Source organism: Salegentibacter lacus, from assembly GCF_020164555.1.
In the GTDB taxonomy this organism is placed as follows: Bacteria; Bacteroidota; Bacteroidia; order Flavobacteriales; family Flavobacteriaceae; genus Salegentibacter; species Salegentibacter lacus.
Genome location: NZ_JAIQZB010000025.1, coordinates 1 through 44,850, shown reverse-complemented (window position 1 = coordinate 44,850; position 44,850 = coordinate 1). Strand labels below are relative to the sequence as shown.

Below are 44,850 nucleotides of genomic sequence, written 5' to 3'. Positions count from 1 at the left end.
ATCAAAGCTTACCAAGAAAAAATACTACTTAATAAACAAAAAAGCTTATTCAAAATGGCAAAAGAAATGAACATGGTAATCAGCTATAAAACAGCAACTTGAAAAATACGTCAATGGTAATTTATTTCAGGGTCTAAGCTTCTTTCCGAACCAACAGTTTCTTAATTTCTGCTTCAAACCTCTCCAAAGTATATTGCTGACTCCATTCCTGTGCGGCTCTGGACATTTGCTCTAAGTTCGCGGGATTTTTCAAAAGGCTCACTATTCTTTCAATATCTGTTTCAGAAAAACCTGTTCTCGATACATCCCGACTCCCGTCGGGACACTCGAACTGACAGTTTTTCTTAGGTTTTTCGACATTTTCTTCTCTCTTCTCTCTTCTCTCTTTTCTTTTTTCCACATCAGATATTAATATCCCACGACTCCCATCCCCAAGCATCCAGGCCACACAAGAAACATCCGTAGCAACAGGAACACACCCATACCACATTCCCTCAGCAATTGTTTTTGGCCAGCCTTCGCTTTTTGAGAGCAGAATTACAAAATGGGCTTTTATATAGGCATCTTTTAATCCTTCCAGGCTCTTTCGGCCTTTTAGTTTTACAAACTTTTGTAGTTTTTTCTTTTGAATATAATCATTGAGCGAATCTTTTAAAATTCCGTCTCCATAGATCTCGAGTTCTGAATTCACTCCTTTGCCATTAAGAGCTTCAATGAGTTTAATAGCTTTAAAAATTCCTTTTCCTTCCACCAGGTTTCCGGTAAAAATAAATTTATAAGGTGGACTAAAATCTTTCTGAACCGACTCTTTTTCTATTTCTGAAAAGCTGGCGGTAAAAAAAGGTAATATATTTTCTGACTGATTTGGCCAGACGCCGTAAGCTAAAACCTTTATATTTCTGCTTAAAAAAGTATTGCTCAGAATCCATTTCTGCAATCTGTAAGTCCACGGCTGCCTGGAACCGGGATCCCAGTTTCCCGCATATTTTACAGTTTTGGGTTTCTTCGGAAAAAAGATCTGGGCTACCGCGGCAAGCAATCCAATATTCCCCGGACACCTTAAATGCAAATGATCCGCCCTTCGCATAGCACCCAGAATTCTAAAAAATATAAACGGAATCTTTATAATCGAATCTAAAACCGCCGGAAAATTCAGTAAATGGAAAGACGGGATCTTAGTAAAAGTAATACAAGATTGCTCATAAAGCTCCCCTTTTCCCCTCATCTCCTTTTCTCCACTTCCCCTTTTCCCCTTCTCTCCTTTTCTCCTTCTCTCTTCCAAAGGTGCCAGTATTTCAACCTCCTCCACATACTTAAACCACAAATTCATCTCCCTCACATAGGGACTATAGGCATAATACCTGCCTTCCTTTTCCTGATGGATCACGTGGGTAAATACTGCGAACCGCATCAATGAGATTTTTTTTGCATGAACAGGCTTAAATGCATACAGTCGAACATCGCCTTATCAGAATTCAGGGAGTTTTCCCAGTCATCCCGGTGCCAGGCCTTCGCCTTTTGAATTCTCTTTTCTTCAGAAACCGGCAGAAAACTAATAAAAGCGCTCCACTTCGCTTTTCCCAGCACTGCCCTTCGCTCTTTTACGACAAAGCCTTTTGCAAACTGATAATACGTTTTTTTGGAAAAAGGCCATTCCCAGGCTTTATCACTTTGAAAAGGTCGATAAATGGTTCTGATAAATTTTATAGGCAAACTGGTCTGCAGCGGATCGTGACTTACAATACTTCCGTTCTTGCTTAATTTTTCCTCAAGCTTCGCGATAAGTTCATCCACATCCTTAAAATGATGCAGCACTCCATAGGCATAGATCAAATCAAAGTCTTTCTCCCTAAATTCTTCTGAAAGAAAGTCCATCACCTCAGCTCTGGCCCCCGGAACTTTTTCCAGTCGGCGGCTGAGGTTGTTGATTCCTTTCGGACTAAGATCTATTCCCAGGTATTCTTTTGAATTTTGAGCAAGGTAAGAACTCAGCGAGTTTCCGGCATAACAGCCCAGGTCGAGTACTTTCTTTTGAGAAAGGTCTCCAAACCAGCTTTTATGAAGTTCGTAGATATCCCGCTCTACCCCGGTGTCTTTTTTGATGCGGTTTAAAGCCCCATTTCTAAAATAAGACCATAGCCGGGTAGCAGCATTTTTTTGCTTGGTATCATAGAATTCTTTCTGCCTCGCGTTTATAAGTTTGCGTTTCTCAGACTTCATTTTTGGGCTTATTTAGCAAAAGGATCCACCATCCGACAATCCTGCCCAGACTTTCTGTGAATGCCTCTTTCCTGTTTTGGGTTGTGATCATATTTCCCAATCGCACTAAAGTTAATAAAAATGCAGTGCCGTGCCACTTCAGCCTGGCTTTTAAATCGGGATCAGGATATTTAACCCGCCAGACATACCAGCCGTTCCTGATCACCATTTTACCATATTTATACTTATCCGGCCTGCCGGACAGTTCGTGATGGTGCTCCACCTGGGCGGCGGTATTCACATATAACTGCCCCAGGCGCGATGCCCGCAAACAAAAATCCATATCTTCATAAAGCCCGTAGCCCTCAAAATATTCAGAAAAGCTTATTTTTTGAAAAAGGCTTTTGCGATAAGAAGCCACCCCGCCCATAAAGAATTCTACCGGGTATGTTTTTCCTGAAGGGGGCAGAAAACCAATAGAAAGCCCATGGGAAAATTCCGGCATTACTCCCGGAGCATGATCACTTAAAAGGCCAAGTTTTTTCCGAAGCAAATTCCTACTGCCTAGCTTTCGAATATAGCCATCCACTTTAAATTCATCAAAATCCGGGATAGCATTGCTTTTCTTCCAGCTGACTTCATTACTGATATACCCACCCACTCCAATAGCATTGGGATAAGTTGCGTAAGTATCAATAAGCTTTTCAAAATAGTCCTGTTCCAAAATGATATCATCATCCAGAAAACTAATGACGTCTATTTCTTTACCGGTCTTTCCAATCCCGTAATTCCGCTGCCGGGTAAGTCCGCGGTCCTTTTCATCTACCTTAAAGTATTTCAGGCCCTCGATCACATTCCTTTCTATAAGTTCCCTGGTAAGATCATCAGGTGAGGCATCTATTATTAGGATCTCATCGGGAATCCGACTTTGCAAAGCCACCGAAGCTAATAGTCTACCGAGAGCCTTCCTTCTTTTATAGGTACAAACGATCAGGTTAAACTTCATTTATAAACTTTTCTCTGGTGGACTTTGAAGAGGACGTCATTAATCTGTCTGCCCATTCCTCACTCCTCCTCCAGCCTTCTTCCATCCGTTTCAAATATTTAGAAGGATTCTTTATTTCCTGACTGGAGTAATAACGTAGGAAGAGCTCGGTTTTATAGCCTTTCTGTTGTTCCGGTGTGTAATATTTTTTTACATATACCATTAAGGTGGGGGAAGGTTTTGGTTTATCTTTCTCCCATGGTGGCTGGCTTAATTCCCTAAAACCACCCCGCGGAGCCTTTAGATGCAAAATTTCTATTTTAGGATGATAGATTATATCACAACCTGCATCGCGAAGCTGCATGCCGTAATCCTGGTCTTCGCCAAAGCCATATTCAAAGATTTCATCAAAGCTTAAAGATCTACAAAAGTCTGCATTTACTATACTGGTTCCTGACCCAAAACTACCCCATTGTTTTATCTTATGAAAAATGGTCTTTTCTCTTTCCTGCTTACAATTAATATTCAGGCAATCAGCCCCCAGTCTCTTTAATTCTTCCAGGCTTTTTTGCAGCAAATCTTCTTCAAGTCTTATATCATCATCGGCAAAAAAAACCCATTCAGCATCTACTTCTTTCAAAGCGACATTTCTTGCGTTACAGGCCCCGGTTTGGTGGGTAAAATGATGTACAATCTCAAAGGGCCAGAATTGCGTTTGTAATTCGGGGAGTTCGCTTTGGGATCCGGGAGCAGGATCCTGTTCTAGAATTATCACTTTTTTAGGCAACAGGCTCTGAATTTTCAGATCTTCCAGCACTTGCAGCAGATACTGCTTCCGTCCCAGCGTGGGAATGATCACATCGATGGAAGGCACTGGTTCTCCGGCTCTATTCGATTTTAATTCTATTCTGGACAGGTCTATATCCTTTTTAAAATATTTTTCTTGAAAAAGAGCCGTAATCAGGGCTCCTATAGGAAAGGCTTTTTCATATCTCACAAAACACCAGAAGAGCAACCAAAGGCGGATGCTTTTATAATGCTGAAAAACAAAAGAGAATAATTCCTTGTTTCCGGCTGAGGGCATTAGCTCCTTATCCCGCACAGTATCTATCATCTGCGGATCTGAATAGCAGAACAAACCGTTTTGCTGCCCCAGTTTAGCAACCGAATTAAGCAGATAGTCGAAATCTGATATATGCTTAAACATATCCCGGAATTTCAGAAGAGTTTGTCCTTTAATCCCCCCTACATCGCTGCTCATTCTCCAGGTAGGATATTTTACGCCACATTTTACATTTATGAATGGCAGCTGATCCACATATCCAATTTTCCCCGACAAAAATTTAGTCTTTACAGCATAAGATGACATTAAAAGATCATGGTCAAAACAATCCTTCAATTTCTCTTTTCTAAGAAAATAAGAAAGATCTTTTTCAATCCACACGAGTAGTTCTTCCGGAAATGCTTCTGCAAGCTGCCATAAAGCCTCGCATGGATCTTTAGAAACTGCAACTTGCTCTCCATTCTTTTCTATCCGCATAATAAATGAGGCTCTCTGATGAATTAGTAGGATCATTAACTGTCTATAAGTTCTAATATTTTTCTCATTTTCACTCCTGGATGCAACCAGTTCTGATAATATTCCCGATTTGCCTGCTGAATGGACCTTCTCAGATTGTTATTTGAATACAATCTTTCTGTTTTTTCCAGACATTCTTCAGGTGAATTGTAAGTAAGATAATGCTCCTCCTCTTGTAATGGTCCCAATAATTCAAACTCTTCTATTGGTGTCGAAATAATAGCCAGGCTATGAGAAATATACTCTCCAAATTTCCAGCTAATACTTCCTTCCAGGCCCGGGTTAACAATTCCGATACTTGAGCTTTTAAGAATTTTTAAGTAATTCCTTTTATGGTATTCCTGTTTTCGAAGAAGTAAATCCTTACATTGATGAACTGAAAATTGATCTTTTTGAATTCCCCCCTTAAAATTACTGCCGTAATGTTTTTTTAGGATCCTATTCAACCTTATACGCTCCTCGTTAAGAACTTTACGTTCTTCTTTCTTCCAGTGCAATTCATTATTATCGGGGTTCCATAACCTACTTCGAAACAAAATCTGTATCCTAGTGGAAGGAACAGACTGCATTTTAGAAAGTTCATTGTTTATTATACAATCTTTGATATTTAAAACAGATGAAGCAATTGGTGAAAACCTAAGTGAATATTTGAGCAATCTTTTATTCTTTATGAATAAATACTTCAAAAATTTATTTTTATAATAGACTTGATAATTAAGCCCGTACGGACGCAACTTACTTTTTTCCCAGAAATCTTTTTTCAAAAGCATTCGCTTAAAATAAAAATCAGATTCTTCATATAAGGAATCTTTTATAATACAACTATCAGCCATATCAAAGAAAATTATTTTATTACTGTACCTAATTTTGAAAATATCCACTGGATAAATATGATCTTCTATAATATATTTAAGATCAATTTCTCCCTGATCCCTTAAGTACTCCAGGCCGGTTATTAACTGAGTAAAGTGAAGTAAGCCTGAGTTAAAATAAAGTGTGACTTTTTTTTTCATTACACTTTATGATTTAAAAAAAAAATCAGATTTTCCTTTCTCTTTAACATGCTATATTCATATTTTCTAAGTGCTTTAAAGAAAGACTGGGACGCTCCTTTTCTTAAATGATCATGTAATTCAATACAAAGTATTCTAGTATATGGAAGCCAATCATCAGTACCGGTTTCAAATAATTCCTTTTCGGAACCTTCTATGTCGACCTTTAAAATATCGATCTTTTTTAAGTTATACTTTTGAAATAAATATGGAATGGAGAGCGCCTCAATATCAGATTTTTGATCTGTCGTTTCCTCAACCTGCATACCCCAGGGTTGATCGGTTTTATTAACCAAACGTAAATTAGTATTCATATTCCAAACACCTGCTCTAACGGGAATAATATTCTTGAAGGGCCTGCAATTTTTTTCCAACATTTTAAAATTATTTCTTTCCGGTTCCACTGCTATGATCATAGCATTTGGAAAGTGATGGGCATAGAAAATGCTTGATAAACCAATGTTTGCACCACAATCAATAATAACATCAACAGGAGAAGAGTAGTTGAAATTATAACTATTTTGGAAAAACACCTGATAAAAGACCGTGATATCGGAAGTACTATTCCTGAGGTAAACCGGCTGTTTTAACTCTCTAAGTTTGATCTCTATTATTTTGTTAGGATATAACAGCCTCTTCCTTAAAAGAAGAAGCCCTCCCCATTTCCATTTTTCCCAATGATCAACAAGGGAGATAATTCCATGTGCTATTTTCTTTAGTTCATTCATTTTTTAAGAGCGGATTATGCTATCATTCACAAGAAATTCCCATCGAGAACAACTTTTTAAGAGCTTTTTGCCTATCACCTCCTGATAGTCCTTGGCATCAATTCCTTCAGCTTTCGGCTTCTTGGCTTCAAGATCGTCAAAAGAAAGTATGTGACCCGCAGGTAAATCTTTATTCACTGCCAGGGATTTTTCAAAGATATTTTTTAGGTCACTAAAACGGGAATTATCAGCTTTATCAGCGGGCTGCTGCAGGGAGGAATGAATGTTTTTTACCGCCTGCACCAGGTTTTTGATCTCATCGATCTCCAAAGAAGAAGATGCATCCGGGCCGAAGCTGCGGCGGTCAAATACTGCGTGAAACTCGAGGATATCAGCGCCCATTGCAGTTGCTGCAATGCAGGTTTCAATTTTCGCCGAATGATCGGAATAGCCGACCGGCACTTTGTAGCGATCTTTGAGTTCCTTAATCACATTCAAGCCATAATCTTCCGGCTTTGTGGGATAGGCAGTGGTACATTGAAGGATATAAAATTCAATTTTTCGCTCTTTCAGGAACTCTACCGTTCTATCCAGTTCCATAAAAGAACTCATCCCGGAAGAAATAATTACCGGCTTCCGGGTCTTTGCTATTTTTTCCAGCAATAAAAAGTTATTCACTTCTCCAGAACCTATTTTATAGCGCTTGACTCCTATTTGCTCCAGAAGGTCCACAGCAGCGTTGCTAAAAGGAGAAGCCAGGAACTCCACCCCTTTTTCATTACATCTTTGTTTTAGAAGTTTCCACTGGTCCAGGCTAAATTCCATCCGCTTCCAGTAATCAAAACGGGTTTTGTCCTGCTCGCTAAACTTTACCCGAAAAGGCTCATATTCACTACTCTCCGCCTCTGCTATATGGAGCTGGAATTTCACGGCATCAACTCCGGTTTCCGCCAGGGCATCTATATAGGACAAAGCCAATCCAAAGCTGCCCTCGTGGGCCTGTCCTATTTCCGCTATAATAAACATAGATTTAATTTTTAAAACACTTTCTTTTAGCTTCCCCTTTAGAGCTTGTCCCGTTTTCACAACGGGAGGCCGAGGGGCATTAGTTCCTACCTCAATTTCCTATAAAGATATTTTAATTTTGTAAATACTTTCTCCCTCAACCACCAAATTGTCTGGTGCAGATTGGGATTGACAAAAATGATCTTCAAGCCTCCCTTCCATTGCCCCTGTGGAAACGGACTATAAGCAGCATTTTTTTTGATACTGATGGAGTGCACATACTTTTGGCCGGGAAAATACTTTCTTAGCATTTCCTGCTGCGGTATCCTGTCCCCTTCTATGGCAATAATCCCATGCTGGGTTACCAACTGTTGGATTTTTGCGAGGTCGGGGTCTTTTCCGTCGATTATGATCAGGTCGAATTTTATTTGAGGCACTTCAGAAAGTTCAGAAAACACCTCTACTTTTCTATACTTTTCACCAAGATTCGTCTTTAGGGCATCCAGACAAAATTCATTATCTTCGGTGCCGGCGTATTTTAGGTGTTCATTAACTGGAAGAAGACTCCCGGCAATGGCTCCGATCCCTAAACCTATTTCCAAAATATTTTCAACGCCAAAACTATCTATTATGTCCTGAAGCTTTATAACAGCATACTCACTGGCGATATGTTGGTTGCCTTCTGCAGCACAAAACTCTTTATATTCAGTTAAAATTTGCTCCTGTTTTCTCATAATTTAATAGCAAGGATAATTTGCTTATTCACACTCTCAACCTTATAGATATAAGCTTTATCCCGGTAGAAAGATATAAGGTGTAAAAGCACAAGATCATTTACTTCCTTTAAACTATAATAAACAGGTAACTTCATTTTTAATAATTTTTTGATCAGAAATTTTTTAGAATTATGAAACGGGTCGGGTTCAATTACTACTTTTAAAATTTTATTCTTTATGCCAGGTAACTGACCGTAGAGAAAATCATCTACCTGTCTTTTTTCGGTTTGAATTCTAAAATTCACAGATGCACCTTCCAGTTCGATCTTATCTGTTTCGGACATGATCTCTCCCCATTTCCTGATATTTGTTTGCCTAACCTTATTTTCGATTGCAAATTTAAGGTGTTGATGATTTAATGGAACGATACCGTTAATTTGAAGATCTTCAGTCAGCTTTTTAGATTCTTTACTTCTGTAAGACGGGTGCCACTGATGCAGCATTAAAATTTCCTTATCATAATATTTAACCGGGTAACCTGATTTTTTTAAACGAATGTGCATATCGGTATCTTCGGCACCCCAGAAATGATAAAACTCATCGAAGCCTCTTAATTCTTGTAAAACCTTAACCGGAAACATACTTAACCCGGTAGCCTCTGAGGTACTCTTTCGGTAATTAGTAAATTCATTATATTTCTTTCCTTCGACTCCCTCATCAGGACTTAAAAATCCAACCTGAAAATAAACTGTTGTTTCAGGCTGCTGAAGTTTCAAGGCATTTTTAACAAAATCGGGGTGAAAGATCATATCCACATCGGCTACAAAACAAAAATCGGAAGTAAGGCTTTTTATTACCGAATTCAAGGCCCTGCTTTTATTCCAAGGTTGATATTGGGTATTACAATAATTATAGGTTACAAAATCATAGCTTTTGCATAATTCTTTTATTTTAGAAGCAAAGGATTCTGAAGAACCGTAATCCACTAAAAATACTTTGAAATCCCTGAAGCTTTGTTCGACCAAGGAATCTAAAGATTTTTTGACCCGGCTTATATCCCGGTTACGGTATGGATAAATTATAGATAACAAATTTATCTGAATATTTTTTTCAACATCATTTTTTGTCTAAATAGTGCATTTTTAATAGTGTAAAAGTGAACCTTAGAATTAATCATATTTCTTGAATATAGAAATATGATTAATTCTTTATCCAAGGTCAATTTTTTTTCCTTTGAAAGGAGCCAACCTATATAATCATATTTTTCTTTTCTAAATCTTTTAACATCAAAAACTCCCGAATAAAGATCCAATTTTCCTAGTGCTTCCAATGTTAACATTGTCCTTTTACATTTATAACATTTTGAACAGTTTAAATATGATCTATTTTTTTCGAAAGGATGAGTACATACATCCAAATATTTATAAGTTTCAGAATACCTAGAGATCAAATCTGTTCTTTCAATCCTGGAATATTTTAAAGCAGAAACAAAAATTGAAGTTGATTCTGTACTAAGGTTTGGGATAAGTAACATATCCAAATCAGCTATTTCATCTTTATTAAAACTAAAATGATCAAACCTAGTCCCCGAAGCATAATAATAATTTTTAAACAGTTTCTGTAAAATCAATACACAGGAAATTGTTCTTAAATTATAAGTTTCTTGAAATTTCATTCCTAAAATTTCACTCAAATTGGAATCAATGGTGATTACCTCTCTTCCAACCTCACTCGCAAAAGTCTGGACATTTTCAAATCTATCTTTAAAAATCATCCTAGCTTTCTCACCCCCAAAATCACCATGAGATCCCACGTTAAAAAAAGTAAAATACTCAATTTTATAGGGTTTCTCATCATCCAAATGATCATAGTAACTGGCAAAAGAATCAATACCACACGAAAGACCTGTGCCTGCAACTCCCCTGGTATTAAAATCCAAAGTACTTAAAGTAGTTGGTATAATTTTTATTTTTGTGTAAGCTGAATTTACCAAACAAAGTGCATCTATTATATAATGTTTTATAGAATAAAACAATCTGGAGCTTATAGGGGCCATCAATTTAATATCCTGACCTGTTTTTAACCCTAAGAATAATAACGCAATGACAAATGCATCCAACTGTTCAGTCACTATATAAGGTTTGTACTCATTTGGGAGCCTATACCATAGTTCCTCACGCCGACCCTCTAATTCAAATTCCGCAGCAATGATGCATTCTTTTTTCCCCTCTTTAATTGTTGGCGGAAAGATTTTAATCATTTTTATGGTTTATCTTATCTTCAATTAACTTATACTTTTCTAAAACCTGTTTCCTGATGTACTCCCTCTCCAATTTAGGTACAATATATTTAGAGTTATGTTCTATTGCATTTTTCATTAAATTTTCATCCTTTATGGCACGTACTACCAGGTCTTTTATCTCTATAGAACTTTCAGGATTTTCAATTAATAAACCATTATACCCGTCCGCAATCAATTCTGAGGACGCACCACCGGGATTTGATTGGATTGGAAAACATTTCATAATTATGGCTTCAAGTAATGTATTGGGAAGCCCATCGGAAATATTATTCCCTATATAAATTTTACTTTTCCCCATTAATTCCAAAACTTCCTTATGGGGGATGTGAAAATAAAGTTCAAAATTATCCCAAAAATAAATTCCATTTTTTTTAGCAAATTTTTCAACTTTCTCATTAGCACCAAATACAATAATTTTAAAGTTGAAAAGTTCAGCCTTTAGTTTTTCTAATGCTTCCAAAACAGTATTACATCTTCCTAAGTTGTCCTGATACCCTTTTATTATAATACATTTTTTGGATTCAAATGGATATGTTGATTTCTGGTATTTATGCAGTCTATACCCTCCTCCGGTTGGATATGTTCCTAAATACTCCCCTTTAAATCCGTGCTTTCGAGCAACAAAATAATCCCTTGTACAATCTGCAAACATAAAATGTAAACAAGGCAAAGCTAATTTCATCTCAATAGATTGTCTCTGAAGTTGTTGCCCATAAAACAAGTCATTCCCCCAGGCAGAAAAAATCCATTTAACTGCGGTTTTTTTTTGCATAACTCCGAGCAAAGGGAATACTGCGGATTGTAAAATAAAGCTATGTACTACATCAGGTTCTATTTCTTTAATTTTCTTATCAACTATATCAGCTAATTTCCTTTGATTAAATTTGTTTACAAAGTTATTAAGCCTTGGAAACTTTTTTTTTACCAAATATCTACCAGGATAGTTTATTTTATTTCGCCATCCAATAATTTGTCCTACAAAACCAATTTTGGGATTATAATTGTTCGAATCAAAAACGTCAATCCAATAAACTTCGTGGCCTGAATCCTTCAATTGCTCTGCCCACCGGAAAAAATGAATAGAAGACATGGATACCATTAGAATCTTCATAAATTAGTTTTTAAAGTTGATGTAAAATTGGCAGAGGATAAATATTTGCTCAAATCATCCCACATTATTTTTGAATTGGGGTCTAATTTCCAATTTTCATAAAGTACTGCAATAAGTTTTGAAATTTTTTCAACTTCATCAATCTCAGCGTGATACTTGTAATGATCGCCTAACAATCTTTTACTCTCACTATAATAAGGACCTAATAAAAGGATAGGCTTCCCTGCTTGAATACAGTGTGGAAACTTTCCGGGTAAGAATGGACTAATAGGCCCTTTAGCTTCTAAAATAACATTTACCGAAGATTGGGCTTGCAAAGCTTGAGTAATAGCAAAAGGAAGATAATCCTTGCTAATAAATATTTCCGGGTAATTACTACTAATTTTTTCAAGCTCTTCTGTATAATAATTTTTACCGCCGATAAAGAAAAGCATGGCAATTCTCTTTGCTTCGGGATACCATTCCAGAAACTTTAAAAATCCCTTTACAAGTCCCATTGGACTCCTGCCCCATAAAAGTGTTCCGGCGTGAAGTATATTAAATTTTTCAGGATCAAAAAAATCAGGTAGTTCTTCTATTTCATCTTCTATTTTGTCTAATATCTGATGAGGAATTATAATTTTTTTTCCTTCCATGGACTGGTAATAACTCTCCATCCATTCCGCCAGTAGCTCGCTAGGGTAGGCAACAAATTTTGCTTTCATACCCACCGCACTCATAAAGTTTCTTTTTTGTTGATGCCCCGGCTCTACATAATCATAAGGTCTGGGAAAATAGGCAAAAGGATAAGGATCATGAATATAGGCCATCCACCTGGCATGATATTCTGGAATTTTTAAAAGCGCATGGTGGGGTCTAAAACTACCCCCCTTGCTTAAAGTGAGAACAAGATCAGGCTCAAAGTTTTCCAGTTTTTTTAATCCAGTTACGATACTATTTCGATCGTTGAATAATGTAAAAGAAAAACCAAATAGCTGCTCAATATACTTATTAAACTTCCAGCCTGTTTTATACCTGATTTGACGCTCTATACGACTTAGGAAAAACAGAAAGCTACGCCGATTTTCCCTTATACTTATACATTGAATATCATCAATCTGAATTTCTTTTCTTGTATAATGGTAGACGAGTATTTCAAAACCGGCCTTATAAAGATTTTGAATTAACGCAACATTTGCCTTAGAGCCACTGCTATCCTCAATGTCAATTGATTCAACCACAATAAGTATTTTCTTTTGGATTTTAGACATTTTTGCCAATTAAGAAATTCACAACCTTCTCGGCAGCCTTCCCATCTCCAAATGGATTTTGCTTTCCGCTAAAGCTCATGGGAGCATCCAAAAGCCTAAAAGCCTCAGTAATAATTTTCTTTTTTGACGTTCCCGTTAAAATGAAGAATCCTGCTTCTACTCCTTCCGCTCTCTCTGTCGTTTCTCTCGTAACGATTACAGGCTTTTTAAGACTTGGAGCTTCTTCCTGAATTCCACCGGAATCTGATATTATTAGATCTGACTCCATCATTAACCAGATAAATGAAGGATAATTAACAGGTTTAATCAGGTTTATGTTTGGATTATGGTCTAACAACTCATATACGGTTTTTTCTACTGTCGGATTCAAATGTACCGGGAAAATGATTTGCACATCATCACGTTTAGCTATTTCCAAGAGTGCCTGGCAGACAGCTTCCAGACCTTTGCCAAAATTTTCTCTACGATGTCCTGTCACTAGAATTAGTTTTTTATCTTTCCGAAGCAAAACCTGAAATTCCCTTATTTTTTCACTCAAATAACCAACTGCTATTTTAGATTTGGCAATTAATAGCGCATCAACAATAGTGTTACCGGTTACAATTATTTTTTCTTCAGGGACAGCCTCTTTCAATAAATTATTTTTAGCCATTAAAGTAGGGGCGAAATTATAATCAGCAATCCGACTAATAAGTTGTCGGTTTCCTTCTTCCGGAAATGGAGATTTTAGATTCCCTGTGCGCAACCCGGCTTCGATATGACCTATTTTTATTCGCCTATTAAAAGCGGCTAGGGAAGCTATAAAAGCTGTAGTAGTATCACCCTGAACTAAAACAATATCAGGACAAATTTCTTCAAAAACTTTATCAATTTCCGAGACAATATCAGCGCTAAGCAAATTTAAGTTTTGGTTTTGTTTCATCAGGTCTAAATCGTAATCAGGGATAATTTCAAAAAAACCCAATACCTGATCGAGCATTTCCCGGTGTTGTGCAGTTACACAAACCCTAAAATTAAGTTTTTGCCTTTTTAATTCATATAGTACAGGAGCCATTTTAATAGCTTCTGGCCGGGTGCCAAAACACAGTAATACCATTAATTTTTTAATATTTTGCTTTTAAGGTGAAAAATGGGTTTTAAAAAAGGGTAGAATTTATAACCTAACTGATACTTCAACTTTTCAAAAGAATTAGACCCTGCGGCATCAAGACTTCTTTTTATAACAGTTAAAGATTTCAAATTAAATCCCATTCTCAGAAAGAAAATTTTATGTTTTTCAGTAAATAAATCTTTTGAATTTAGATTTTTTATTATCAAAATAGCTGCTTTATTTTGTGAATTAATTCTAACTGGATTTCTTCTAAAAAACTCTCCCGTATTAGATTCCGGATGCTTTCTGCCGAAATAAAGAACTTTATCAATTGAAATTCCTTTTAAACCTTTTAATAATAACCGGGTATAAAATTCCCACTCCTCAGCAAACATAAGGCTTTCTTCAAATCGTTCATTAGAAATACTAGATTTCTTCCAAACCACCTGACAGGAGTTAAAGGGTAATTCATTTTTAATAATTGCGTCTAAATTTTGGATGGTTATTTCCCGGGTATTAGAGTCTTTCAAATATTCAAATTCCTTTTCAAACTTTCCTCTGAAAGTAGACCGTTCATAACGACAAAAATCATATTTTTTTTTACTTAAATTTATTAAAGCCAACTCCAGTAATTGAGGATGTGAGATATCATCATCGTCAAAAAAGACTATATATTTTCCTTTCGCTACATCAAGACCCTGGTTTCGACATCCCGGTAAGCCTTTTTTATATTTTTTATTTCGCGTAAAATACTTAAAACGGAAGTCAGTGTCTGTAAATTTCTTCACCGTTTCCAAGGTTTCATCAATGCTTCCGTCATCAATAATTATACATTCCCAATTGGTAAATGTTTGAGCTTTTATGGCCAACAAACTTTCACTAATTAGATGAGCCCTGTTATAAGTAGCCATTATAATTGATCCCTCAGGTCTCATTTCATCCTCCATTTTAATTGAGATTTTAGAATTCTCAATGGTTTTAAAATAGCATTTCCTAGTCTGAATTCCAGACGTGCTGTATTTTTTATTTTTTCTCGCTCTTCTTCCTTTAATTTTGTAAGGAAATTTCTAGTATAAAGATCGAAATAGTTTTTATACAGATCAGAATGTTTCAGAAAAATATATTCCCATAGGTCAAATTTTACTTTGTTGGCTTCCAACCTCATCGAATTTTCTTTTTGCCTGTAATTAAACCATGGTTCTAAAATAACAAATGCTTCTCCTCCCTCTTTCAATAAACGAATAAAAAACTCCCAGTCTTCATACCCATTTGTCATTTTTTCATCATATCCATCAACACTTTCCCAATCTGCTTTTTTAAATAAAGAATTTCCAATAGCTGAATTTGAAAACAGAAAAGCTTTAATATTTCCACCTTTAGGGGTGAAAATATCAATTGTACCTTTCTTATTAAACCTATGTGCCTGACATGTAATAATTTTATACTTCTGAGGATTACTGATAATAATCTCTAGGGCACGTTCAGCAAATTGGGGTTCAAAAAAATCATCTGAATCTAATACCAAAATATATTCTCCCCTGGCTTTTTTTATGCCGGCGTTTCGGGCAGAGCTCAAACCCTTATTTTCCTGGGTAATTAGTAAATCGACCATCGGTTCTATTCCCCGTAAAATCTCTTTCGTTGCATTATTTGAGCCGTCATCAATAATAATTATCTCCTTATTGGGATAGGTTTGCCCAAGGGCTGAATCCACACTCTTTTGTATAAAATGGAGGTCATTATAACAGGGAATTATTATAGATAATAAAGGAAGTTTTTGTTGCATTAGAATTACAAAATGGTCAATTTTAATTTCTTTTAAAAAGGTTTTAACTAAAATATCAAATACGAAGCCAACCGGGGGGAATTAAATCTACTGTTTTTTTCTCCTGTTCAGTATTTGAAAACCACTTTGCTGGAGCTATAACCTGTTTGCCTGGCTTTTTATTTAGCCAAGCACCCCACCAGCTAAAAGAGCTATTTGCAATAATGTGATGATTACATAGGCTCATTAAATACATATCCTTCCAACTGTTTTGATTTTCATTCCCGGTTATAAAAAGTTTTTTGTGTGATATAGCTTTAAAGTTTTCTTTTACCCAAGCAATATCATCAGAGAAAAATATCAAATTAAGATTATCAAACTGTTTAGTAAGGTGCAGTATAGCTTTATTATAATATTCCAGAGTACAATTGCCATGAAATTCTTGAGTTTGTTGATTTTCTACATAATCTCCTCTTCTTATATGAATAGAAACTGTTTTTTGGTTACATATATAATCTTTTAACTCCCTATCATTTTTATTAAGATATTCTTCAGGAAATACAAAAAGACCCTGAATGAATTTTTCTTCGTTTTCAAAGTATTTGTAACTCTGGAAATATCCCTTCAAATATACTGGACTACTCATTTGAAATAATTGATCATTAAACCTGAATGTAGGTTCTTTATAGATTTTAGGATAGTTAAATCCCAGTTTTTTCTTTATACGATTATGGAATGAAAGTTCTGTAAATTTTTTCTTCTGTAACGCAGTTACAATTAGTAAAGATTTATCAAAAATTTTCAAGTCTAATTGGCGAGGAAATTTTTGAAGATTCCCTGTTTTTTTTGAGTAAAAGCTGTCATCTAAAAGAATAATTGATTTATTTCTTTTTGCCAAAACCCGAGCAGTTGCATATTGGAACATTTGATTCCCCAAACCGCCCAAAAGCTCCAGCAAAATAATATTCTCGCTACTTCTTTTCACTTAAAAATGTCCCTTTTGTTTTCCCTATTCTAATTAAAAAAGTTATTTCTTTTTATTCAAAATAAAATTGAATGTTTTCAAAATTTTGTTTCCGACCTTAAAGGCAATGCTATTTTTTATTTTGATTTTTTCTCTTTCGGCCTCCTTTATTTTTAAAAAAACATGTTGAATGTTTTTCTCGTAATCTTTTATGAAAAGATCTTGGTGTTTTATATAAATATAAGCCATCAAGTCTTGTTTATGCTCCAGATTTGCTATCTCATTTCTTGACCCGGATTTTACCCTGTAATTAAAAAGAAATTCATCAATAACGTAAATTTTCCACCCTATTTTAGTAATAGAGATATTGAAGTCCCAATCCTCATAACCCTCTACCATTTCTTCATCATAACCACCGGATTCGGCCCAGGCTTCTTTTTTAATCAATGAACTAGCTATAGCCCCGTTTCTGTATAGGAGGTCATTAGCATTCCCTCCTTTGGGCAGTATTTGGCCGAGAGGGCCCTGCTCATTAAAAGTTAATGCCTTACAAGTAACCATACCTACTTTAGGATTAGCTTTCATAACTTCTAAAGCTTTAGAAATAAAAGTTGATTCAAAATAATCATCGGCATCAAGAGTTAAAATGAATTTTCCTTTTGCACAGGAAATCCCATAGTTCCTCGCAGCACTCGGACCTTTGTTGTCCTGAACAAGTAAAAGATTGATTTTACTTTCCAGTTTGCTGAGAACCTTTTTTGTTGCTTCGTTAGAACCATCATCAACAATTATAATTTCTTTGTCATTATAAGTTTGGTCCAGAACTGACTGCAAGGCCTGCTCTATGTATTCTGCATCATTAAAACAGGGAATAACTACTGAAACCAAACCTTCCATTTTTTCTATTCTATTTTAGAATTAGCTTTTCTAATTTTTTAATCTTTAAATCGTTTGAACATTCAGATTTATAATGTTGCCTTAGGGAATGAGCTAGCGATTTATAATCCTTTTCTTCCAAAGTTATTAATTGAGTTGCTAATCCTATTAATTCCTGAAAGTTTTCTACTACAAGATAAGAATGCCTCGATAGTCTTTCTTTCATAGCTCCCACATTGTATGATAAAACCGGCACTCCTGCGGCAATTGCTTCTAAGCCGGTCATCGGTCCCGTTTCATGTTTGGAAGTAATAAGGAAGAAGGAGATTTTACCATAAAATTCATGCGACTGATTGGGTGGAATACTTTTATTAATCAACGTAATTTCTTCTTCTAAATTTGCTTCCTCCACTAATTTAAGCAACTCTTTAAAATAATCCTGGTCACCCTCTCCCTGAATAAGTAAACTGGTGCTTATACCATTGATCTTTAATTTTTTTACTAACAATATGGCATCCTGAATTTGCTTCTCCCTTGAAATCCGGGAAAGAATTCCAAAAGTGAATTTTCTTATAGAATTGGTGTTAAGTAAGGCTTCTTCATTAGCTATAATTATATCCTGTACCACCGCATTTTTAATCTTTAATTCCTTTTGAAGGTATGCTTGATGGTTTTTACTCATTACGATATTCCACTTAAGTTTTCTCAGGATTTTTTTCTTCCAGGAAGGCATAGCTTCATCGTAAACCACAGTATACTTAATAAAGCAATTCCTTAAATCAAAAAAATTAAGAATCGGTAAATAGAAGTTTTGACCGGTTGAAGAAAGAAAAATTATTTTATTCACGCCTTTTGAAGCTATGAATTTCCAGTAGAAATACTCTAAAGGAGAAGTTTTTAATTTTAATCGACTTTTAAGTTGATTATTAATATTTTTCACATTTTGATTCCAAAAAAAAGAAGGATAAGAATGAAAGGATATATTTCTACCGCATACCAACTCCTTTAAATGGCTGTGTTCAATTGGTTTTGGACTAAAAATTAATACTTCTGAAAAAATTCCAGATGAAGCCAATTCCCGAGCAGTAATGAGCGTCTCTATTTCGGTGCCTCCGATTACTCTAAGATATGGAGTTGCTATTAATAACTTCATTCTAATTGCGCTTCACTGTAATATTCCATACGATAATCTTTATCCATTTTTGAAGCCTTGCTTTGAGTATTAATGTGATTGAAAGCATTATTTAGTTCTATCCTAAAACTTATTCAACAACCTGAGCTTGATTAACATATTGATCTTTTTTGACTTTCTTAAATATTTAAAAGTTTTTCTCAATTCGCATAATTCGTCTATCTCAGATTGAAAATTTTGAAAATTATTTTGCAATACACCTTCCCTTTCCGATAAAATTAAAGGTTCGTTTTTTGAATCTGCACTTAAACCATCTGAATAATAAACAGTCAAAAGTTTATCTACTTTTCTATAGCTACAATTGAATTTAAATAACGCTAGAATAAATAATTTCCAATCTGCTACAATTTTTAGATTTTCATCATAAAAACCCACCTTATTGAAAATATCTTTTTTTATAAAAACCGCTTGATGACAGAGTGTTCCATAAAAAAGATCTGTGAAGCCCAATTGTTCAGGATAAGAAACAATATGTGTTTCCTCATTAGTGACAACCTTAATGTTAAAATAAATTAAATCAGAAAATGCAAGCTCCCTTCTATTTCCTCCTAATACTTCCTTGTTAACGAAATGATCCCCACTATTCAAAAACAGCAAATATTCCCCGGCTGCCCTCTTAACACCCTTATTCATAGCGTTATAAACACCCTTATCGGGCTCACTCACCCAATAATCCAGTTTTTGGCTTTGAGACTCGATATAATCTTTACTTCCGTCGTTAGAACCTCCGTCAATAACTATATATTCAAACTCTTGCCAGCTTTGATCAAGAACACTGGCCATTGTTTTTTTTAAACCTTTAAAATTATTGAGGTTCACGGTGATAATTGATATTAATGGCGCAGTTTTCATTTTTTTTTTAATAAATCAGATTTAGAAAAGGCAGAAATCAACCTTTTAATATCTTTTTAAATAAGTTTTTATAATTCTCGGCCTGAATTTTTTCATCATAAATTTTTAAAGCTTCCATTCTGATCTTTTCCCTGTTAAACCTTTTAGGTTTAGCCAGAAATTTATTTAAGGCCTCAACCAAAGAATCAACACTAATATCCCTTGTTAATAAACCATTTTCTTCATGAATTATCATATCAGAAATTCCTCCTATAGGAAAACCTATTACCGGAGTGCCACACATCAAGGATTCAATCACCGTATTTGGCAAATTGTCCATTATGGATGGAATAACAAAAAGATCAGCTGCAGAATAAGCAACACTCATTAATCTTTCATCGGTAATTGAGCCCAATTGTATGATGTTTTTATCCGTCTCAATTTCGGAGTTATTACTTCCGATTGCACACAGGAGGATATTTTCATCTTCTATTTTCTGCAAGGCTTTTTTTAAGAAGGAAAATCCTTTTCTAGGAATACTGGTAGAGTCTGCCACAAAAAGGACCATCTTTTTTTCCGCCGGGATACTTAGTAGTTCCCTTGAAAATGCTTTATCTCTTGGTGCAAAAATTTTTGGATCGAGCCCATAAGGAATACAATGCACAGGCCTTCCTTTAAAAACCTCACTTTTTCTTGCTTCATTCGCTAACCACTGAGATGGAGCAACGACCGTTAAATTTTTAAAGCCTTTTATAGCCTCTTTCTTCCTTTCAATTACTGCTTTGAACTCTTGCTCTTCAAAATCAGATAATATCCTTTTTATGGGATAACCACTTTCATCTATACCTTTAAAAAGCTCTGTATAATGCTCCCCTCCTGAAAATGGATTCATATCGTGCAGTGTCCAAACTACTGGTTTTTCATTCTTTTTAAAGAAACTAGAGTAGTCTAAGAAATTTGCCACCCAATGCAGGTTTATAATATCTGCCTCTTCATAGCCTGAACTTTGTGTAATATCGTAATTGGATTCTGGATAGCTAAACATTTCTAGGTTAGAAGACCTTTTCCAGACAAATGGGATTTCTTTTAGAGGAGGCTCAGAATATAATTTGAATTCCTTTAAAATTTTCTTCACTCCCTTCTGAGCCTTTTTAATTTTAGTAATTTTAGGCTTTAGTGGTTCTGCAACTTCACTATTAGGAACATTCTTGGTTTGTTTTTGCAAAAGTAATTTAGAAGATACTCCTATTTTCAACAAACCTTTATGCAGTCTAACACAAGAGTTCGCCGCACCTCCCCTATCATAAGTATTTACAATTAGAGTTTTCATGATTTTCTGCCTTCAACAAACAAAGAATCTGGTTTTCTTATTTCTCCCTTTACTACATCCAAATTATAATCTGACCAATTCGGGATGCTGCTTTCATAGGCATTACATATTCTTATATCTTGAAAACCAGATCTTTTAAATAATTCAGTCAATGAAAAACGATCATACATCCATTGATGAATTTCTCCAGAACATCTAAACTTCCCTGTGTTAACTATTTTTAAATCTGGAATGGGCTCTTGTAATTTAAGTTTCTTAAATATCTTCAATAAAGAGCTTTTAATAAATTTCTTAAATAACTTTTTTTTGGAAGGTTTATATACTGAATTTGTCCTCACTGGTGCTTTTTTATTTTGTCTTGATAAAAAATCTTCACGTATATACTTTCCTTCCAATCCTATTCTTTGAAATACATATTCTTCGTTTGGAATGGAAGCTTGTTGCAGATACTTACCCATTTCACCACCACTTTTATTTCTTACCATCTGGTCAAATAATTCCAGTTGTATCCATTCATAATTATGAATAGCATCTTTATCGCCTTCAAGAGCGAGATTCAAATTTCTTAAATACTCTACTGCAATGGTTTCCAGATCTGGAACTGCTACTCTAATGATTCCGTTATCTTTTAAAACCCTATTACATTCTTTCATCAATTCCTCTCCATCCTTCTTACTAAAATGCTCCAGTACATGAGAATGATATAAAACATCTATGGAATCGTCTGCCAGTGGGATCCCCTTCAAAAGGTTATGCTCAATCACATCATCACTTCTTGTCGCGAAATCAATATTGATCCAGTCTTTATGATAATTATTGCCACAGCCTAAGTTCAGAAATTTCATAATGCTATTTACTTAATTAGGTCTTCTTTAAAGCCAAAAATATTCAACTGGAAATCCATATTATTATAGGGTATCAATCCCATAAATGGAGATCTTATCGAGCTGTTACCAGGTATCGACATATATACCCTAAAATTAGCTTTTCTTAAAATTTCTATGACCTCATTTAAGGTTTGGGGCTGATTAACAAAAGAATGATATTCCACAAAAATTCTGTCAACCTTATTTAAATTATTTTCTATATCACTTAAAACAACTGTTTCTGCTCCTTCAATATCCAGTTTCAAAAAATCTACAGGTTGATTAAGGTAGTCATTGAGTGAAGTTGTTTCTATTTCTAAAGACGAAGACCTTGACTTATCCAAATCCGTAATCAAACCGGCATCTGCTCCCTCCGACAAAAATTTTAATTTTGTCTTGTAGTTCCAGAGTCCTTTTGGGACTAAATCAATTTTGTTGAAATTAAACTCATTTATATTTTTTTCTAAAATTTTAAATATTTTAGGATCAGGTTCGAACGCAACAATTCTGGAAGAAGGATAAAGTTTTTTAAAATAAATAGAAGCGAGACCTATATTTGCACCACCATCAATAATATATGGTTCCGGATTTTGAGTAATGAATTTATAAATTTCTTCCTCAAAAATTTCCTTATGCATAAATGAAAATGAAGCATTATCTGGAACTATAATTTTCTTACCATTAAGCAATGCTGTGGTTTCCGTATATCGTGGAATCTTTAGAAAATCATTTTTTAATTTTATGGAAGAAGTTGTTTTACGTTTGATCAATTGAATAATTTCAGGAGGGATATTTTTTTTCAACAATTTCTTGAACCTTTTTGAGAGTGGCTTTTTCGGTATTTCTGTTTTTTCTTCGAATTTATCTTTCACACTTTGATCCATATACACTTTTTGTTTTTTCACCGTAATGATTCCATTATCGATATTTTGGTCTTTTCCTGAATTAAAGGAATTTGGTTTACAGTGTACCCCACTTCCATCGAATCCTATATTTTTTATTAGGGAAGTATTTGGATAAAGAAACAACCCTTGATTCAAATACATTGAAACATAGAATCTTACTGCCCATGAATCATTCTTTCCTGAGACTTGATCTTTTAACATTTCCCAGAAATCGAAACGTAGAAAATTAAGTTTCTTTTCTAGGCCTTTAGATATAACTGAGCATAAAAGTTCTTCACCAGCAAAATTTATTTGATTCCATCTATCCAGCCATGTACCGTATCCCCAAGAACTCATAATGGGTAAGAAATAAGTTGCACCCTGAATTTCCTTAGAACTTGGAAAACAATATCCTGAAACTCCATAGACCTGTTTTTCAAATTCATACACCCTCAATCCATCATTCATAAATTGAAGAAAATTCTTTCCTGTCACAATATCATCTTCCAGCACAATAGCTTTCTCGTGTTTTTTAATAATTTCAGTTACACCTTTAATAACAGAATTCGCTAAACCAAGATTTTCATCTCTTTCGATAATTACAACCTCTTTACACCAATTCTTTTTACGAATTAAAGTTCTAACTTCTTTGATTTTTTTTAAATCTTCCTTTGGTGCATTTTTTTTTATACCGTCGCTATAAATATATAAAATGCTTTGATCGGCAAGCTCGTTTTTCATTAATGCCTCCAGCGTTTGTTCTGTATGCCAGGGTCGGTTATAAACGAACAATATTATTGGGGCCAAAGTTTCGATATTTTTCAAAGTAGCTAACAAGCTAAGGAGTTTTCATTTTGTTATAACTTAGGTTTGGAATAACCAAACAAACTTATATCCTCCCTAAAAGCTTGATCGATCATTTCAAGAGATGCTTTGCTATAGAAATGTAAGAATTCTTTCTCTTTTCTACTACTGTTCAAGTACGGCAAGTCAGATTTTATTGACAAATGGTCACAAATCTTTTGAAAGTCTGCGTTCAAACTTTCGAATTTTCCAACAAAATCCATAAGAAATTCATCATCGGAATAAAAGAATGATTTCTGCAATCTTAAATCATTATGTACACGCCAATCAATATATTCATCAAAGTTTTTAAAGGATTTTATCAATTCATGTTGATGATGGTTTTTTTCCATTAGCATAAATGTATATAATGATACTTGCCAATCCCAGGGATTCCTCACAAAACCAAATTTATAATAACTATTAAATATTTTAGAGGGAATTCGAGTGCGCAATTCATTTGCTTTGATATGACCCGGAAAAGTTTTAGAATAAAAAGATGGGGGGATTCCTAAAAAAGTTTTTAACCTTTTATAAAAGTTCACATCAATACTATTATTGTTATTAAAACAATCCAAGGCATGCTGAATACTTGTACCAGCAACTTTATAATTATGAATAAAAATAAACTTTTTACTATGTGAAATAACCATAATTAATCTTGTCGAATATTTTTAAAAAAAAGTGTATTATATGTCTTCGCAACTAATTCATAACCATTTTTATTTAACTCTTTAAAAACCCTATTGTGGTTTAACTTCGTTAAGTGGAAATTGTTTAGGTCTTCAACCAATACAATTTTAGGCCTATAATTTTCCCAATCATTAGATTGTATAACTTCAAAGTCAAGCCCTTCAACATCTATAGTTATAAAGTCAATCTTGGTATGTTTGGGAAGGTACTGTTTTAAAATCATCCTTAAGGGTAAGGTGTTTATCTTTCTAGTCTCAACGACTTTAAACTTTTCTATATTCAGCTTTTTTTTTGCTTCAATTTCTGAAAAAGTATTAATAGCTTGCTGGTTAAACATATAGTAAATCTTTTCCTCCTGCTCTTTTGAAACTCCTATTTCAAGATTAATATCATTAGGTCGAATTTCTTTAAAAATCGCCATACTCCCCGGCATTGCATCTATATTAATGCCTCTCCATCCTATTTTATAAAACAGATATGTGTTAGAAAAACGTTTTGGATGATGTGCGCCAACATCTACATAAAATCCAGTTTTTTGACCTTCAAATATCCTTTTTAGGATCAAATCTTCACCTTCCTGTGAGTAAGAAAGAGTAGAAAATGGATCCAATTTTTCATTCTCTTTTTTAATAGGCTCCTGATAAATATTCACTAATTTTCTAGGAGTGTTTTTTAAAATAAGTGTTTTCAGTTTTTTAAATCCCATTTTCCTTGAATTAAAAATTTGGATTTACCATTAAAACCAAGGTTTCCAGTCCCATAAAAATCTCCCTTAACCACGTTAAATTTACCGATAGGAACTTTTGGCCAGTCAGATTCCATTTTATCACATTCAATTCTACCCTTTACAATATATTCGCCTTCATTCAATCCCAAATTGGAAATTGCACATTGAACTTTGTGTTTTCCATTTGAATTAACTGGTAGTGATACATTCTGATAAGAATTATACAATACAGATATCAACTCATCCTGCGGGGTATGTATCGAAAAACCTAAATCTACCTGAGATTTATTGGTTAAATTCTTTACATCAATTTCGAATGAAAACACAACTGTATCGCCGCTTAAAACATTTTCTACTATCTCTCCATTCGAATGTTCAATATGGAAACTATCGAATTTAACAATTCCATTGCCGCTTCGGTTTTCAATTAAACTAAGGTCTTTGGGAATTATTTGCTTATCATTTGAAAGATAAAAATTTATTGTATTATCGATATCACCTTCAAAAACAGACATTCCATTTTCCAAAACTATCCCTCTGGTACACAAACTTTGCACACTCGCCATATTATGACTTACAAATAGCACAGTACGTCCTTCTCCGGTCGATAGGTCTTGCATTTTCCCAATAGCCTTTTTTTGAAATTCAGCATCGCCAACGGCTAAAACCTCATCTACCACCAGGATTTCGGGTTCAAGGTGGGCCGCTACAGCAAACCCCAGGCGAACCCGCATTCCGCTGCTGTATCGTTTCACGGGTGTGTCAATATACTTTTCACAACCTGAAAATGCTATGATTTCATTTATTTTGCTTTTAATTTCGGATCTTTTCATTCCCAACACCGCTCCATTCATAAAAATATTCTCCCTTCCGGTGAGTTCGGGATGAAAACCTGTACCAATTTCCAGTAAACTGGCAATTCGCCCTTTGGTTTTTATACTTCCAGTTGTAGGTGATGTTACACGAGATAAAAGTTTTAAGAGGGTAGATTTTCCGGCACCGTTTTTTCCAATAATACCTAAAACCTCACCTTGTTTCACTTCAAAATTAATATCCCGCAAGGCCCAAACATAATCTTCATTTGCAATAGAATTACGATTATTAACAGCGCCAACTTTTAAAAAAGGATCTTCTTTTCCCTGTATGCTATACCAGAAGCGCTTCAAGTCATCCCCCAAAGTTCCTGTACCCACTTTGCCAAGTCGGTATTGTTTGGAAATATTTTGGGCTTTTAGGATTATACTCATCTTCGGTAGGCAGTATTACAGTAGACAGTTCGCTCTCTTATGTTTTCAGAGGGTAAAGTAATAAAATTATATGGGTTTTTCCCTGATTTCTATTCTAAGTCAGTTACATTTTGATTGAGCAAGTCTTTATTAGCTTTTAACCAACAAATTAAGATTAAACGCTCGAGTTACCTCAGATCTACCGACAAAAGACTTGCGACTAATGACTATTATTTTAAACCGTATCAATAAAATTCTTTTCGGTCCGATTAAAAACAATAAGTCCAACTAAAAAAAGTATTATTGAAAATGCCAGAGTATAGAAAAAACCACTCCAGTTAAAAATCCCGGTATCCAGAATCATATATCTAAAACCTTCGATAATTTGCGCCAGGGGATTATAATTTACCAGCCAGGCCAGGGAGGGGATTTTCTCTGAAACTTCACTTAAAGGATAAGGGACAGCAGAAATATACATCAGCAATGAAGTCGCAAATCCAACCATAACCGTAAGATCTCTGTATTTAGTAGTAAAAGCTGAAATGGTCATTCCTGCTCCCAAACCTAAAAGTGCCATCATCAAAACATATACAGGAAACAATAGTAGGTTAGTATTAGGTTGCAGGTCATAACCCTGGAGTAGGAAATAAAAATAAAATACAATCAGGATGCTTAATTGTATTCCAAATTTAAAAAGACCTGAAATTACAGTTTTTAATGGCATAATTGCCCGGGGGAAATATACTTTACCAAAGATACCGGCATTTGCGGTGAAAGTATTTGAAGTTTTGGTGAGGCTTTGATTAAAGTAATTCCAGGCCGTGATCCCTGCCAGGTTAAACAAAAATGGAGGTACATTCCCGGTAGGGATATTGGCAATATTATTAAAAACCAGGGTAAAGATCACCGACGTAAAAAGCGGTTGAATAAAATACCAAAGTGGACCAAGAATCGTTTGTTTATAAACAGTGACTATATCCCGTTTTACAAAAAGGATAAGTAAATCACGATAATCCCAGATCTCTTTAAAGTTAAGATCTATAAATTTTCGTTTAGGGCTTATTTCGTAAAGCCATTCCTTTTCGCTATTCATAAAAGAATATCTTGATATAATTTACCATAGTTTTATCTGGATTGAAAAGTAAGCATATTACCCCTACCTGCCTTTTTTCTATCATTTTATTTTAAGTGACTGATGACAACTTCAAAATCTGAACTTAAATTTCTCTACTATCCGCTTCATACTTAGGGTATTTAAGAATTCTTAATGCTTGTATTTTCGGATCACAAAATTTATTAAAAAAATTTTTGCCGCCTATTTTAATTTGCCGGTGATAGTGGGGATTCTTTAATAGGTAATTTAAAAAATCTTCTATTTCGTCAACTGATTTAATCATGTGAATTTCCTTACCATGCAAAGGATAAACCGGCAAATCAACCATAAAAGGCAAAGAAAGTACAAAAGACGAAAGATTAAAAAATTCACCTACCCTCCAACTGATAGCTCCCAAAACTGCAGGGTTATTAAAATTTATGAGCGAACTGGAACTTTTCTTGTGAAAATTCTTTGAAGTATAACGTTTTGGTCCCAACACATCTTCCAGATTTCGGTTATCCCCATCTGTTCTGGGAATAAGTCCACCTTCAAAATCAATCTGCTCATTTTCCTTACAAGCCTTAATAAAAACTGCTCGCTGTTTGTTTGCAACTTCTTCCTTTTTCCAAATGGATCCTGAAAAAAAAATATAGTTACTAAAATTTTCAGGATTTACTGAGTAGTTTTGGTAGTTAGGTCTTTTAACCTGGGCATAAAAATCTTTCATCACCTTCTCCTTGCCTAATTCTTTAAATAAATGTTTTCTAAAAATCTTTAAATAGCCTAAACTAAAATTAATAGGATAATGAGGAAAAAGAGCTTTAAGTTTGAGTAAATTATAATTGGGATTATCTTTAAGTTTGTTAGTTGCAAAATAAGATGTAGCTACTGAATAAAGATCCTTTTGAACTCCATTAGGATCTCGGTTATCTATTATGATGATTTTTTTATCAACTCTCAAAATTAATAAAGGCGTACCATTCCATTTACGGAATTCGGTATTTGGACAATACCTGACTTTGGCAACTTCGTTTAAACCATACAAATAATAACTACTAAAGTAATTGGGTATATTCAGCAAATCAATTTTTTCCATAAATATATTCCCTTATATTTTTTATTGCTTAATGTTAAAGCTTTGAAGCGATCGAAGGTAAAGACCTAAAAAATGGACCTATAGCAGTTTCTTTTCATTGGTACAATGGATAAAAAGAGCAATTTACTTATTATCCTTATCCAAAAAAATTTGGATTGTTTCTTATCCTCTCAAGATTTACAACAACTAAAATCTAAATTCAGGATTTCTAATCCTGCTGTAAAAATATATAGGATTTACTTCTTTTAAATACTATTAGTACGATATTTATATATTTATATAAAAAAAGTAAAAAGAGAATTGTGATGTCTTTGAAATATATCAGGAAAATCAAAAAGAAAGTTCTTCTTCAGAAGAAATTAAAAAAAAACCGGGAATGGCTCTTCAGGGAAGAAAACACCTTGATGAATTTATTTGATACTCCACAATTAACAGGGGATGAACTTAAACAGATTTTTAGCATTTGGGGTCCGGCTGGTTTGACAGCTTCTTTAACCAATGAGTTTCGTATATTCAAAAAAATCTCTGGATTTGATCCACAGTTTCTACCTAGTAGTTTATATTATCCTTTAATTATTAAAAGTCTTAATCCAACTTCATATTCTGCATTTTATGAAAATAAAGCATTCTTTGACTTAATTTTAAAAGGGCTAAAAAGGCCACGAACGATAATTAAAAATGTTGAAGGAAATTCTTTTAATAATGAGTTTCTACCCATTTCCAAACACCAAGTTCTCCAAAAAATTTTAAAAGAAGATAAAATCTTTATAAAACCTATTAGTGGTTCATTTGGAGGCCGGGGTGTGAAATCGATTAACATAGAGGAATATTCATCAAATGAAATTATAAAAATCCTAGATAGTTATTCCAAAAATTATATTATTCAAGAAGTAATTGTTCAACATGAGGACACAAGAATTTTTAATGAATCTTCCGTTAATACTTTAAGGGTTACCTCATTGTTTTTAAACGGAAAAACAACCATACTTTTTGTTTTACTAATGGTAGGAAGTCCAGGGAACATAGCTGACAATTCTGCAGGAAGTTTAAGAGTAAAGATTAGCAAAGATGGAAGCTTAGACCATAAAGCTTTTAATAAAAATTTATTGAAATTCGAAAAGTCAGAAAATGGTGTGCCTTTCAAGAATAAAAAAATCACCCATTACCAGAAATGTATAAATATGGTCTTAGATAATCATTCTCGTTATTTTCCCATGTGTGGATTATTAGGTTGGGATTTAGCAATAAATAGTAAGGGAGAAGTTGTTGTAATTGAAGTAAACACAAGGGTTCCGGGCATTCGAACAGGCCAGATTTGTTGTGGCCCCTTATTTGGCGAACGTACTAAAGAAGTAATCGAATACTATAAAAAGCACCCTCCTTTACTTTAGAATTTAATTTTACAACAGCATTTACTACTTTATACAATTAAATTGCTCCAAGAAATGTTCGTTTACAAGATTCAAAAAGAGTGCTTAATTAGAATGGTTTTGTTTGGAAATTGCAGTAAATTAGAATGAAAGATTTTTTCAGCAAAAACTAAAAATAAAATTTAAATTGCAATAGTATTTAATACGAAGATAGCGGGCTTCTGTAAAACCTATGTGTTCTAAATTATTAAATCCAAGAAACTATATCAGTTTTAAAATTACCTCTTGAAAAAATTATCTATCTTAATTCCAGCATATAATGAAGAGGGAAGCATTACTCCCATTTTAAAAACATTGCAAGATTTAAACCTGGATCCTTCCCTTCAAAAGGAAATCATAATCATTGATGATCATTCCACCGACAAAACAGGGGAATTAATTGAACAATTTATCATTGGAAATCCTGATTTACATATTAATTATTTCAGGCAGAAGTTCAATCAGGGAAAAGGGGCGGCAATTCACAAAGGAATTGAAATTGCTTCAGGAGATTTTATAATTATTCAGGACGCCGATTTAGAATATGATCCTGGTGAATATAATCATTTACTAAAACCTATACTATCAGAAAAAGCTGATGTAGTATACGGCTCCAGGTTTATGGGAGGAAATCCTCACCGCATACTTTTCTTCTGGCACTCTATAGGAAATAAATTTCTCACTTTTTTAAGCAATGCTTTTACCAACCTCAATTTAACCGATATGGAAACCTGCTATAAGCTTTTTAGGGCTGATATTTTAAAATCTTTGGAGCTTAAGGAAAAGCGTTTTGGTTTTGAACCGGAGGTTACGGCAAAGATTAGTAGAGTTCCGGGGATCAGAATCTATGAAGTTGGAATTTCCTACTATGGTCGTACTTATGAAGAAGGAAAAAAGATAAACTGGAAGGATGGATTTCGGGCCTTATGGTGTGTCTTTAAATATAATATTATTCATCGCTAATTTTCCTCAATATAAAACCATCCTCTAAGGGAATAAAATAGTTTTTATTAAAATTTTCTCGTAGCCAATGCTCATTAACTAAATAATTTCTCCAATTCACTTCGTTTAAAAAAACAATTTGAGCCTCACCTCTACATATATTTTCCTTTAGGTTTTCCATTTTTAAGTCCTCATTCATTTTAGGAAGCAATTCAAAATCCTGCTGCAGATGAAGTTTCCCCAATTCAACGCCATTGGAATAAGTAAGAATATTAGGATTTTGATCCTTTAGAAAAGATAAAGTTTCTGATTCCACCCACATTTTTTTCGCATAACCACCTCCACTCAAATAATGATTTTTCAAAACAGGAAATAATGAGGAGCTGAAGCTTAAGAAAAGAAAAACAATACCTGCATATGCCAATTTATTTTCCCCATTCCTCCAAAGTTTCTGAAAAAACAAAAAGATTAGAATCAATAAAAAACTGAGAAGAGGAGATAATATCCTATTGGTCATTGGAGTCCAGAAGTCAAAAAATGAAATAGAAATAATTAGAAAAGCAGGATAAAGAATTAAAAAAAGAACAATAATAAAAATTGCAGACCTGTTCGTTTTATAAGTTTCCAGTGCATACTTCTTTATGACTTTTATTTTTAGTAAATAAAAAAGAAAAACCCCTGTGAATAAAACAATAGCTAATCTACTTCCCAAAAACCAGTATCCAAAGGTGATAAACATATCCTGAAGTTTCCCAACCGGAATAAGGTGAATGGCAATTTCGCGGCCTACAGGAGGTGTATCAAAGAAATTTTGATAAATAAACCAGGGAGAAATTGTCAACATAAAGGTGAATAGAAATCCAAATAAGTTTTTAAACCTTTGAACCACTTTCTCCTCTGGAAAAAACAAAATAAACAGTGAATAACAACCCAGGAAAGCAATTCCCGCATATCTACTTAGAAAAAACAAACCACAAGCCAGAGAACAGAAATAAAGATTTAAGGATTTACCAGTCTGAATCCATCTCAGAAAGAAATAAAATGAGAAACTGAGCAACACTAAAAAAAGCCCTTCTGATAAAAAGTTTAGAAAGTTGACGGATACTTGAGAGAAAATAAGAGATATTCCAAAAAATATAATTAGTTTATGGTTAACTTTTAATTCCCGTAAAATTAACATATTGATTAGCAGAAATAAGTAAAAGAGAAAAATCTGAAGGATCAGTCCCGCCTGAAGAATTTCCACATTAATTATAGTCGCAACAAATGAAACTAACATTGGGAATAATGGAGGCCAGTGGTTTACTAGATGCCCTTCATTATCTGTTATTCCATTTCCAGAAACGAGATTTTCAGTAACCTCCATATATGCAATAGAATCTGGACTAAAACCTAATTTATATGGTAAGATTACCAGTAATAATAAGGCAGCACCGATTAATGCCAGGCAATGAAATTTAAGATTGGAATGAATCAAATTTAATTTCTGGTTATTTTCTGTTAAGAATTAAAAAAGCACAAGATGCTAATTTACTATATTTGAAAATAAATACATCTTAATATTTTGCATCCCAAAAAAATCTTTATCCTCCTTCCCGACGGGGTTGGTCTTAGAAATTTTGCTTTCACTTCTTTTGTGGAAATTGGAAAAGAATTGGGTTGGGAAGTGATCTTTTGGAACCATACCCCTTTTGATCTTAACAATTTAGGCTATAAGGAAATCAAACTTAACGGAAATGCCCGCCCAAAAACTGATCTTTTGAAACGGGCAAAAATAATTTCAGAGCTCGACTACTGGACCCAGAAATTTTCGGACCCTGTTTATCAGGATTACAAATTTCCTGCCTCGAAGAAAAACCTAAAAGCGCGGATAAAAAATTTTATTGTCGATCAACTAATCAGCCGAACCAAAGGAGAAGCAGGCTTGCAGCGATTGATAACCCAAATGAAGGCCTCAGAGAGGAAGGGGGAATTTCATGAAGATTGTAAAGCAATTCTAAAAAAAGAAAAACCCGATTTTCTATTCTGTACCAATCAACGACCGGTAAATGCTATTGCACCTTTAACAGCGGCACAAGATCTGGGTATACCTACCGCCAGTTTTATTTTTTCCTGGGACAATCTGCCCAAAGCAACCATGGTGGTGGAAACCGATTATTATTTTGTTTGGAGTGAACACATGAAAGAGCAATTGCTAAGCTATTATCCGCATATAAAATTAAAACAAGTGGTTGTAACGGGAAGCCCTCAATTTGAGCCTCATTACGATCTTATCCTTAGACAAAGCCGCGAAACATTTTTTAAAGAACATGGACTCAATCTTTCAAAGAAATACATATGTTTTAGCGGGGATGATATCACCACTTCTCCAGATGACCCACAATACCTTAATGATCTAGCAGAAGCAGTAGAAAAACTAAATTTCCAGAGACACAGGCTGGGCATTATTTTTAGGCGGTGTCCTGTAGATTTTTCCGATAGATATGACAAAGTATTAGAGAAGTATAAAGATTTAATAGTTCCAATCGCACCCAAATGGGAAAAAACCGGAGAACAGTGGAACACTGTTTTACCTACAAAAGAAGATCTAAGCCTTCAAATAAATACGATTCTGTACTCAGAAATGGTTGTTAATGTCGGTTCCTCGATGGTCTTTGATTTCGCAATCTTCGGAAAGCCCTGTTTGTATCTTAATTATGAGGTAAGAAATAAAACCCAGGGCGACTGGAGTCCTGAAAAGGTTTATAAATTTGTGCATTTTAGATCAATGCCTACCGGAGAAGAAGTTTATTGGTTAAATTCAAAGGATGAAATCCCAACTAAATTGGAAGAGGCTTTAAAAAATCCAAATGAGAAAACTAAAAAAGCCCTGGATTGGTTTAAAAAAATAAATATTGATCCTGCTGATAAAGCTTCGAAACGAATATGGGAAAAATTAGAGAAAATTCTGGATCAAAAAACCACTGAAAACTGAGAACCGATAACTCACAACCGACAATGCATCTAGCTTTCCTCACCCCAGAATACCCCCACTCCCACTCCACCCCTTCCGGCGGACTTGGCACCAGTATTAAAAACCTGGCAGAGCAGTTGGTAAAAAAAGAGTTTCGCATAAGTATTTTTATTTATGGGCAGGAAGAGGATAAAGTTTTTGAAGAAAACGGAATCAGCTTTTATTTTATTAAGCAGCTACATTATGATTTCTTTGGTTGGTATCGCTACAGGAAATACCTGGAATTCTATATTAATAAAGTGATATTGGATAAGAAGATCGATGCCCTGGAAGCCCCGGACTGGACAGGGATAACAGCTTTTATGAAGTTTCAGTGCCCCCTGGTAATAAGAATGAATGGCAGCGACTCTTATTTTTGTTGGTTGGAAGGTAGGCCGCAGAAGAAGAAGAACTTTTGGTTTGAAAATTTGGCTTTGAAAAATGCAGATCATCTGCTCTCAGTAAGCGAATTTACAGCTTCAAAAACCCGGGAAATCTTTGGTTTGAAAAAAGAAATCAAGGTAATTCCCAACTCGGTAGATGTAGAGGCTTTCAGGTCAACAGGAGAAGCACCAACCCCTGACACCATTCTGTATTTCGGAAGCATTATCAGGAAAAAGGGAGTACTGGAACTGGCCCATATTTTTAACCTAATAAACCAACAAAACCCTAATGCCCGCCTGATCATGGCCGGAAGGGATGTACCCGATATAAAAACCGGAAAATCTACCCGTGCCTTGTTTGAGAAACTACTGAATGATGAGAGTCGGAAAAAAATTACCTGGACAGGAAGTCTGCCCTACCAAGAAGTAAAAGCACAAATCTCTAAAGCGGCAGTGATTGTGCTTCCCAGCTTTGCCGAAGCCCTGCCCATGACCTGGCTGGAAGCTATGGCTATGGAAAAAGCCCTGGTAACTTCAGATATCGGTTGGGCCGAGGAGGTGATGCAAAACAGGTTAACGGGATATACCGTAAATCCTAAAGACCATGCTAGTTATGCAGAAAAGGTTCTATCTCTTCTTGAAAATAACGAATTAGCAGAGAAAATGGGGGAAGCGGCGAGGAAAAGGGTGGTGGCAAAATTTTCCACAGAGGTGGTGGTGATAGAAAATATCAGGTTTTATGAATCGGTGATTCGGTAATTCGGGATTCGTTAATTTGGGAGTTGGGATTGGTTAATTTGTTAATTGGGTATTGGGAATGTTTGTTGTTTGGGGTTGTGAGTTCTCCGTTGTCGGTTCTCGGTTGTCTGTTTGAGCTTTTAGTTCTCAGTTGTTGGTTCGGATGTCTGTTTTGGGGTTTTGGGTTGTCAGTTCTCGGTTGTGAGTTGTAAATAAAAATCTCTCGTTGGGTTCGAGTAACTTTGGATAGCGATCACAGAGCAAGGGTGTATCGAAAAACATATAGTAATTCTAAATATCAAACACTTCTCGATACATACCGACTACCGCCTAACACTAGAAGCCAATGTGGGTACTTTTACTCTCAACCAACTGCAATTCGATACCACTCATAAGTCTGTATAATTCCTTCTTCCAGTGCTATCTCTGCCTGCCAACCTTTGTTTTTCAGCTTTTCGACATCCAGTAATTTTCTGGGAGTGCCGTCGGGTTTGGACTGGTCCCAGAATATTTCTCCGTGGTGACCGGTGAGCTTTTGAATTATACCTGCCAGTTCATCTATTCGAAGGTCTTTTCCGGTTCCCACATTATAGATAGTTTCTTCCAGCTTATGTTGCAGGCTAAACAAAACCGCCGAGGCCAGGTCATCTACATGCATAAATTCCCTCATAGGGCTTCCCGTTCCCCAAAGCTTTACCGGCGCATGATCCCGGTTTTTTGCTTCATGGAATTTTCTGATCAGTGCAGGAAGCACATGCGAGGTTTTCAGGTCGAAATTATCTCCCGGGCCATATAAATTTGTGGGCATCAGGCATACAAAATCCTTTTCATATTGTCGACGCAAAGCTTCGCAGGCTTTAATCCCGGCGATCTTTGCCAGGGAATACCATTGGTTGGTAGGTTCCAGCTCGCCAGATAATAGGTATTCTTCTTTAATGGGCTGAGGAGAATGTTTGGGATAGATACAGGAACTTCCGAGGAAAATAAACTTTTTTATACCGTAGTTGTGGGCCGCTTCAATAACATTATTCTGTATTTGCAAATTGTGCATAAGAAATTCATATGGAAATTCATTATTGGCCCAAATGCCTCCTACTTTTGCCGCAGCCAGGATCACTACTTCCGGGCTTTCCTCTTCAAAAAACCGGTTTACGGATAACCTGTCCCTGAGATCAAGTTCCCCGGAGGTTCTCCCTAAAAGATTGGTATATCCTGCCCTTGATAATTTTCTCCAGATAGCCGAACCTGCCATTCCTTTGTGACCTGCTATATATATTTTTGTTTCCTTATTCATTTAATCCGTGTAATCTGTTTTAAACCTTGAAATCTTTCACTTACTCAAAGTAATTTAAAGTGGTAAAGCCTCCATTTTTCAGGTGTTGTTCTTTCAGCATCAGTATCAGGTCGCTCTCCATCATTTCTTTTATCAAATCTTTTAAATCATATTCCGGTTTCCAGCCTAACCTTTTATGAGCTTTTGACGCATCACCTACCAGCAGATCTACTTCCGCAGGTCTAAAATACCGTGGGTCGATATTCAGAATTTCCTTACCTATCTCAAGCTGAAAACGTTCATCATTACAGGATTTTACCAGAGCCTTTTCCTCAACTCCTTCTCCCCTGAACTCCAGCTCTATTCCCGCTTCTGAAAAAGCCATCTTAACCATATCCCTTACTTTGGTGGTGGTACCGGTTGCAATTACCCAGTCTTCAGCTTCTTCGGCCTGCAGGATCATCCACATCATTCTTACGTAGTCTTTTGCATGCCCCCAATCTCTTTGTGCATCCAGGTTTCCCAGGTAGAATTTATCCTGTAAGCCTAAAGCGATCCTTGCCACTGCCCTTGTGATCTTCCGACTTACAAAGGTCTCTCCCCGTAAAGGGGATTCATGGTTAAATAGAATACCGTTACAGGCAAACATCCCGTATGCCTCCCGGTAATTAACCGTGATCCAGTAAGCATAAAGCTTTGCGACACCGTAGGGGCTGCGAGGGTAAAAAGGAGTGGTTTCCGATTGCGGACTTTCCTGAACCTTTCCAAATAATTCAGAAGTTGAGGCCTGGTAAACCCTTACCTTTTTCTCCAGTCCCAGTAACCTTACCGCATCGAGAATTCGAAGGGCGCCGAGTCCGTCGGTATTTCCCGTATATTCCGGAATTTCAAAGGAAACCTGCACATGACTCATTGCTGCCAAGTTATAGATCTCATCAGGCTGGATCTCTTTGATGAGACGGATAAGATTTGTACTATCGCTCATATCTCCGTAATGGAGAACAAAGTTTCTATTCGTCTCGTGAGGATCCTGGTAGAGGTGGTCTATCCTGGAGGTATTGAACTGTGAAGATCTGCGTTTAATCCCATGCACTTCATATCCTTTTTTCAGAAGAAATTCACTTAAATAGGCTCCATCCTGACCGGTAATTCCTGTTATTAATGCTTTTTTCATCCTTTTCTTTTATTTTCCGGCAACAAACCGGTAAATACCTGACCAAGGTAAAAGAATTTTTATTTCCTGAGTTCTCAGTTTATTCAAAAAAGGACTTTTTTTGGGGTTTGGGGTTTAGAGTTGCGGGTTGCAAGGAAAATAAAAAGTTTCAAAAAATTATTAAAAAATAGGCTTTTTATAAATAATCAATTGACTTCGGGTGAGGGGTTTGTTTATGATTCGGGGGAGCTTGGTTTCGGTTTTTAATGCCCACTTTTTAAAATTATTTTTTTGCGCTCCCCATTTAAAAAATCGGCTAAAACGTTCCAGGGTGCCTACCGGAATGATTTCCACTTCTGTAAAAAACTTTCTGCCTGCTTTTTCAAAATGAGAAGAACTAAAGCTTCTGTCGGGATGCGGATCATTTTTTTTCCATTCAGCAAAGTCGGTTTTGTGAAATTTTGATGGTCTGTTTTTAACCGGAACATACCAGCGAAACTCATCGAGTAACTTTGAGTTAACCGCCGGTTCAAAAAATCGGGCTTCCCCATCTTCTTTTAAAAGTCGGGCGGTTTCTTTTAAAAACTGTTCTTCAACCGGTAATTCCAAATGATGTAAAAATGCCTTCCCAACCACAAAATCAAATTGCTTTGACTCCAGGTCATTTTCTAAAAAATCCCCACTTACAAAACGAATAGGAAATTCGAATTTATAGGCTTCATTTAAAGCTTCTACTATTTTACCACTGGAATCTGCTATATCATTGGCATAAACCTCAGCGCCAAGAGCAGCCATTACCGCCGCATTTACACAATCGCCACAGCCCATTTCCAAAACTTTTTTGCCTTTTATTTTTTCTCTGAAGTTTCTTTGGTAAAGTGCAAACCAGCTGGTTTCAGTAGTAGTCGCCGAAGCAAGGAATTGATCGAGATTATTGATCCAATGAAGGATATTCTTTATGTTGTAGTTGGCATAAAGCTTCTCATAATGCAGTTTATTTTTATCCTGGTTAAGATTTGAACTCATTGCCTATTTTCTGTTTTGCTAAAAATATAAAATTGAAGTGAAAGTAATAAAACTAATTACCTGCCCATAAAATTCAGCACGTCAGTTCGAGTGGCGGTATTTGAGCCTAAGCGAAAATAACGCTGTATCGAGAACAGATTCGCAATACATATCCCTGAATTTGCGTGGTTTATTGCCCGGTGAAGGTACACTCTCAACAAAGGATCACCACGCTATAAACTCAAATCGAATAGGTTTTTAAGGTGTAGACTTCTCGATACACGTCATATTCCACTATCGTTAGGTATAAGCCTACTCCGAAGTGACGGGAAATTACAAAAAATAAAGCAGGATATCCCAGGCCTGGTCGAGACGTCAGGCCGAGTGAATTCAATCGGCGGCAGCAAGATTGAATTTGTATCGAGGACTTCTCGATGCACATTATACTCCAGTGGCAATAGGTATAAAGCTACTTGAAGTGACTGCCTATTTAAATTTCTTCTTTGCTAAATTCGGTAATTCTTCAAAACTACCTTCTATCAAAGCTTCTTTCTTAGCTTTCGACCATTTTTTTATCTGCTTTTCGCGCATTATAGCTAATTGAATATCTGTAAACTCAGCATAAAAAACCAGACTTAGTGGACGGCGTTTTGCAGTATAACTCCCCGGATGAATTCCATTATAATGCTCAATAATTCTCTTATCCAGGTTAGAGGTAACACCCGTGTAAAAAGTTGCATCAGCGCATTTAAGAATATAAACGTAACTGAGTTTCATGCTATAAGTAAATAAAGACTTCTCGATACAATCCCGATTCCATCGGGATCACTCGAAGTGACGGTGCGATTACAAAAACAAAAACTAAGTTGTCCTACAATTTGTAGAAACGTCAGTCCGAGTGAATTCAATCGGCGGCAGCAAGATTGAATTTGTATCGAGGACTTCCCTATGCACGCTGTCACTTACTTTCTTTTAGCATAAGAGCTCATAAACTCAAGCCTAAAAGGGACAACTTTCCAACAAACCTTTCTGGATTTTTTCTAATTGATCAACTTTAGGTAAAAGTGGTTTATCCTGCATTAATACAAGCAATTCTTCAGCCGTTTTGCCATTTTCAATAAAGTCGGCTTTATAAAACGGGATTTTTAGTGATTCAAAGTAATCCTGATACTTGATCCCGTTTCCAAAGATCTTATCGGAAAACTCTACCCAAAGCCCCGGAATTTTATAGGCGTGGGCAACAATTAGTCCGTGAAGCGAAGAGGAAATTATGTTTTCACAGCTTAAGATTTCCCTGGTAGTTTCTTCCACATCCATAGTGAGCAGATCTATTACTTTTATTCCAGGTTTATCCCCAAAAAATGCTACTGCTGTTTTATAATCGTGATAATGCGGAACTACCCCGATCTTATATTTTTTCTCCACCTGGGGATTATAATACTTCGGAAGTAAAAGCGCAGGATCTCCATATACGTCAGGACAATTATAGCCCAGCTTCAATAAAAAACCCCTGGTTTGCGGTCCTCGCACTGCCCTAAAGTCGGCTTCAGCAATTTCCTGCTCGTGGTCTATAATGCCACTCCCCCAAACAATACTGTGCTTAGTTGCATGGTGGAGAATACTGCCGACCGCAAGAAAATTTGTTTTGCTCCTTTTATACCAGGGCTGCTTTTTAGGCTGAACAAATTTCACCGGTTTTCCGCTAATCTTTTCTACCAGGTATTTTGAAAGCAAATCGCCATAATTCTCCTTTTCCCTGAAAATAAATTTGATCTCACTCCAGTAAAACAAAGGAATTTGTTTTTCCCGATAAGTGTTGTGTTTTGACTTTTTCAAAAGTGATATTTTGGGGTTACTAAGGCCAGGCCTAAAAACTCAAATATATTGAAAATTATGTTTAGTCGGTAGACCTGAGTCTTTAGACGGGAGTCGGTAGTGAAGCAATCTGTCCAAATTATAAAAATTGCTTCTTTTAAAAGATTACCGTGCTCCTGAGTCGCTCGTAATGACAGTAGGAATCAAGAGAAAAGACTAAAAAATATTCGTGGATTCTTGGCAAAGCTTTTATTGGATTAGCCCTTAGATAGTAGTTTTCATCTAACTACTACAGACTACCGACTTAATTTCCGCCATAGATGCCCGAAACAATAACATTTCCCAACAGAATTGCTACTTTAGCGATACCAGTCTCCCAACCAAATAAGGGAGCTAAAGGAATTTACTTATAACCACAACCGATAACTGACAACTGAAAATGCCCAAACGTAAAATATGCGTGGTCGTTACTGCCCGACCTTCCTACAGCCGGATTAAAACTGCCCTTACAGCAATACAGGAACACCCCAAACTGGAACTACAACTAGTTATTGCAGGATCGGCTCTCCTGGATCGATACGGAAACGCGGTAGATTTTATTGAAAAAGACGGATTTGAAATTGCGGCGAAGGTTTTTATGGTACTGGAGGGAGAAAATCCTACCACCATGGCCAAAACCACCGGCCTGGGAGTGATGGAACTCACCAATGTTTTTTACAACCTGAAACCCCATGCAGTGCTCACCATTGCCGACCGGTTTGAGACCATCGCTACTTCTATAGCAGCGGCTTATCAAAATATACCTTTAGTTCACATCCAGGGAGGTGAGGTTACTGGTAGTATTGATGAAAAAGTTAGGCATGCGAACACCAAACTGGCCGATCTTCACCTGGTGGCTTCAGAAGATGCCAAACAACGCGTAATAAAACTGGGGGAAAATCCTGAAAAGGTGATAAACACCGGCTGCCCTTCTATTGACCTGGCAAAAGAGATTTCAGAATATCCATTTCTCGATTTTGATCCTATTGAAAAATACGGGGGTGTGGGTTCTAAACTCAACTGGAAAGAAGGCTATATTGTAGTGATGCAACATCCGGTTACTACCGAATATAAACAGGCAAAAGTACATGTTACCGAAACTCTAAAAGCAATTAAAAAATTAGATATTCCTACTTTTTGGTTCTGGCCAAATGTAGATGCAGGATCTGATGGGACATCTAACGCAATACGAACTTTCAGGGAACTGGAAAAGCCGGAAAATATACATTTTTTTAAAAATATGGAACCGACAGATTTCTTAAGGCTTTTAAAGAATTCTAAAGCACTGGTAGGCAACTCCAGTGCCGGTTTAAGGGAGTGTGCCTTTTTGGGAGTGCCGGTGGTTAACATTGGAAATAGGCAATTTCGACGCAATCGGGCTACGAATGTTACTGATGTAAACTACAATTTAAATGAAATTTTAAAGGCGACCGAAAACGCAATCCAAACCGAACATTTTGAATCTTCCGATATCTACGGAAATGGAAATTCAGGAATAAAGATTGCTGAAATTTTAGCCACTTCAGAATTAACCTATAGCAAAACAATTACCTATTAAAATTTAAACTGCTTCAGTATGAAAATTTTAGGACTAATCCCTGCCCGGGGCGGCAGCAAAGGTATTCCCGGGAAAAACATTAAACTCCTGGGGGGCAAACCACTATTGCAATACACTTTTGAAGCGGCAAAAAACTCAAAGCTTTTAAATAAAGTAATCCTAAGCTCAGACGACGAAGACACTATTCAAATTGCAAAACAGCTTGAGCTTGAGGTTCCTTTTAAACGTCCCGAGCATCTGGCAGAAGATTCCAGTTCCAGCCTGGAGGTTGTGAAACATGCGGTGAAATACTACATGGATAAGGGAATTGAATTTGATGCGGTATGTTTGCTACAGGCAACCACGCCATTTCGAAAACCCGGACTTATAGATGAATGTATCCTGAAATTTCAGGACAATAATTTCGATTCGTTGGTAACAGTAAGAGAAGTGCCTGAGGAATATAATCCGCATTGGGTTTTTGAAGAAAGTGAGGGATCTTTACAAATCGCTACCGGTGAAAAAGAAATTATAAGCCGAAGACAGGATTTACCAAAAGCCTATCATAGAGACGGAGCGATTTATATTACTAAAACCGAAGTACTCTTAAATGAAAATTCCCTTTTTGGCAAGAAGATAGGTTTTGTTGATACTTCCGCTTCTCCTTATGTAAATATTGATACCCCGGAAGATTGGAGAAAAGCAGAACAAATGTTGGAAAAGTTAAAAGCTGAAAGAAAGACAAATGGGATTTAAATTTTGTCTTGTTTGAATTCGAAAATATTGTTCTAAGTATCTCGTCACTTCGAGTGGCCCGACGGGAGTCGGGATGTATCGAGAAGTGAATAATTAATAGCAAATTATAAAAAGAATGTGCGGAATCGCAGGAATTGTTTCAACAAAGGCTAATAGCGAAAAACTTCAGCAAATGCTGAAACTTCAACATCATCGTGGCCCGGATCACACCGGGAATTATGTTGATTCCGGCTATAGCACCCTGGGACATAACCGACTTTCAATTATTGACCTTTCTGCAAAAGCCAATCAGCCATTTAAAGATAATTCCGGGCGCTATCACCTGACTTTTAATGGGGAGATCTATAATTACAAAGAGTTAAAACAAGAATTAAAAGCCCATTATAATTATAAAACAGAATCTGATACAGAGGTTTTACTGGCAGCATTTATAGTTTGGGGGAAATCCTGCCTCAATAAACTTAATGGAATGTTTGCTTTCGCTATTTGGGATAGTAGAGAGAAAAAACTTTTTGCTGCCCGGGACAGGTTTGGGGTAAAGCCTTTTTTTTATTCCGAAGAAAACCAGGAATTCTATTTCAGTAGTGAAATTAAAGCTATAAAAAGCCTTTTAAAGTCGAACCAACCTAATGAACAGGTGTGGGCTAATTATTTTGCGTACGGTTCTTACGGGATGCCCTCAGAGACTTTTTACACTGATATATATCAACTCCCGGGAGGACATTTTCTGGAATATCAATCAGGAAATTTAAAAATTAGGAAGTGGTACGAGTTTGAAAAAAGCCTGTCCAAATATTCTAATAACTTATCTTTTGAAGAAGCTAAACAATCTTATTCTGAAATTTTAACCGATAGTATTTCCCTAAGATTTAGAGCCGATGTTCCTATTGGCTTTAATATTAGCGGCGGAGTGGACAGCTCGCTATTGCTGGCTTTGGTAAACCGGCTTCACGAAAACAGACATATTCAGGCTTATACCTTTTATACCGGTGACGAAAATTATGACGAGCTGCCGTGGGTTCAGAAAATGATTGAAACTACTCAGAATCCGCTCACAAAAGTTAAAATTCATCAGGGTGATGTAATTGAAAAAGCACAGTTTCTAAGCGATATCCAAGATGAACCTTATGCCGGTTTGCCCACTTTAGCTTATGCGGCATTGTTTGAAACCGCAAAAAAAGACGGAGTAAAAGTTCTGCTCGATGGTCAGGGAATGGACGAGCAATGGGCGGGGTATGATTATTATCAAAATTCCGGAAATACAGCGACTATTCAGGGAATCGGGAAAAACACTCCGTTTCGATTGAAGGTGCTAAATGAGGAATTCAGACAATTAGCTAAAAAACCGGTCTATCCTAGGCCATTTGACAATAATTTACAAAACCTGCAGTACAGGGATCTTTTTCACACCAAGATTCCACGTGCATTGAGATTCAATGACCGGATTTCTATGGCTTATAGCACAGAATTAAGAGAACCTTTTTTGGATTACAGAATGGTTGAATTTGCCTTTTCCCAGCCGAAATCATATAAAATTCATAATGGGATTCAGAAATATTTAATCCGTGAAATACTTAAAGAAATCGCTCCTCAAGATTTGAGTTATGCTCCCAAACGTCCGCTGCAAACCCCTCAAAGGGAATGGTTGGGTAATGAGTTAAAGGGTTTTACAGAAGAAAATTTAGAAAAACTAAGATATTCCCGTGTTTCACATTGGTTTGACTTTGAAGAAATGCAAAGGGAATGGAGTAATTATAAAGCCGGAGACAACCAAAGTAGTTTTCATATTTGGCAGTGGATTAATGCGGGGCTCTTGCTTAGCCGATAGACGGTATTAGTTCCAGTTTGCTGCAAAAAAAACTATAAAAATAAAAATCAAATTCAAAGCAAAAGCTCCTCACCTTTTTTCAAGGAGAGGTGGATTTTCGTTTGCAAAACGAAAAGACGGAGAGGTTCTTTGTTTTGTTAATTCGTTAATTGGGGAAATTATTAATGGGAACTAGGAAGAAAAGATTACTGCGCTCCTTCGTTGCTAGTAATAACGTTGAGAAAAAATCTTCATTGTGATGAGTCCCGATAACTATCGGGACGACTGAAGCAATCTCTTTCTCATAATATAATTGCTTTCAAAAAAACACCCATTGTTAGTCGCAGTCGAGAAGGCGTTAGATTTTTTCTATTCAGAGATTACCAAACTCTTTCGTGAATTACCTCATTAGCTCAGGTGTTTCGAGAAGTATCCTGACTACCCAGAGACCCTTCCGTCACATCAAAGATGTGCCACCTTCCCTTAAAAAAGCTACCGTGTGTACACAAATGTACTATTTTAGGAGTATGAATATAACTGAAGATACTCATGGGTTTTTCCCGAACTATTCGGGATATCTGTCTGACCCTCGTTTAGAACGAAGATGTCAGCAATT

40 protein-coding genes are annotated in these 44,850 nt (G+C 35.8%); 7 read left to right on the top strand and 33 right to left on the bottom strand.

Annotated elements, in window-relative coordinates:
- Positions 1–133: 133 nt before the first annotated feature.
- From LB465_RS16440 to LB465_RS16310, 27 genes are all read right to left on the bottom strand, one after another.
- Entirely contained in the window at positions 134–1,411 is a 1,278-nt protein-coding gene (locus LB465_RS16440; protein ID WP_224471014.1) for a glycosyltransferase, read from the bottom strand.
- A complete protein-coding gene (locus LB465_RS16435; protein WP_224471013.1) occupies positions 1,411–2,220 on the bottom strand; it encodes a class I SAM-dependent methyltransferase in 810 nt (269 codons plus the stop codon). The genes LB465_RS16440 and LB465_RS16435 overlap by 1 nt, the downstream gene beginning before the upstream one ends.
- Positions 2,210–3,205, bottom strand: a complete 996-nt coding sequence (locus LB465_RS16430; RefSeq protein ID WP_224471012.1) for a glycosyltransferase family 2 protein — start codon at positions 3,203–3,205, stop codon at positions 2,210–2,212. The genes LB465_RS16435 and LB465_RS16430 overlap by 11 nt, the downstream gene beginning before the upstream one ends.
- On the bottom strand, positions 3,195–4,724 hold the full coding sequence (locus LB465_RS16425; RefSeq protein WP_224471011.1) for a glycosyltransferase family 2 protein: 1,530 nt from the start codon (positions 4,722–4,724) through the stop codon (positions 3,195–3,197). Before LB465_RS16425 ends, LB465_RS16430 begins: the two co-directional genes overlap by 11 nt.
- A gap of 35 nt (positions 4,725–4,759) precedes the next feature.
- Positions 4,760–5,776, bottom strand: a complete 1,017-nt coding sequence (locus LB465_RS16420) for a glycosyltransferase (protein WP_224471010.1) — start codon at positions 5,774–5,776, stop codon at positions 4,760–4,762.
- Positions 5,776–6,543, bottom strand: coding sequence for an FkbM family methyltransferase (locus LB465_RS16415; protein ID WP_224471009.1), 768 nt, complete (start codon positions 6,541–6,543; stop codon positions 5,776–5,778). The genes LB465_RS16420 and LB465_RS16415 overlap by 1 nt, the downstream gene beginning before the upstream one ends.
- A 3-nt stretch (positions 6,544–6,546) precedes the next feature.
- Complete coding sequence (locus tag LB465_RS16410; protein WP_224471008.1) at positions 6,547–7,548, bottom strand: N-acetylneuraminate synthase family protein; 1,002 nt, start codon at positions 7,546–7,548, stop codon at positions 6,547–6,549.
- 86 nt (positions 7,549–7,634) lie between these two features.
- Positions 7,635–8,261: a class I SAM-dependent methyltransferase gene (locus LB465_RS16405; protein ID WP_224471007.1), complete on the bottom strand. Its 627-nt coding sequence runs from the start codon at positions 8,259–8,261 to the stop codon at positions 7,635–7,637.
- A complete protein-coding gene (locus tag LB465_RS16400; RefSeq protein ID WP_224471006.1) occupies positions 8,258–9,334 on the bottom strand; it encodes a glycosyltransferase family 2 protein in 1,077 nt (358 codons plus the stop codon). The genes LB465_RS16405 and LB465_RS16400 overlap by 4 nt, the downstream gene beginning before the upstream one ends.
- A gap of 2 nt (positions 9,335–9,336) precedes the next feature.
- Positions 9,337–10,503: a hypothetical protein gene (locus tag LB465_RS16395; RefSeq protein ID WP_224471005.1), complete on the bottom strand. Its 1,167-nt coding sequence runs from the start codon at positions 10,501–10,503 to the stop codon at positions 9,337–9,339.
- Positions 10,496–11,644, bottom strand: a complete 1,149-nt coding sequence (locus tag LB465_RS16390) for a glycosyltransferase family 4 protein (RefSeq protein WP_262902925.1) — start codon at positions 11,642–11,644, stop codon at positions 10,496–10,498. Before LB465_RS16390 ends, LB465_RS16395 begins: the two co-directional genes overlap by 8 nt.
- A gap of 8 nt (positions 11,645–11,652) precedes the next feature.
- Positions 11,653–12,906 (bottom strand): glycosyltransferase family protein, encoded by a 1,254-nt coding sequence (locus tag LB465_RS16385; protein ID WP_224471004.1) that lies wholly within the window; start codon positions 12,904–12,906, stop codon positions 11,653–11,655.
- Positions 12,899–14,002 carry a non-hydrolyzing UDP-N-acetylglucosamine 2-epimerase gene (gene wecB / locus LB465_RS16380; protein WP_237690545.1) on the bottom strand — a complete coding sequence of 368 codons (1,104 nt, stop codon included), beginning with the start codon at positions 14,000–14,002 and terminating at the stop codon, positions 12,899–12,901. Before wecB ends, LB465_RS16385 begins: the two co-directional genes overlap by 8 nt.
- Positions 14,002–14,931: a glycosyltransferase family 2 protein gene (locus LB465_RS16375; protein ID WP_224471003.1), complete on the bottom strand. Its 930-nt coding sequence runs from the start codon at positions 14,929–14,931 to the stop codon at positions 14,002–14,004. Before LB465_RS16375 ends, wecB begins: the two co-directional genes overlap by 1 nt.
- Positions 14,928–15,782, bottom strand: a complete 855-nt coding sequence (locus LB465_RS16370; protein WP_224471002.1) for a glycosyltransferase family 2 protein — start codon at positions 15,780–15,782, stop codon at positions 14,928–14,930. The genes LB465_RS16375 and LB465_RS16370 overlap by 4 nt, the downstream gene beginning before the upstream one ends.
- 55 nt (positions 15,783–15,837) lie before the next feature.
- Positions 15,838–16,746: an alpha-1,2-fucosyltransferase gene (locus LB465_RS16365; protein WP_224471001.1), complete on the bottom strand. Its 909-nt coding sequence runs from the start codon at positions 16,744–16,746 to the stop codon at positions 15,838–15,840.
- Positions 16,747–16,788: 42 nt separating this feature from the next.
- A complete protein-coding gene (locus tag LB465_RS16360) occupies positions 16,789–17,622 on the bottom strand; it encodes a glycosyltransferase family 2 protein (RefSeq protein ID WP_224471000.1) in 834 nt (277 codons plus the stop codon).
- Between the two features lie 10 nt (positions 17,623–17,632).
- Complete coding sequence (locus tag LB465_RS16355; RefSeq protein ID WP_224470999.1) at positions 17,633–18,754, bottom strand: glycosyltransferase; 1,122 nt, start codon at positions 18,752–18,754, stop codon at positions 17,633–17,635.
- A gap of 102 nt (positions 18,755–18,856) precedes the next feature.
- Complete coding sequence (locus tag LB465_RS16350) at positions 18,857–19,645, bottom strand: glycosyltransferase family 2 protein (RefSeq protein ID WP_224470998.1); 789 nt, start codon at positions 19,643–19,645, stop codon at positions 18,857–18,859.
- A 37-nt stretch (positions 19,646–19,682) separates the two neighbouring features.
- Entirely contained in the window at positions 19,683–20,882 is a 1,200-nt protein-coding gene (locus LB465_RS16345; RefSeq protein ID WP_237690544.1) for a glycosyltransferase, read from the bottom strand.
- Positions 20,883–20,950: 68 nt separating this feature from the next.
- Entirely contained in the window at positions 20,951–21,799 is an 849-nt protein-coding gene (locus LB465_RS16340) for a class I SAM-dependent methyltransferase (protein ID WP_224470996.1), read from the bottom strand.
- Positions 21,800–21,807: 8 nt separating this feature from the next.
- Positions 21,808–23,511, bottom strand: a complete 1,704-nt coding sequence (locus LB465_RS16335; RefSeq protein WP_224470995.1) for an FkbM family methyltransferase — start codon at positions 23,509–23,511, stop codon at positions 21,808–21,810.
- Between the two features lie 50 nt (positions 23,512–23,561).
- The gene (locus tag LB465_RS16330; protein ID WP_224470994.1) at positions 23,562–24,200 is read right to left on the bottom strand and encodes a sulfotransferase family 2 domain-containing protein; all 639 of its coding nucleotides are present in this window, start codon (positions 24,198–24,200) and stop codon (positions 23,562–23,564) included.
- A gap of 2 nt (positions 24,201–24,202) precedes the next feature.
- Entirely contained in the window at positions 24,203–24,946 is a 744-nt protein-coding gene (locus LB465_RS16325; RefSeq protein WP_224470993.1) for an FkbM family methyltransferase, read from the bottom strand.
- Positions 24,928–26,214: an ABC transporter ATP-binding protein gene (locus tag LB465_RS16320; RefSeq protein WP_224470992.1), complete on the bottom strand. Its 1,287-nt coding sequence runs from the start codon at positions 26,212–26,214 to the stop codon at positions 24,928–24,930. The genes LB465_RS16325 and LB465_RS16320 overlap by 19 nt, the downstream gene beginning before the upstream one ends.
- Positions 26,215–26,428: 214 nt before the next feature.
- Positions 26,429–27,286 carry an ABC transporter permease gene (locus LB465_RS16315; protein ID WP_224470991.1) on the bottom strand — a complete coding sequence of 286 codons (858 nt, stop codon included), beginning with the start codon at positions 27,284–27,286 and terminating at the stop codon, positions 26,429–26,431.
- A gap of 124 nt (positions 27,287–27,410) precedes the next feature.
- The gene (locus tag LB465_RS16310) at positions 27,411–28,385 is read right to left on the bottom strand and encodes a hypothetical protein (protein WP_224470990.1); all 975 of its coding nucleotides are present in this window, start codon (positions 28,383–28,385) and stop codon (positions 27,411–27,413) included.
- Positions 28,386–28,690: 305 nt separating this feature from the next.
- On the opposite strand from LB465_RS16310, the gene LB465_RS16305 reads away from it, so the two are divergent.
- Together LB465_RS16305 and LB465_RS16300 are read left to right on the top strand one after the other, a co-directional pair.
- Complete coding sequence (locus LB465_RS16305) at positions 28,691–29,776, top strand: sugar-transfer associated ATP-grasp domain-containing protein (RefSeq protein ID WP_224470989.1); 1,086 nt, start codon at positions 28,691–28,693, stop codon at positions 29,774–29,776.
- A 264-nt stretch (positions 29,777–30,040) separates the two neighbouring features.
- A complete protein-coding gene (locus tag LB465_RS16300) occupies positions 30,041–30,757 on the top strand; it encodes a glycosyltransferase family 2 protein (RefSeq protein WP_224470988.1) in 717 nt (238 codons plus the stop codon).
- On the opposite strand, the gene LB465_RS16295 is transcribed toward LB465_RS16300, so the two are convergent.
- Positions 30,744–32,213: an ArnT family glycosyltransferase gene (locus LB465_RS16295; protein WP_224470987.1), complete on the bottom strand. Its 1,470-nt coding sequence runs from the start codon at positions 32,211–32,213 to the stop codon at positions 30,744–30,746. The genes LB465_RS16300 and LB465_RS16295 overlap by 14 nt on opposite strands.
- Positions 32,214–32,300: 87 nt before the next feature.
- On the opposite strand from LB465_RS16295, the gene LB465_RS16290 reads away from it, so the two are divergent.
- Positions 32,301–33,710 (top strand): glycosyltransferase family 28 protein, encoded by a 1,410-nt coding sequence (locus LB465_RS16290; protein WP_224470986.1) that lies wholly within the window; start codon positions 32,301–32,303, stop codon positions 33,708–33,710.
- A gap of 23 nt (positions 33,711–33,733) precedes the next feature.
- Positions 33,734–34,870, top strand: a complete 1,137-nt coding sequence (locus LB465_RS16285) for a glycosyltransferase family 4 protein (protein WP_224470985.1) — start codon at positions 33,734–33,736, stop codon at positions 34,868–34,870.
- Between the two features lie 343 nt (positions 34,871–35,213).
- Here the strand turns inward: LB465_RS16285 and LB465_RS16280 are convergent, their stop codons facing one another.
- From LB465_RS16280 to LB465_RS16260, 5 genes are all read right to left on the bottom strand, one after another.
- Complete coding sequence (locus LB465_RS16280) at positions 35,214–36,143, bottom strand: GDP-L-fucose synthase family protein (protein ID WP_224470984.1); 930 nt, start codon at positions 36,141–36,143, stop codon at positions 35,214–35,216.
- Positions 36,144–36,183: 40 nt separating this feature from the next.
- Entirely contained in the window at positions 36,184–37,296 is a 1,113-nt protein-coding gene (gmd, locus tag LB465_RS16275) for a GDP-mannose 4,6-dehydratase (RefSeq protein WP_224470983.1), read from the bottom strand.
- A 159-nt stretch (positions 37,297–37,455) separates the two neighbouring features.
- On the bottom strand, positions 37,456–38,301 hold the full coding sequence (locus LB465_RS16270) for a class I SAM-dependent methyltransferase (protein WP_224470982.1): 846 nt from the start codon (positions 38,299–38,301) through the stop codon (positions 37,456–37,458).
- A 465-nt stretch (positions 38,302–38,766) separates the two neighbouring features.
- A complete protein-coding gene (locus LB465_RS16265) occupies positions 38,767–39,057 on the bottom strand; it encodes a GIY-YIG nuclease family protein (protein ID WP_224470981.1) in 291 nt (96 codons plus the stop codon).
- 222 nt (positions 39,058–39,279) lie between these two features.
- On the bottom strand, positions 39,280–40,116 hold the full coding sequence (locus LB465_RS16260; protein ID WP_224470980.1) for a polysaccharide pyruvyl transferase family protein: 837 nt from the start codon (positions 40,114–40,116) through the stop codon (positions 39,280–39,282).
- 418 nt (positions 40,117–40,534) lie between these two features.
- Here LB465_RS16260 and neuC point away from each other — a divergent pair, with 418 nt between their 5' ends.
- From neuC to asnB, 3 genes are all read left to right on the top strand, one after another.
- The gene (gene neuC, locus LB465_RS16255; protein ID WP_224470979.1) at positions 40,535–41,692 is read left to right on the top strand and encodes a UDP-N-acetylglucosamine 2-epimerase; all 1,158 of its coding nucleotides are present in this window, start codon (positions 40,535–40,537) and stop codon (positions 41,690–41,692) included.
- Positions 41,693–41,710: 18 nt separating this feature from the next.
- Positions 41,711–42,427, top strand: a complete 717-nt coding sequence (locus LB465_RS16250) for an acylneuraminate cytidylyltransferase family protein (protein ID WP_224470978.1) — start codon at positions 41,711–41,713, stop codon at positions 42,425–42,427.
- Between the two features lie 115 nt (positions 42,428–42,542).
- The gene (gene asnB, locus LB465_RS16245) at positions 42,543–44,255 is read left to right on the top strand and encodes an asparagine synthase (glutamine-hydrolyzing) (protein ID WP_224470977.1); all 1,713 of its coding nucleotides are present in this window, start codon (positions 42,543–42,545) and stop codon (positions 44,253–44,255) included.
- The last annotated feature ends 595 nt before the right edge of the window (positions 44,256–44,850 follow it).

Excerpts from the sequence above, each read along its gene's own strand:
- LB465_RS16435 (WP_224471013.1), bottom strand. The coding sequence starts at position 2,220 with ATGAAGTCTGAGAAACGCAAACTTATAAACGCGAGGCAGAAAGAATTC.
- LB465_RS16315 (WP_224470991.1), bottom strand. The coding sequence starts at position 27,286 with ATGAATAGCGAAAAGGAATGGCTTTACGAAATAAGCCCTAAACGAAAA.
- neuC (WP_224470979.1), top strand. The coding sequence starts at position 40,535 with ATGCCCAAACGTAAAATATGCGTGGTCGTTACTGCCCGACCTTCCTAC.
- LB465_RS16420 (WP_224471010.1), bottom strand. The coding sequence starts at position 5,776 with ATGAAAAAAAAAGTCACACTTTATTTTAACTCAGGCTTACTTCACTTT.
- LB465_RS16390 (WP_262902925.1), bottom strand. The coding sequence starts at position 11,644 with ATGGTATCCATGTCTTCTATTCATTTTTTCCGGTGGGCAGAGCAATTG.
- LB465_RS16330 (WP_224470994.1), bottom strand. The coding sequence starts at position 24,200 with ATGGTTATTTCACATAGTAAAAAGTTTATTTTTATTCATAATTATAAA.
- LB465_RS16285 (WP_224470985.1), top strand. The coding sequence starts at position 33,734 with ATGCATCTAGCTTTCCTCACCCCAGAATACCCCCACTCCCACTCCACC.
- LB465_RS16355 (WP_224470999.1), bottom strand. The coding sequence starts at position 18,754 with ATGAAGTTATTAATAGCAACTCCATATCTTAGAGTAATCGGAGGCACC.
- LB465_RS16350 (WP_224470998.1), bottom strand. The coding sequence starts at position 19,645 with ATGAAAACTGCGCCATTAATATCAATTATCACCGTGAACCTCAATAAT.
- LB465_RS16405 (WP_224471007.1), bottom strand. The coding sequence starts at position 8,261 with ATGAGAAAACAGGAGCAAATTTTAACTGAATATAAAGAGTTTTGTGCT.
- LB465_RS16265 (WP_224470981.1), bottom strand. The coding sequence starts at position 39,057 with ATGAAACTCAGTTACGTTTATATTCTTAAATGCGCTGATGCAACTTTT.
- LB465_RS16325 (WP_224470993.1), bottom strand. The coding sequence starts at position 24,946 with ATGGGATTTAAAAAACTGAAAACACTTATTTTAAAAAACACTCCTAGA.
- LB465_RS16440 (WP_224471014.1), bottom strand. The coding sequence starts at position 1,411 with ATGCGGTTCGCAGTATTTACCCACGTGATCCATCAGGAAAAGGAAGGC.
- LB465_RS16320 (WP_224470992.1), bottom strand. The coding sequence starts at position 26,214 with ATGAGTATAATCCTAAAAGCCCAAAATATTTCCAAACAATACCGACTT.
- LB465_RS16250 (WP_224470978.1), top strand. The coding sequence starts at position 41,711 with ATGAAAATTTTAGGACTAATCCCTGCCCGGGGCGGCAGCAAAGGTATT.
- LB465_RS16410 (WP_224471008.1), bottom strand. The coding sequence starts at position 7,548 with ATGTTTATTATAGCGGAAATAGGACAGGCCCACGAGGGCAGCTTTGGA.
- LB465_RS16385 (WP_224471004.1), bottom strand. The coding sequence starts at position 12,906 with ATGTCTAAAATCCAAAAGAAAATACTTATTGTGGTTGAATCAATTGAC.
- LB465_RS16370 (WP_224471002.1), bottom strand. The coding sequence starts at position 15,782 with ATGCAACAAAAACTTCCTTTATTATCTATAATAATTCCCTGTTATAAT.
- LB465_RS16375 (WP_224471003.1), bottom strand. The coding sequence starts at position 14,931 with ATGAGACCTGAGGGATCAATTATAATGGCTACTTATAACAGGGCTCAT.
- LB465_RS16395 (WP_224471005.1), bottom strand. The coding sequence starts at position 10,503 with ATGATTAAAATCTTTCCGCCAACAATTAAAGAGGGGAAAAAAGAATGC.
- gmd (WP_224470983.1), bottom strand. The coding sequence starts at position 37,296 with ATGAAAAAAGCATTAATAACAGGAATTACCGGTCAGGATGGAGCCTAT.
- wecB (WP_237690545.1), bottom strand. The coding sequence starts at position 14,002 with ATGGTATTACTGTGTTTTGGCACCCGGCCAGAAGCTATTAAAATGGCT.
- LB465_RS16360 (WP_224471000.1), bottom strand. The coding sequence starts at position 17,622 with ATGGAAGGTTTGGTTTCAGTAGTTATTCCCTGTTTTAATGATGCAGAA.
- LB465_RS16270 (WP_224470982.1), bottom strand. The coding sequence starts at position 38,301 with ATGAGTTCAAATCTTAACCAGGATAAAAATAAACTGCATTATGAGAAG.
- asnB (WP_224470977.1), top strand. The coding sequence starts at position 42,543 with ATGTGCGGAATCGCAGGAATTGTTTCAACAAAGGCTAATAGCGAAAAA.
- LB465_RS16280 (WP_224470984.1), bottom strand. The coding sequence starts at position 36,143 with ATGAATAAGGAAACAAAAATATATATAGCAGGTCACAAAGGAATGGCA.
- LB465_RS16415 (WP_224471009.1), bottom strand. The coding sequence starts at position 6,543 with ATGAATGAACTAAAGAAAATAGCACATGGAATTATCTCCCTTGTTGAT.
- LB465_RS16305 (WP_224470989.1), top strand. The coding sequence starts at position 28,691 with ATGTCTTTGAAATATATCAGGAAAATCAAAAAGAAAGTTCTTCTTCAG.
- LB465_RS16425 (WP_224471011.1), bottom strand. The coding sequence starts at position 4,724 with ATGCGGATAGAAAAGAATGGAGAGCAAGTTGCAGTTTCTAAAGATCCA.
- LB465_RS16430 (WP_224471012.1), bottom strand. The coding sequence starts at position 3,205 with ATGAAGTTTAACCTGATCGTTTGTACCTATAAAAGAAGGAAGGCTCTC.
- LB465_RS16340 (WP_224470996.1), bottom strand. The coding sequence starts at position 21,799 with ATGAAATTTCTGAACTTAGGCTGTGGCAATAATTATCATAAAGACTGG.
- LB465_RS16310 (WP_224470990.1), bottom strand. The coding sequence starts at position 28,385 with ATGGAAAAAATTGATTTGCTGAATATACCCAATTACTTTAGTAGTTAT.